General features: G+C 73.9%; 10 protein-coding genes and 1 pseudogene (1 of these 11 running past the window's edge). 10 read left to right on the top strand and 1 reads right to left on the bottom strand.

Translation table 11 applies throughout. The annotated features are described in order from the left end of the window. From ACFVHO_RS24850 to ACFVHO_RS24830, 5 genes and pseudogenes are all read left to right on the top strand, one after another. Window positions 1–9,902: the 3' portion of a type I polyketide synthase gene (locus ACFVHO_RS24850; RefSeq protein ID WP_385718564.1), read on the top strand. It extends 5,992 nt beyond the left edge of the window; only the last 9,902 of its 15,894 coding nucleotides appear in the window; its start codon lies off the left edge, out of view; it ends in the stop codon at window positions 9,900–9,902. 30 nt (window positions 9,903–9,932) lie between these two features. Then, window positions 9,933–20,408 carry a type I polyketide synthase gene (locus tag ACFVHO_RS24845; protein ID WP_385718580.1) on the top strand — a complete coding sequence of 3,492 codons (10,476 nt, stop codon included), beginning with the start codon at window positions 9,933–9,935 and terminating at the stop codon, window positions 20,406–20,408. A gap of 59 nt (window positions 20,409–20,467) precedes the next feature. Further along, window positions 20,468–24,142: pseudogene (locus ACFVHO_RS24840) on the top strand (type I polyketide synthase); the annotation flags it as partial. Then, a complete protein-coding gene (locus ACFVHO_RS24835; RefSeq protein WP_385718577.1) occupies window positions 24,119–36,625 on the top strand; it encodes a type I polyketide synthase in 12,507 nt (4,168 codons plus the stop codon). The pseudogene ACFVHO_RS24840 and the gene ACFVHO_RS24835, both read left to right, overlap by 24 nt. A 99-nt stretch (window positions 36,626–36,724) precedes the next feature. Further along, a complete protein-coding gene (locus tag ACFVHO_RS24830) occupies window positions 36,725–49,660 on the top strand; it encodes an SDR family NAD(P)-dependent oxidoreductase (RefSeq protein ID WP_385718562.1) in 12,936 nt (4,311 codons plus the stop codon). Window positions 49,661–49,893: 233 nt separating this feature from the next. Here the strand turns inward: ACFVHO_RS24830 and ACFVHO_RS24825 are convergent, their stop codons facing one another. Continuing rightward, a complete protein-coding gene (locus ACFVHO_RS24825; RefSeq protein WP_385718559.1) occupies window positions 49,894–51,504 on the bottom strand; it encodes an ArnT family glycosyltransferase in 1,611 nt (536 codons plus the stop codon). Window positions 51,505–51,781: 277 nt separating this feature from the next. Between ACFVHO_RS24825 and ACFVHO_RS24820 the strand changes: the two genes are divergently transcribed. The 5 genes from ACFVHO_RS24820 (at window position 51,782) to ACFVHO_RS24800 (ending at window position 57,632) form a co-directional block, all read left to right on the top strand. Further along, window positions 51,782–53,218 carry a class I adenylate-forming enzyme family protein gene (locus tag ACFVHO_RS24820; RefSeq protein WP_385718556.1) on the top strand — a complete coding sequence of 479 codons (1,437 nt, stop codon included), beginning with the start codon at window positions 51,782–51,784 and terminating at the stop codon, window positions 53,216–53,218. Window positions 53,219–53,318: 100 nt separating this feature from the next. Beyond that, complete coding sequence (locus tag ACFVHO_RS24815; protein WP_385718553.1) at window positions 53,319–54,272, top strand: ACP S-malonyltransferase; 954 nt, start codon at window positions 53,319–53,321, stop codon at window positions 54,270–54,272. Continuing rightward, window positions 54,272–55,543 carry a cytochrome P450 gene (locus tag ACFVHO_RS24810; protein WP_385718551.1) on the top strand — a complete coding sequence of 424 codons (1,272 nt, stop codon included), beginning with the start codon at window positions 54,272–54,274 and terminating at the stop codon, window positions 55,541–55,543. Before ACFVHO_RS24815 ends, ACFVHO_RS24810 begins: the two co-directional genes overlap by 1 nt. 65 nt (window positions 55,544–55,608) lie before the next feature. Beyond that, on the top strand, window positions 55,609–56,727 hold the full coding sequence (locus tag ACFVHO_RS24805) for an agmatinase family protein (protein WP_385718548.1): 1,119 nt from the start codon (window positions 55,609–55,611) through the stop codon (window positions 56,725–56,727). 155 nt (window positions 56,728–56,882) lie between these two features. Continuing rightward, window positions 56,883–57,632 carry a thioesterase II family protein gene (locus ACFVHO_RS24800; protein ID WP_385718545.1) on the top strand — a complete coding sequence of 250 codons (750 nt, stop codon included), beginning with the start codon at window positions 56,883–56,885 and terminating at the stop codon, window positions 57,630–57,632. Window positions 57,633–57,671: the final 39 nt, after the last annotated feature.

The raw sequence follows: 57,671 nt of genomic DNA, 5'->3' as shown, positions 1-57,671 counted from the left end.
TCTCGTACTCCTTCGGCCTGGAGGGTCCGGCGGTCACCGTCGACACGGCCTGCTCGTCGTCCCTGGTCGCCCTGCACCTCGCGGCGCAGGCGCTGCGTCAGGGCGAGTGCGACATGGCCCTCGCGGGCGGCGTCGCCGTCATGTCGACGCCCGGCACGTTCATCGAGTTCAGCCGCCAGCGCGGCCTCGCCGCCGACGGCCGCTGCAAGTCCTTCGCCGCCGCCGCCGACGGCACCGGCTGGGGCGAGGGCGTCGGCGTGCTCCTCCTGGAGCGCCTGTCCGACGCCCGCCGCAAGGGCCACCGTGTGCTCGCGGTCGTCCGTGGCTCGGCCGTCAACCAGGACGGCGCGAGCAACGGCCTGACCGCGCCCAACGGCCCCGCCCAGCAGCGCGTCATTCGTGCCGCGCTCGCCAACGCGGGCCTCACGACCACGGACGTGGACGCCGTCGAGGCCCACGGCACGGGCACGACCCTCGGCGACCCGATCGAGGCGCAGGCCCTCCTCGCCACGTATGGCAAGGAGCGCCCGGCCGACCGGCCGCTGTGGCTCGGCTCGCTGAAGTCGAACATCGGCCACACGCAGGCCGCCGCCGGTGTCGCCGGTGTCATCAAGATGGTCATGGCGATGCGCGCGGGCGTGCTGCCGCAGACCCTGCACGTGGACGAGCCGACACCCGAGGTGGACTGGTCGGCGGGCGCCGTCGAGCTCCTCACCGAGGCCCGCGAGTGGGCCGAGCGGGACGGCGGCGCGCCGCGCCGCGCCGGTGTCTCCTCCTTCGGCGTCAGCGGGACGAACGCGCACGTCATCGTGGAGCAGGCCCCGACGGCCGACGAGCCGGTCCGCCCGGACGAGGCGCCCGACGCCACCGAGCCGCTCCTTGCCGCCGTACCGCTGGCCCTGTCGGCGAAGACCCCCGAGGCGCTGCGCGCGCAGGCCGCCCGACTGCGGGAGCGGCTCCTCGCCGACACCGGCCTCCGACTGGGCGACGTCGTCTGGTCGTTGGCGGTGGCGCGGTCCCGGTTCGAGCACCGGGGTGCCGTCGTCGGACGCGACCGGCAGGACATCCTCACGGGCCTCGAGCGACTCGCCGAAGGCGACCTCACGGCTGCCGGTGTCGTCACCGGGCGAGCCGAGAGCGCCGGACGTCCGGTGTTCGTGTTCCCGGGGCAGGGTTCGCAGTGGGCCGGAATGGCTCGGGAGCTGCTGGACGAGTCGCCGGTGTTCACGGAGCGGATGCGGGAGTGCGGTGACGCGCTCTCCGAGTTCGTCGAGTGGGATCTGCTCGAGGAGCTGAGCGGCGACAACTTCGATCAGGTGGACGTGGTCCAGCCGGTGTTGTTCGCCGTGATGGTGTCGCTGGCCGCGACGTGGCAGGCGGCCGGTGTGCAGCCTGCGGCTGTCGTCGGGCACAGCCAGGGTGAGATCGCCGCCGCGTGCGTCGCGGGTGCGCTCAGCCTGCGCGATGCCGCGCGTGTGGTGGCGCTGCGCAGCCTCGCCATCCGTGAGCTGTCGGGCAAGGGCGGGATGGTGTCCGTGCCGCTGCCCGAGGCCGAGGTGCGGGAGCTGATCACTGCCTGGGACGACCGCATCTCGGTCGCGGCCGTCAACGGCCCCGCCCAGGTGGTCGTCTCCGGCGAGCCCGACGCCCTGGAGGAACTGGTCGCCCAGTGCGTCGCGCAGGACGTCCGTGCCCGCACCATCCCCGTCGACTACGCCTCGCACTCCGCGTACGTCGAGCAGATCCAGGAGCGGATCGCCGAGGCCCTGGCGGACGTGTCGCCGCAGGCCGCCGAGGTCCCGCTGTTCTCGACGCTCACGGGCGCCTGGCTGGACGCCGACACGCCGATGGACGCCGGGTACTGGTACCGCAACCTGCGCCGGACCGTGCTGTTCGAGCACGCGACGCGCGGCCTGCTCGCCGAGGGCTACGGCCTGTTCGTCGAGATGAGCCCGCACCCCGTCCTCACCGTCCCGGTGCAGGCCACGATCGACGCCGCCGACAGCCCCGCGGTCACCCTGGGCTCCCTGCGCCGCGACGAAGGCGGCGCCGACCGCCTCGCGGCCTCGATCGCCGAGGCGCACGTGCACGGCGCGCAGCTCGACTGGAAGGCCCTCGTCCCCGGCGCCCGCGTCATCGCGGACCTGCCCACGTACGCCTTCCAGCGCCAGCACTACTGGCCCGACTTCGCCGCTCCCGAGGACACGGCGGCGCCGACCGTCGACGAGGTGGAGTCCCGGTTCTGGGACGCGGTGGAACGCGAGGACCTGGAGCAGCTCGCCGCCGAGCTTGAGGTGACGGACGACTCCGCCGCCGGGCTCGGCGAGATGCTGCCCGTCCTCTCGTCCTGGCGACGGCAGCGCCGCGAGCGCTCCACCGTCGACGGCTGGCGCTACCAGGTCACCTGGAAGCCGCTGACCGGCAGCGCCCTGCCGACGTCCGGGCTCTCCGGGCGCTGGCTCGTCGTGCTGCCGGAGGGCGCCGCCGAGCAGCCGTGGGCCGCGGGCACCGTCGAGGCGCTGGCGCGTGCCGGTGCCGAAGCGGTCGAACTGCGGGTGGCCGCAGCCGAGTTGACGCGCGACGCTTTGGCGGCGCGGTTCACGGAGGCCGTCGCCGGTGAGCTGTCCGGCGTGGTGTCGCTCCTCGGCCTCGACGAGACCGCGCACGCCGGGCACTCCGATGTGCCGGTCGCCCTGACCGGGACCGTGGCGCTGGTGCAGGCCCTCGGTGACGCGGGGATAGACGCGCGGCTCTGGGCGGTCACCCGGGGCGCGGTGTCGACCGGACGCAGCGACCGGGTCGAGAACCCGACGCAGGCTCAACTGTGGGGCCTGGGCCGGGTCGTGGCCCTGGAGTACCCGGACCGCTGGGGCGGTCTGATCGACGTCCCGTCGGCGTACGACACCCGCGCGGGCGCCCGCTTCACGGCGGCCCTCGCAGGGCAGGACGAGGACCAGCTCGCGGTGCGCGGCTCCGGTGTCCTCGTACGCCGCCTGGTACGGGCCGATTCGGCCGAGGCGCCGAAGAAGTGGACGGCGCGCGGTACGGCGCTGGTCACCGGTGGTACGGGTGCGATCGGCGGGCATGTGGCGCGCTGGCTGGCCCGCGAGGGCGTCGAGCACGTCGTGCTCACGAGCCGTCGCGGCCCGGACGCGCCCGGCGCTGCTGAACTCCGCGCCGAGCTGGAGGAGTTGGGCGCCGAAGTCACCGTCGCGGCCTGCGACATCGCCGACCGTGACGCGGTCGCCGGACTCCTGGAGGGCCTGGCGGCCGAGGGTCGCACCCTGCGCTCGGTCTTCCACGCGGCGGGTGTCGGTCAGACGCAGCCCCTGGACGGGATGACCGCGACGGACATCGCGGAGGTGTTCGGCGCGAAGACGGCCGGTGCCACGCACCTGGACGAACTCCTCGACGGCGACTCGCTGGACGCGTTCGTGCTGTTCTCGTCCAACTCCGGTGTGTGGGGCGGTGGCGGTCAGGGCGCTTACGCGGCGGCCAACGCCTACCTCGACGCGCTCGCCGAGGCCCGCCGCGCACGCGGCCTGACCGCGACCAGTGTCGCCTGGGGCCTGTGGGCCGGTGGCGGCATGGCCGGGGACGACGGCGCGGAGCACCTGCGGCGCCGCGGCCTGGCGGCGATGACGCCGGAGCGCGCGGTGGCGGCACTCGCGCAGGCGGTCGCGTACGACGAGACGTTCCTTGCCGTCGCCGACATGGACTGGGAGCGGTTCGCGCCGTCGTTCACGTCGGTGCGGCCGAGCCCCTTCATCGGGGACCTGCCCGAGGTCCGGCGCGCACTCGCCGAACCCGAAGCCACGTCGGCCGACAAGAAGGGCGCCTCCGGCTCCGAGTGGGCCGACCGGCTCGCCGACCTGTCCACTCCGGAGCAGGAGCGGCTGCTGCTCGACCTGGTCCGCGCGCAGGCCGCGTCGGTGCTCGGCTACGCGGGTGCGGAAGCCGTCGAACCGACCCGCGCCTTCCGCGAGTTGGGCTTCGACTCGCTCACGGCCGTCGAGGTGCGCAACCGCCTCGCCGCCGCGACCGGCCTGAAGCTCCCCACCACCCTCGTCTTCGACTACCCGACGTCGGCCGTCCTCGCGGGCCACCTGCGGACGCAGCTCGTCGGCGAGCAGGACGCCGGACGTAACGCCACCGGCGCGGCCATGACCCCGGCCGGAGCAACGGGAGCCGAGGACGACCCGATCGTCATCGTGTCGATGAGCTGCCGCTACCCCGGCGGCGCCACCAGCCCCGACGCCCTCTGGAGCCTCCTCGCCGAGGGTGCGGACGCGATGTCCGACTTCCCGGGCGGCCGCGGCTGGGACCTGGACGCCCTCTACGACGCCGACCCCGAGCAGCGCGGCACCAGCTACGCCCGCCAGGGCGGTTTCCTCTACGAGGCCGACCAGTTCGACCCGGTCTTCTTCGGGATCTCCCCGCGCGAGGCCCTCGCCATGGACCCGCAGCAGCGGCTCCTCCTGGAGACCTCCTGGGAACTGTTCGAGCGCGCGGGCATCAACCCGGCGACGCTGCACGGCAGCCAGGCCGGTGTGTTCGTCGGCGCGTCCTCGCAGGGCTACGGCTCGGGCCTGGCCCAGGCCCCCGAAGGCGTCGAGGGCTACCTCCTCGCGGGCGGCGCGACCAGCGTCATCTCGGGCCGCCTGTCGTACGCGTTCGGCCTTGAGGGTCCGGCGGTGACTGTGGACACGGCCTGCTCGTCGTCCCTGGTCGCCCTGCACCTGGCCGCGCAGGCGCTGCGTCAGGGCGAGTGCGACCTCGCCCTCGCGGGCGGCGTCACGGTCATGTCCAACCCTGGCGCCTTCATCGAGTTCAGCCGCCAGCGCGGCCTCGCTGCGGACGGCCGCTGCAAGGCCTTCGCGGAGGCGGCGGACGGCACCGGCTGGGGTGAGGGCGTCGGCCTGCTCCTCCTGGAGCGCCTGTCGGACGCCAAGCGCCATGGTCATGAAGTGCTGGCTGTCGTCCGTGGCTCGGCCGTCAACCAGGACGGCGCGAGCAACGGCCTGACCGCCCCCAACGGTCCGTCGCAGCAGCGCGTCATCCGCGCCGCGCTGGCCAACGCAGGTCTGTCCGCCGGTGAGGTGGACGCCGTCGAGGCGCACGGCACCGGCACGACGCTGGGCGACCCCATCGAGGCCCAGGCCCTCCTCGCCACCTACGGCCAGGACCGCTCCGCCGAGCAGCCGCTGTGGCTGGGCTCGGTGAAGTCCAACATCGGCCACACCCAGTCCGCCGCCGGTGCCGCGGGCATCATCAAGATGGTCATGGCCATGCGCCACGGGGTACTTCCCCAGACCCTCCACGTGGACGAGCCCAGCTCCCATGTCGACTGGTCGGCAGGGGCTGTTGAGCTCCTGACGGAGGCCCGCGAGTGGGCCGAGCGGGATGGTGGTGTGCCGCGTCGTGCGGGTGTGTCGTCGTTCGGTGTGAGCGGGACGAACGCGCATGTGATCGTGGAGCAGGCGCCGTTGGCCCAGGCCGTCGAGGTGGTCGAGCCGGTGCTGGACGCGCCGGTGACGGCGGTCGTGCCGTGGGTGGTGTCGGCGCGCAGCGCGGACGCGCTGCGGGCGCAGGCGGAGCGGCTGCGGGAGCACGTTGACGGGCACGAGGGCCTTGAGCCGGTCGGCGTGGGCTGGTCCCTGCTTTCGGGCCGTGCACTGCACGAGCACCGGGCGGTCGTGCTCGGTGAGGCGCGTGCGGAGTTCCTGTCCGGGCTGGAGGCGATTGCCGCTGGTGGTCCGGGCGTGGTGACTGGTTCGGTGGTGGAGGGTCGTCTCGGGGTTGTCTTCACCGGGCAGGGCAGTCAGCGCATCGGCATGGGACGGGAGTTGTACGACACGTTCCCCGTGTTCGCCGACGCGCTGGACGAGGTGTGTGCGCATCTGGACGGGCTGTTGGAGCGTCCGTTGAAGGACGTCATGTTCGGCACGGACGCCGAGCTTCTTGAGCAGACGGGGTACGCGCAGCCCGCGTTGTTCGCGGTCGAGGTGGCGTTGTTCCGGCTGGCTGAGTCCTTCGGGGTGCGGCCGGAGATCGTGGGCGGGCACTCGATCGGCGAGCTGACGGCCGCGTATATGGCTGGGCTGTGGTCGCTGGAGGATGCTGCTCAACTGGTTGCCGCGCGTGGCCGGTTGATGCAGTCCCTGCCGGAGGGCGGGGCGATGCTGGCCGTGCAGGCCGCCGAGGCCGAGGTGCTGCCGCTCCTGGAGGGATCGGAGGACCGTGCCGGTCTGGCCGCCGTCAACGGTCCGACGCAGGTGGTGCTCTCCGGTGACCGCACCGTCCTGGCGGGTCTGGAGGAGAAGCTGCGGGGCGAGGGCCGCAAGGTCCGCTGGCTGAAGGTCTCGCACGCCTTCCACTCGCCCCTCATGGATCCCGTCCTGGACGACTTCCGGAAGGTCGCCGAGAGCCTGACGTACGAGGACACCACCCTGCCGGTGGTGTCGAACCTGACCGGCCAGCTCGCCACCCCGGAGGAGCTGAAGGACCCCGACTACTGGGTCCGTCACATCCGCGAGGCCGTCCGCTTCCACGACGGCCTGGGCACCTTCACCGCGCAGGGCGTCGCGACCCTGCTGGAGCTGGGCCCCGACTCCGTGCTCACCGCGATGGCACACGACACGATCACGGACCCGGCCGCCCAGGCAGGCCTCATCGCGGCCCTGCGCAAGGACCGCCCCGAGCCGGACACGTTCCTCACCGCCCTCGCCAAGGCGCACGTGCGCGGAGCCGACGTCGACTGGGCGCCGCTGTACGCGCGGGCCGAGGCACGCCACCGCGTCGACCTGCCCACGTACGCCTTCCAGCACCAGGGCTACTGGCTCCGGCAGACCGCCGGGGCGGCCGACGTCGAGTCGGCGGGGCTCGTCTCGGCGGAGCACCCGCTCCTCGGGGCCGGGATGCCGCTGGCCGACACCGACGGCTATGTCTTCACCGGGCGTCTGTCCCTGGCCACGCACCCGTGGCTGGCGGACCACGCCGTCGCGGGACGCGTGCTGCTGCCGGGTACCGCGTTCGTCGAGCTGGCCGTGTACGCGGGCGGGCAGGTCGGCTGCGGCACGCTCGACGAGCTGACGCTCGGCGCGCCGCTGGTGCTGCCCGAACAGGGCAGCGTCCAGGTGCAGTTGCGCGTCGATGCCCCGGACGCCACCGGGCGCAGGCAGCTGAGCCTGCACTCCCGTCCGGAGCCGGGCGCCGCCGCCGAGGGACTCGCGGCCGACACCTGGACCAAGAACGCCACCGGCACCCTGACCGAGTCCGCGCCGGACGCCGCCGTGACCGCGGCGTCCGCCGACCTGGCCACCTGGCCGCCGCGCGACGCGGAGCCCCTGGCCGTCGACGGGCTCTACGGAGACCTGGCCGAGGCGGGCTTCGACTACGGGCCCGTGTTCCAGGGGCTGCGCGGAGCCTGGCGGCGCGGCGACGAGGTGTTCGCCGAAGTCGCGCTGCCGCAGGACGAGCACACGACGGCCGGTGCCTTCGGCCTCCACCCGGCGATCCTCGACGCCGCCCTGCACGCCCGTGCCGTGAGCGCGGCCACGCACGGCGAGACCGACCCGCAGCCCACGGCGGGCGGCCTGCCCTTCACCTGGACCGGCGTCACCCTGCACGCCGCCGGGGCCGACACCGTCCGCGTACGGCTGCTGCCGAACGGCACGGACGGGGTCGCCCTGGAGGTCGCGGACACCACCGGCACCCCGGTCGCCTCGGTGGACGCCCTCCTCTTCCGCGCCATGTCGAAGGAGCTCATCGAGCGGATGAGCGGGGCCGACCCGCACGCGGACTCGGTGTTCCGGGTCGAGTGGAAGCGACAGCCCGTCGCCGCCGCCGAGCCGGTGTCCCTGGCGCTGCTCGGCGACACCGGAACGGCGCGGACGGCGACGTCGTACGCAGATCTGGCGGCGCTGGGCGCGGCCGTCGACGCGGGCGAGGAGCTGCCGGCGGCCGTGGTGTGGTCGCCCGGCGCCTCGCGGACCACCGGCCGTGACGGCCTGGCCCGCCCCGAGGACGTCTCCGGGACACTGGCCGACGCCCTGGGCGTCGTCCAGGCATGGCTGGCCGACGAGCGGTTCGAGACATCCCGCCTCGTCGTCCTCACACGGGGTGCGGCGATCGTCGACACCGCTGACACCGCTGACGGTGCCGAGCGTGTCGCCGACGGCGCGCCGGATCCGGTCGCCGCCGCGGTGGCGGGCCTGGTGCGCTCGGCGCAGTCCGAGCACCCGGGCCGGTTCGTCCTGGCCGACGCCGACGCCGACACGGATGCGTACGCGTACGTGGACGCGGGCGCCGACTCCGCGGCGGGCCCGGCCTCCGTGTCCCCGCTGGCCGCGGCCCTGACCTCCGGCGAGCCGGAAGTCGCGCTGCGCGACGGCGAGGTGTGGGTCCCGCGCCTCGCCCGGGCCACCCTGGCCCCGGCCGGGGCCGCCCCCGCACCCTGGTCCACGGGCACGGTCCTGGTCACCGGCGCCTTCGGTGGCCTGGGTCGGGTGGTCGTGCGGCATCTCGCCGAACGGCACGGCGCCCAGGACCTGCTCCTGGTGTCGCGCCGCGGCCTCGACGCCGCCGGAGCCGTGGAACTCCAGGCCGAGCTCGGCGCGCTGGGCACGAGCGTCACCGTCGCCGCGTGCGACGTCGCCGACCGCGACGCGCTGGCCGCCCTCATCGAGGAGCGGGGCGCGGACCTTTCGGCGGTGGTGCACGTGGCCGGAGTCCTGGACGACGGCGTCGTGACGTCCCTGACGCCCGACCGCCTTGCCACGGTCCTTCGCCCCAAGGTGGACGCGGCCCTGAACCTGCACGAGCTGACGGCCGACCTCGACCTGTCCGCGTTCGTCCTGTTCTCCTCGGCCTCCGGAGTCTTCGGCGGCCCGGGGCAGGCCAACTACGCGGCCGCCAACGCCTACCTCGACGCGCTCGCCCGGCACCGCGGCGCCCACGGACTCCCGGCGACCTCGCTCGCCTGGGGCCTGTGGGCCCAGGACAGCGCAATGACCGGCGCCCTGGCCGACACGGACATCAAGCGCATGGCACGCGGAGGCGTCCTCGCGCTCGACACCGAACAGGCCCTGTCGCTGCTCGACCTCGCCCCGGCGAGCGAGCACCCGGCTCTCGTACCGATGCGCATCGACACCGCCGCGCTGCGCACCCAGCCGCCGGAGGCCGTGCCCGCCCTGCTGAGCGGCCTCGTCCGCCCCGCGGTCCGGCGCGCACGGTCCGGCACCGACACCACGCCCGCGGCCGTCCGCACCGAGACCCTCGCGGACCGCCTCGCGGGCCGCCCGGGAGCCGAGCGCGACCGGATCCTGCTCGACCTGGTCCGCACGCACGTGGCGGGAGTGCTCGGCTACGCGTCCCCGAACGCCGTCGAGCTCGGCCGGGGCTTCCTGGAGCTCGGCTTCGACTCCCTCACGGCCGTCGAACTGCGCAACCGCCTCACCGCGGAGACCGAACTCCGGCTGCCCAGCACGCTGATCTTCGACTACCCGAACCCGGCGGCCCTCGCCGAGCACCTGTCGGAGGAACTCCCCACCACCCTCGGCACGCCAGCCGCGGGACCCGTCGACCCGGGCGACCTCGACGGCGAGCTGGACCGCCTGGAGAGCGTCCTCAAGGCCGTCGGCGACAGCGCGGGCGGCACCGAGAGGGACCGCGTCGCCGACCGGCTCCGCTCCCTCCTCACGGCCTGGGACAGCTCCCGCCCCACCGCCCACGGCACCGCCGCGGACGACGACCGGGAGCGCGAAGAACTCGAAGGCGCCACCGCCGACGAACTCTTCGACCTGCTCGACAACGAACTTCAGACCCCTTCGGAATCACATCCGAACAGCTCAGACACCGGCTCGGACACCGACCGTCCCGGCCGCTTCGAGGAGGCCCTGTAAATGGCGGACGAGGAGAAGTACCTCGATTACCTGAAGCGGGCGACGGCTGATCTGCGCGACGCCCGCCGCCGGGTGCGCGAACTGGAGGACAACCGCCAGGAGCCCGTGGCGATCGTCGGCATGAGCTGCCGCTACCCGGGTGGCGTGACCACGCCGGAAGACCTGTGGCGCCTCGTGGCCGACGGCACCGACGCCATCTCCCCGTTCCCCACCGACCGTGGCTGGGACACGGATGAGCTGTTCGACCCGGACCCCGACAACCAGGGCACGAGCACCACCGCCGAGGGCGGCTTCCTCTACGACGCCCCCAAGTTCGACGCCTCGTTCTTCGGCGTCTCACCGCGCGAGGCCCTCGCGATGGACCCCCAGCAGCGCCTCCTCCTGGAGACCGCCTGGGAGGCCATCGAGCGCGCGGGCATCGACCCGGTCTCGCTGCGCCGCAGCCGCACCGGTGTCTTCGCCGGTGTCATGTACTACGACTACGCGACGCGCCTGCACGCCCTGCCGGAAGGCGTCGAGGGCTACATCGGCACCGGCAACGCGGGCTCCGTCGTCTCCGGCCGCGTCGCCTACACCCTCGGCCTCGAAGGCCCCGCGGTGACCGTCGACACGGCCTGCTCGTCGTCCCTGGTCGCCCTGCACCTGGCCGCGCAGGCCCTGCGCCAGGGCGAGTGCACCCTCGCCCTCGCGGGCGGCGTCACCGTCATGCCCACCGCGGGCACCTTCGTCGACTTCAGCCGCCAGCGCGGCCTGTCGACGGACGGCCGCTGCAAGTCCTTCGCCGCCTCCGCCGACGGCACCGGCTGGGGCGAGGGCGCGGGCCTCCTGCTCCTCGAACGCCTCTCGGACGCGCGCCGCAACGGCCACAAGGTCCTCGCCGTCGTGCGCGGCTCGGCCGTCAACCAGGACGGCGCCAGCAGCGGCCTCACCGCCCCCAACGGCCCGTCCCAGCAGCGCGTCATCCGCGACGCCCTCACCAGCGCCGGCCTGAAGCCGGGCGACATCGACGCCGTCGAGGCCCACGGCACCGGCACGACCCTCGGCGACCCCATCGAGGCCCAGGCCCTCATCGCCACGTACGGCAAGGAGCGCTCCGAGCAACAGCCGCTGTGGCTCGGCTCGCTGAAGTCGAACATCGGCCACACGCAGGCCGCCGCCGGAGTCGGCGGCGTCATCAAAATGGTCATGGCGATGCGGCAGGGCGTCCTGCCCAAGACCCTGCACGTGGACGAGCCGACTCCCCAGGTGGACTGGGAGGCCGGAGCCGTCGAGCTGCTCACCGAGTCCCGCGCGTGGCCGGGCCGCGAGGGCAGCGCCCCGCGCCGCGCGGGCGTGTCGTCCTTCGGCGTGAGCGGTACGAACGCGCACGTGATCGTGGAGCAGGCGCCGGGGGAGGAGCCGGAGTCCGCCAAGGCCGAGGCGACTGCCGCGCCGTCCGCCTCCTCGGTGGTCTCGGGCGTGGTGCCGGTGGCGCTGTCGGCGAAGTCGCCGGAGGCGTTGCGGGAGCAGGCCGCGCGGGTGCGGGAGCTGCTGCTCGCCGACGGTGGTCTCGAACTGGACGATGTGGCCTGGTCATTGGCGGTCGCGCGGTCGCGGTTCGAGCACCGGGGCGTCGTCCTCGGCCGGGACAGGGACGAGGCCCTCGTAGGGCTCGCCGAGCTGGCCGAGGGTGACGCGACTCTCCAGAGCGTGGTCACCGGGCGGGCGCTGGGCGGCACGGTCCGTCCGGTGTTCGTGTTCCCGGGGCAGGGGTCGCAGTGGGCCGGGATGGCTCGTGAACTCCTGGACGATTCGCCGGTGTTCGCGGGCCGGATGCGGGAGTGCGGTGACGCTCTCGCGGAGTTCGTCGAGTGGAATCTCTTCGATGAGCTGAGCGGCGACAACTTCGACCAGGTCGATGTGGTCCAGCCGGTGCTGTTCGCCGTGATGGTGTCCCTGGCAGAGGTGTGGCGTGCGGCGGGTGTGGAGCCTGCGGCTGTCGTCGGGCACAGCCAGGGTGAGATCGCCGCGGCCTGTGTCGCGGGCGCGCTGTCGCTGCGGGATGCCGCTCGTGTGGTGGCGCTGCGCAGCCAGGCGATTCGCGAGCTGTCGGGCAAGGGCGGGATGGTGTCCGTACCGCTGCCCGAGGCGGAGGTGCGTGAGCTGATCTCGGCTTGGGATGGCCGGATTGAGCTTGCCGCCGTGAACGGTCCCGCCCAGGTCGTCGTCTCCGGTGAGCCCGAGGCCCTCGAAGAGCTGGTCGCTCAGTGCGTCGCGCAGGACATCCGCGCGCGGACGATTCCGGTGGACTACGCCTCGCACTCCTCGTACGTGGAGCAGATCGAGCCCCAGATAGCCGAGGCGCTGGCTTCGGTCACCCCGCAGGCGGCGCGGATTCCGCTGTTCTCGACGCTCACGGGGGAGTGGCTGGACGCCAACACCCCCATGGATGCCGGGTATTGGTACCGCAACCTCCGCCAGACGGTGTTGTTCGAGCACGCCACCCGCGGCCTCCTTGCCGAGGGTCATGGCCTGTTCCTGGAGATGAGCCCCCACCCCGTCCTCACGGTCCCGGTGCAGGCGACCATCGACGCCACCGACAGCTCTGCTGTCACCCTGGGCTCGCTCCGGCGTGACGAGGGCGGCGCCGACCGCCTCGCCGCCTCTCTCGCCGAGGCCCACACGCACGGCGCGGAGCTGGACTGGGAAGCCCTCTTCCCCGGCGCCCGCACCACCGTCGATCTCCCCACCTACCCCTTCCAGCGCGACCACTACTGGATGGTGGCCCCGGACGACGACGCGGACGACGAGGCCGCCGCGCTGAGCGTGGACGAGGTCGAGTCCCGGTTCTGGGAGGCCGTGGAGCGGGAGGACCTGGAGCAGCTGACGTCCACGCTCGTCGATGTGGACGAGCGTTCGCTGAGCGAGGTCCTGCCGGGGCTCGCGTCCTGGCGGCGGCAGCGGCGCGAGCGGTCCACCCTCGACGGATGGCGCTACCGGGTCACCTGGAAGCCGCTGTCGAGCGGACTTCCGGCCGCCGCGCTCTCGGGCCGCTGGCTCGTCGTCGTACCGGAGAGCGCCGCGGAGCAGGAGTGGACGACAGGTGTCGTCGACGCTCTGACGCGTGCCGGTGCGCAGGTCGCGGAACTGGCCGTGTCCGTGGACGAGTTGACGCGTGAGGCGCTGGCCGAGCGGCTGCGCCAGGCCGTGGCGGCGGACGGTACGGAAGCCGCCGGTGTCGTGTCCCTCCTGGGGCTCGACTCGTCCGCCCACGCGGAGCACGCGGGCGTGCCCGTCGGTCTCGCGGGCACCGTCGCCCTTGTGCAGGCCCTCGGTGACGCCGGGGTCGCGGCACGCGTGTGGGCGGTGACCTCCGGCGCGGTGTCGACCGGACGCAGTGACCGCCTTGAGTGCCCCGCGCAGGCGCAGTTGTGGGGGCTCGGCCGGGTCGTGGCCCTGGAGCACCCGGACCGCTGGGGCGGTCTGATCGACCTGCCGCAGACGTACGGCGAGCGTGCCGCGACGCGGTTCGCGGCGGTCCTGGCGGGTGCGGGTGCGGGTGCGGGCTCGGAAACGGGTGCGGGCTCGGGTTCCGGCTCCGGCTCTGGCGACGAGGACCAGCTCGCGGTGCGGGGCACGGGCGTCTTCGTACGCCGCTTCGTGCGCGCGCCTCTGGAGAACGCCACGGGTACGGAACCGCAGTGGACGGCGCGCGGCACGGCGCTGGTCACCGGCGGTACGGGTGCGATCGGCGGGCACGTGGCGCGCTGGCTGGCCCGCGAGGGCGTCGAGCACCTGGTGCTCACCAGCCGTCGCGGCCCGGACGCGCCGGGCGCCGCCGAGCTGAAGGCCGAACTGGAGGAGCTGGGCGCCGAAGTCACCGTCGCGGCCTGCGACATCGCCGACCGTGACGCGGTCGCCGGACTCCTAGAGGGCCTGGCCGCCGAGGGCCGCACCCTGCGCTCCGTCTTCCACGCGGCGGGCGTGAGCCCGGCGCACACCGTCGCGGACATGACGCCCGCCGACATCGCGGAGGTGTTCGGCGCGAAGACGGCCGGTGCCACGCATCTGGACGAACTCCTCGACGGCGACTCGCTGGACGCGTTCGTGCTGTTCTCGTCCAACTCCGGCGTGTGGGGCGGTGGCGGCCAGGGCGCTTACGCGGCGGCCAACGCCTACCTCGACGCGCTCGCCGAGGCCCGCCGCGCACGCGGCCTGAGTGCCACCTCCGTCGCCTGGGGCGCCTGGGGCGGCAGCGGAATGGCTGCGGCCGAGGAGGCCGAGGAGCACCTGCGGCGCCGGGGCGTGACGGCGATGGCGCCGGAGCGCGCGGTGGCGGCGCTCGCGCAGGCGATCGCGTACGACGAGACGTTCCTCGCCGTGGCGGACGTGGACTGGGAGCGGTTCGTGCCCTCGTTCACGTCGGTGCGGCCGAGCCCGTTCCTCGGGGACCTGCCGGAGGTGCGGCGGGCCCTCGCCGGACCCGAGACGGCTGTCGCGTCGGGCACGCGGGGCTCGGGCACGGGCTCGGAGTGGGCCGACCGGCTCACGGGCCTCGCGGAGCGCGAGCAGGAGCGGCTGCTGCTCGACCTGGTCCGCGCACAGGCGGCCTCGGTGCTGGGCTACGCGGGTGCGGAGGCCGTCGAACCCGGCCGCGCCTTCCGCGAGTTGGGCTTCGACTCCCTGACCGCCGTCGAGGTGCGCAACCGCCTCGCGTCCGCGACCGGCCTGAAGCTGCCCACCACCCTCGTCTTCGACTACCCGACGTCGGCCGTCCTCGCGGCTTACCTGCGGGCACAGTTGACGGGTGACGGCAAGCCGGGCGCGGCCCCCGCCGGGACCGTCGTCCCGGCAGGACCGGGTGCCGGGGCCGAGGACGACCCGATCGTCATCGTGTCGATGAGCTGCCGCTACCCCGGCGGCGCCACCAGCCCCGACGCCCTGTGGCGTCTGGTCTCCGACGGCACCGACGCCATCTCCGTCTTCCCCGCCGACCGCGGCTGGGGCCCCGACGGACTCTTCGAGCCGGGGGAGGGCCGCGCCGCCGACACGAGCTTCGCCGCGCAGGGCGGATTCCTCTACGACGTCTCCGAGTTCGACGCCGGACTCTTCGGCATCTCGCCCCGCGAGGCTCTCGCCATGGACCCGCAGCAGCGGCTCCTCCTGGAGACCTCCTGGGAACTCTTCGAGCGCGCGGGCATCGCCCCGTCGGCGCTGCACGGCAGCAGCACCGGCGTCTTCGTCGGCGCCTGCGCCCAGGGCTGGTCCGCGGGCCTGGCCAACGCTCCCGAAGGCGTCGAGGGCTACCTCATGACGGGTGACGCCACCAGCGTCATCTCCGGCCGCCTCTCGTACTCCTTCGGCCTCGAAGGCCCCGCCGTCACCGTCGACACGGCCTGCTCGTCGTCGCTCGTCGCCCTGCACCTGGCCGCTCAGGCGCTGCGTCAGGGCGAGTGCGACATGGCGCTCGCGGGCGGCGTGACCGTCATGGTGAGCCCGGCGGCCTTCCACGAGTTCAGCCGCCAGCGCGGCCTCGCCGCCGACGGCCGCTGCAAGCCGTTCGCCGAGGCCGCGGACGGCACCGGCTGGGGCGAGGGCGTCGGCCTGCTCCTCTTGGAGCGCTTGTCCGATGCCCGCCGCAACGGCCACGAAGTCCTCGCGGTCGTCCGTGGCTCGGCCATCAACCAGGACGGCGCCTCCAACGGCCTCACGGCCCCCAACGGCCCGTCCCAGCAGCGGGTCATCCGTGCCGCGCTCACCGGCGCCGGACTCACCGGTGCCGACGTCGACGCCGTCGAGGCCCACGGCACCGGCACCACCCTCGGCGACCCCATCGAGGCCCAGGCCCTGCTCGCCACCTACGGCCAGGAGCGCCCGGAGCACGCCGACCCCCTGTGGCTCGGCTCCATCAAGTCCAACATCGGCCACACCCAGTCCGCCGCGGGCGTCGCCGGCATCATCAAGATGGTCATGGCGATGCGCGAAGGCGTACTGCCGCAGTCCCTGCACGTGGACGAGCCGAGCACGCACGTCGACTGGTCGACCGGTGCCGTGGCACTGCTCGCCGAGTCGCGTGCCTGGCCGGAGGCCGGGCGCCCCCGCCGCGCGGGCGTGTCCTCGTTCGGCGTGAGCGGCACCAACGCCCACGTGATCGTCGAGCAGGCACCGGCGGCCGAGCCCGCCACCGCGGCCGAGCCGGTCACCGGTACGCCCGCGACCGCCCTGCCCTGGCTGGTGTCGGCCCGCAACGCCGAGGCGCTGCGCGCCCAGGCCGACCGCCTCCGCGAACACGTGGTGACGCACACCGACACCGACCCGGTCGCCGTCGGCTGGTCCCTCCTCTCCGGCCGCTCCCCCCTCGAACACCGCGCCGTCGTCCTCGGCCGGAGCCGCGAGCAGTACCTGATGGGCCTGGAGGCACTGGCCTCCGGCGGACCGGGCGTGGTGTCGGGCTCGGTGGTCGAGGGCCGTCTCGGCGTCGTCTTCACGGGCCAGGGCAGTCAGCGGATCGGCATGGGGCGTGAACTGTACGAGACGTTCCCTGTCTTCGCGGACGCGCTGGACGAGGTGTGCGCGCATCTGGACGGGTTGCTGGAGCGTCCGCTGAAGGACGTCATGTTCGGCACGGACGCTGAGGCGCTCGCCCAGACCGGCTTCGCGCAGCCCGCGCTGTTCGCCGTCGAGGTGGCGCTGTTCCGTCTGGCCGAGTCCTTCGGGGTGCGGCCCGAGATCGTCGGCGGGCACTCCATCGGTGAGCTGACCGCCGCGTACGTAGCGGGGCTGTGGTCCCTGGAGGACGCGGCTCAACTGGTCGCCGCGCGCGGCCGGTTGATGCAGTCCCTGCCCGAGGGTGGCGCGATGCTGGCCGTGCAGGCCGCTGAGGCCGAGGTGCTGCCGCTGCTTGAGGGCCTCTCGGCGAGCGTGGGCGTGGCCGCGGTGAACGGGCCGTCGCAGGTGGTGCTCTCCGGTGAGCGGGCCGCTCTGGAGGGTCTGGAGGAGAAGCTTCGCGGTGAGGGTCGCAAGGTGCGGTGGCTGAAGGTGTCGCACGCCTTCCACTCGCCGTTGATGGACCCGGTCCTGGAGGACTTCCGGGCGGTCGCCGAGAAGCTGACGTACCAGGACACCACCCTGCCGGTCGTGTCGAACCTGACCGGACTGCTCGCCACCCCGGAGGAGCTGAAGGACCCCGGCTACTGGGTCCGTCACATCCGAGAGGCCGTCCGCTTCCACGACGGCCTGGGCACCTTCGCCGCGCAGGGTGTGTCCAGCTTCTTCGAGCTGGGCCCGGACTCGGTCCTCACCGCGATGGCGCACGACACGATCACGGACCCGGACGCGCAGGCCGGTCTGGTCGCGGCGGTCCGCAAGGACCGGCCCGAGCCCGACACGTTCCTGGCCGCGCTGGCCCAGCTGTACGTGCGCGGAGCCGAGGTCGACTGGGCGCCGCTGTACGCCCCCGCCGAGGTCCGTCGGCGCGTGGACCTGCCCACGTACGCCTTCCAGCGGCGCCGCTACTGGCCGAGCGCGGCCGTCGGCGCGGTCGGCGACGTGTCGGGCACGGGGCTCGCGTCGGCCGGGCACCCGCTGCTCGGGGCGGCCGTGCCGCTGGCGGGCACGGACGGGTACCTGTTCACGGGCCGCCTGTCGGTGGCCACGCACCCGTGGCTCGCCGATCACGCCGTCGCCGGACGCGTGCTGCTGCCCGGGACCGCGTTCGTCGAGCTGGCCGTGCGGGCCGGTGACGAAGTCGGCTGCGGGGTCCTTGAGGAGCTGACGCTGGCGGCTCCGCTGGTGCTGCCCGAGCGTGGCGCCGTGCAGTTGCAGGTCAGCGTCGGCGCCGCGGACGACGACGGGCGGCGGAGCGTCGCCCTGCACTCCCGCGAAGAGCGCGACGACCACGCCGACGACGGCGGATGGACCGCCCACGCCACCGGTGTCGTCTCCGACGGCGAGCAGCCGCAGGCCGAGTTCCGGCTCGCCGAATGGCCGCCGCGCGACGCCGCCGAAGTCGACGTCGAGGACCTGTACCGGCACTTGACGGAGCTGGGCTTCGCCTACGGCGACGCCTTCCAGGGGCTGCGCGCGGCCTGGCGGCGCGGCGACGAGGTCTTCGCCGAGGTCGCCCTGCCCGAGGAGCAGCAGCAGAACGCGGAGTCCTTCCGCCTGCACCCCGCCCTCCTGGACGCGGCCCTGCACGTGCTCGGCCTCGGCGTGCTCCGCGACGACACGGACACCGACGGCGCGGGCGGCGCACGGCTGCCGTTCGCCTGGACCGGCGTCTCCCTGCACGCGACCGGCGCCTCCGCCCTGCGCGTCCGGCTGACCCCGGCGGGCAACGGCGGCGTGGCGCTCGCCGTCGCCGACGGGCTCGGCGACCCGGTCGCCACCGTGGACTCCCTGGTGTTCCGGCCGGTCGAGGTGGACCGGCTCGACGGTGGCGCGGTCGACGACTCGATGTTCCACGTCGCCTGGCAGCGGCACACTGTGGCGCCCGCCGAGCAGGTGCCGACGGCACAGCTCGGCACGGGTGGGACGGTGGCCGGGACACCGGTCTTCGCGGACCTCGCGGCGCTGGGTGCCGCGGTGGACGCGGGGGAGCAGGTGCTGGCGGCGGTGGTGTGGTCGGCCGGGGCCGTGCGGGTCTCCGCGGCCGAGGGCCTCGACGGCTCTGCTGCCCCCACCGGCGCCGACGCCCACATCGGTCACGACGGTCTCGTGCGGCCGGAGTCCGTCTCCTCCGCGCTGGCCGAAGCCCTCGCCGTGGTGCAGGGCTGGCTCGCCGACGAGCGGTTCGCCGACGCGCGGCTCGCCGTGGTGACGCGGGGCGCGGTGGCGGCTGGGGACACGGTGGCCGACCCTCTGGGCGCCGCGGTGTGGGGCCTGGTGCGGTCGGCGCAGTCCGAGCACCCGGGGCGGTTCGTCCTCGTGGACACGGACACGGACTCGGACACCGACTCGGACACGGGCACGGCTGCGGAAGCGGGCGTGGGCCCGGACGGGGGCGTCGTCGCCGAGTCGACGCTGGCCGCCGTCCTGGCCTCGGGCGAGCCCGAAGTGGCGCTGCGGGACGGCGAGGTGTGGGTGCCGCGACTGTCGCGCGTCGCCGTCGCCGCCCCGGCCGAGGACGTGGCCGCCCCGTTCGGCGCGGGCACCGTCCTCGTCACGGGCGCCTTCGGCGGCCTGGGACGCGTCGTGACCCGGCACCTGGCCGAGCGGCACGGCGTACGCGACCTCCTCCTGGTCTCGCGGCGCGGCAGCGACGCGAACGGAGCGGCGGAACTCACCGCCGAACTGGCCGAGTTGGGCGCCGAAGCCACCGTGGCCGCATGCGACACCGCCGACCGCGAGGCGCTGCGCGCCCTGCTGGAGCGGACCGGCGGCGAACTGTCGGCGGTCGTGCACGTCGCGGGCGTACTCGACGACGGTGTGATCACGTCGCTGACGCCGGAGCGCCTGGACACGGTGCTCCGACCGAAGGTGGACGCGGCCCTGAACCTGCACGAGCTGACGGCCGACCTCGACCTGTCCGCGTTCGTCCTGTTCTCCTCCGCCGCCGGGGTCTTCGGCGGCGCCGGGCAGGCGAACTACGCGGCGGCGAACGCCTTCCTGGACGCGCTCGCGGCCGCCCGCCGGGCCCAGGGCCTGCCCGCGACCTCCCTCGCCTGGGGCCTGTGGGCGCAGGGCAGCGACATGACCGACGGCCTGGGCGGCGCGGACCTGGAGCGCATGGCGCGCGGCGGCGTCGCCGCACTGTCCACGAAGGAGGGCCTGACCCTCCTGGACACCGCGGTGACCCTGACCTCGCCCCTGCGCACGGCGGCCCCGGCCGCCCCCGCCGCTCTCGTCCCGCTCCGCCTGGACACCGCGTCCCTGCGGGCCACCGCGGGCACGGACGCCGAGGCGATCCCGGCGCTGCTGCGCGGCCTGGTCCGCGCCCCGCGGCGGCGGTCCGCCGCAGCCGGTGCGGCGACGAGCGCGCCCACCGGCCAGGCCACGCTGCTCGCCCAGCTCGCCGGCCTGGACGCGGCGGAGCGCGACAAGGTGCTCACCGAACTGGTCTGCACCCACGTCGCGGCGGTCCTCGGCTACGAGTCCGCGGCCGCCGTGGAGGCCCACCGCGCCTTCCGCGAGCTCGGCTTCGACTCCCTCACCGCCGTCGAACTGCGCAACGCCGTGAACGGGGCCACCGGCCTGCGCCTGCCCGCCACCCTGATCTTCGACTACCCGAACCCGGCCGCCCTCGCGGCCCACCTGGCCACCGCCCTCCCCCTGGGCGAGGGACCGGGCGGCGGCGGACCCTCGGTGCTCGACGAACTGGACCGCCTGGAGTCGTCGCTCCTTGCGATGGAGGCGGACGGCGGCATCGTCCACTCGAAGATCACCATCCGGCTCCAGACCCTCCTGGCGCGGTGGAGCGCACCCCAGGGCCAGGGCCCCGCGGGCGCGCAGGACGACGACCTGGACCTGGACGCCGTATCGGACGAGGACCTCTTCAGCGCGCTCGACGACGAACTCGGAATCGACTGACGTGCCGGAAGCCCTCGAACGAGCCGAAGAAGCCGAAGTGCCCGAAGCCCCCGAAGTGCCTGCAGCACCTGAAGCAATCGACCGCACGACCAGCGCCACCAGCGCGGCCTTTATCAACACCACGAGGAGCTGACGACCAGATGTCGAACGAGGAGAAGCTTCGGGATTACCTCAAGCGGACGACATCCGACTTGCGTCAAGCTCGTCGCCGTCTGCGCGAGGTGGAGGAGCGGGACCAGGAGCCCATCGCCATCGTCGCGATGAGCTGCCGCTACCCCGGCGGCGTCCGCACCCCGGAAGAGCTGTGGCAGCTCGTCTCCGAGGGCACCGACGCCCTGACCCCCTTCCCCACCGACCGCGGCTGGAACGCGGACGCGCTGGACGACCCGGACCCGGACGACGAGGACGGCGGCTACGCCCGCGTGGGCGGATTCCTGCACGACGCCGACCGGTTCGACGCCCCGTTCTTCGGCATCTCGCCGCGCGAGGCGCTGGCCACCGACCCGCAGCAGCGGCTGCTCCTGGAGACCTCCTGGGAGCTGTTCGAGCGCGCGGGCATCGACCCGGCCTCGCTGCGCGGCAGCCACACCGGCGTCTTCGCCGGTGTCATGTACCACGACTACGCGTCGCGGCTGCACTCCGTGCCGGAGGACGTCGAGGGCTACCTCGGCACCGGCGCGTCCAGCAGCATCGTGTCCGGCCGCGTCGCCTACACCTTCGGCCTGGAGGGCCCGGCCGTCACCATCGACACGGCCTGCTCGTCGTCCCTGGTCGCCCTGCACCTGGCCATGCAGGCGCTGCGCCAGGGCGAGTGCTCCCTCGCCCTCGCGGGCGGCGTCACCGTGATGTTCACGCCCGGCACGTTCGTCGACTTCAGCAAGCAGCGCGGCCTCGCCTCCGACGGCCGCTGCAAGCCGTACGCCGACGCGGCGGACGGCACCGGCTGGGGCGAGGGCGCGGGCCTGCTCCTCCTGGAGCGCCTCTCGGACGCGCGCCGCAACGGCCACCAGGTCCTCGCCGTCGTCCGCGGTTCCGCCGTGAACCAGGACGGCGCGTCCAACGGCCTGACCGCCCCCAACGGTCCTTCCCAGCAGCGCGTCATCCTCCAGGCCCTCGCCAACGCCCACCTGGCCCCCGAGCAGATCGACGCCGTCGAGGGCCACGGCACCGGCACGACGCTGGGCGACCCGATCGAGGCCCAGGCCCTGATCGCCACGTACGGCCAGGACCGGCCCGCCGACCGCCCGCTGTGGCTGGGCTCCGTGAAGTCCAACCTCGGCCACACACAGGCCGCCGCCGGTGTCGCGGGCGTCATGAAGATGGTCATGGCGATGCGGGCGGGCGTCCTGCCCCAGACCCTGCACGTCGACGAGCCGAGCACCCACGTCGACTGGTCCGTCGGCGCCGTGGAACTCCTGACCGAGGCCCGCGCGTGGTCGGAGCGCGAGGACGGCGTGCCGCGCCGCGCCGGTGTCTCCTCCTTCGGCGTGAGCGGCACCAACGCCCACGTCATCGTGGAGCAGGCCCCGGTGGAGGAGCCCGCCGAAGCCCCCGAGAGCCCCGCAGCCCCCGCCCCGGCCGCCCCGGCGACCGCCCTGCCGTGGCTCGTGTCCGCCCGCACCGCCGAGGCCCTGGGCGCGCAGGCCGCGAAGCTCCGCGAGCACGTGTCGGCCCGCACCGACCTCGACCCCGTCGACGTCGGCTGGACCCTCCTGTCGGCCCGCGCCCTGCACGAGCACCGCGCCGTGATCCTCGGCCAGGACCGGGAGCAGTTCCTCACCGGCCTTCAGGCACTGGAGTCCGACGGCCCCGCGGTCGTCTCGGGCGCGGTCGCCGAGGGCCGCCTCGGCGTCGTCTTCACCGGCCAGGGCAGCCAGCGCGTCGGCATGGGGCGTGAGCTGTACGAGACGTTCCCCGCGTTCGCCACGGCCCTGGACGAGGTGTGCGCGCACCTGGACGGGCACCTCGAACGCCCTCTCAAGGACGTCATGTTCGGCACCGACGCCGAGCTCCTCGAGCAGACGGGGTACACGCAGCCCGCGCTGTTCGCGGTGGAAGTCGCCCTGTACCGGCTGGCCGAGTCCTTCGGCGTGCGGCCGGAGATCGTCGGCGGGCACTCCATCGGCGAGCTGACGGCCGCGTACATCGCGGGCCTGTGGTCCCTGGAGGACGCGGCCCGACTCGTCGCCGCCCGTGGTCGGTTGATGCAGTCCCTCCCGGAGGGCGGGGCGATGCTGGCCGTGCAGGCCGCCGAGGCCGACGTGCTGCCGCTGCTCGAGGGCGTGTCGGACCGCGTCGGTCTGGCCGCCGTCAACGGCCCGTCGCAGGTCGTGCTCTCCGGTGACCGCACGGTCCTGGAGGGCCTGGAGGAGAAGCTGCGCGGCGAGGGCCGCAAGGTCCGCTGGCTGAAGGTGTCGCACGCCTTCCACTCACCCCTCATGGACCCGATCCTGGACGAGTTCCGCGCCGTCGCGCAGGGCCTCGCCTACCAGGACCCGAAGCTGCCCGTCGTCTCCAACGTCACGGGCGCCCTCGCGGAGTCCGCCGACCTGAAGGATCCCGGCTACTGGGTCCGTCACATCCGCGAGGCCGTCCGCTTCCACGACGGACTCGTCACCCTCACCGGCTTCGAGGCGTCCACGCTCCTCGAACTCGGCCCGGACGCCGTCCTCACCGCGATGGCCCACGACACCCTCACCGACCCGGCCGCCCAGGCCGGTCTCGTCGCCGCCGCCCGCAAGGACCGCCCCGAGCCCGACACGTTCCTCACCGCGCTCGCGCAGCTGCACGTACGCGGCATCACGGTCGACTGGACGCCGCTCTACGCCCCCGTCGAGTCCCACGACCGCGTCGACCTGCCCACGTACGCCTTCCAGCACCAGAGCTACTGGCTGCACGCCCCGGCCCTCACCGGCGACGTCACCTCGGCCGGACTCACCGACGCCGACCACCCGCTGCTCGGCGCGGCCGTCCAGGTCGCCGGGAGCGACGCCCGGCTCTTCACGAGCCTCCTCTCGGTCGACGCGCACCCCTGGCTCGCCGACCACGTCGTCGCCGACCGGACGCTCCTGCCCGGCACGGCCTTCGTCGAGCTGGCCGTGCGCGCCGGTGACGAGGTCGGCTGCGACCTGCTCGAGGAGCTGATCCTCGAAGCCCCGCTGGTCCTGCCCGACGACGGCACCGGCGTCCAGCTCCAACTGTGGGTCGAGGAGCCCGACGACACCGGACGGCGCCCCTTCACCCTGCACTCGCGGCGCCAGAACGACGTCCCCGACGAGCCGTGGACCCGGCACGCGGCCGGTGTGCTCGCCGCCGCCCCGGCGGACGCGCGTCCCGCGGGCGCCGCCACCGGCCTCGCCCAGTGGCCCCCGGCCGGCGCCGTCGCCGTGGACACCACCGAGCTGTACGCGGGCTTCGCCGCCGCGGGCCTCGGCTACGGCCCGGCCTTCCAGGGCGTACAGGCCGCCTGGCGCCTCGGCGACGAGGTGTTCGCCGAGGTCGCCCTCGCGGACGCGGAGCGCGACGACGCGACCGCGTACGCGCTGCACCCCGCGCTCCTCGACGCGAGCCTGCACGGGCTCGCCCTGACCACCGTCGGCGACGACGGGACGGCGGGCGCCCGACTGCCGTTCTCCTGGACCGGCGTGACCCTGTACGCGACCGGCGCGTCGACGCTGCGCGTCCGCCTCACGCCCGCCGCGTCCGGCGCCGTGTCCCTCACCCTCGCCGACACCTCCGGCGAACCCGTCGCCACCGTCGACTCCCTCGTCCTGCGCGCCCTCGCCGCCGGGGACCTCGACGCCGCGTCCGGCACCGGCGACGACGACTCGCTGTTCCGCGTGGACTGGACCGTGGTGTCCGCACCCGCGCCCACCACGAGCGGCCCGTACGCCGTCCTCGGCGCCGACGAGCTGGGGCTGCGCGCCGCGCTCGCCGCCACCGGCGCGACCGTCACCGCGTACGCCGACGTGGCCGCCCTGGCCACCGCCGTGCGCGACGGCGCCACGCTGCCCGAGTCCGTCTTCGTGACCCGCGTCGACGGCACCCAGGGCGGCGACACCGCCGGATCCGTGCGAGCCTCCCTGTACGGCACGTTGGACGTCGTGGGGGAGTGGCTGGCGTTCGAGGACGGCGCCGACGCGCGCCTCGTCGTCGTGACCTCCGGCGCTGTCGGCGTCGGCTCCGGCGACGTGGTGTCGGGCGCGGGCGTGGTCGACGCGCCCGTGTGGGGCCTGGTGCGGTCCGCCCAGTCGGAGAACCCGGGCCGACTGGCCCTGGTGGACGTCGACGGCGCCGAGCAGGCGCTCGCACTTCTTCCGGGGGCTCTCGGCCTCGACGAGCCGCAGGTGGCGGTGCGCGGGGACGTGGTGTGGGTGCCGCGCCTCGCACGGGCCGTCGGCGGTGCCCTCGAGGTTCCCGCCGGTGAGTCCTGGCAGTTGGGCGTCACCGGCCGGGGCACGCTGGAGAACCTGGCACTGCTTCCCGTGGCCGCCGACGACGCCGAGTTCGGCGGCAGGACCCTCGCGGCGGGCGAGGTGCGTGTCTCCGTGCGCGCCGCCGGTGTGAACTTCCGCGACGCCCTCATCGCGCTCGGCATCTACCCCGGCGCGGCCCAGATGGGCACCGAAGGCGCGGGCGTGGTCGTCGAGGTCGGCCCTGGCGTGACGGACCTGACCGTCGGTGACCGCGTCCTCGGCCTCATCGACGGCGGTTTCGGGCCGCTGGCCGTCGCCGACGCGCGGATGCTGGCGCCGATGCCGGAAGGCTGGACCTTCGCGCAGGCCGCCTCGGTGCCGACGGTGTTCCTCACGGCGTACTACGCGCTGCGGGACCTCGCCGGGCTCGAAGCGGGCGAGTCGATCCTCGTGCACGCGGCCGCCGGTGGTGTCGGCATGGCCGCGGTGCAGCTCGCCCGGCACTTCGGCGCCGAGGTCTACGGGACGGCGAGCACCGGCAAGTGGGACGTGCTCCGCGAGTCCGGCATCGAGGACGCGCGGATCGCTTCCTCGCGCACCCTCGACTTCGAGGCGTCCGTCCTCGCGGCCAGCGACGGCCAGGGTGTGGACGTGGTCCTGAATTCCCTCGCGCGGGAGTTCGTGGACGCGTCGCTGCGGTTGCTGCCGCGTGGTGGCCGGTTCGTGGAGATGGGCAAGACCGACCTCCGCGACCCCCGCACCGTCGCCGACGCCCACCCGGGCGTCGAGTACCGGAACTTCGACCTCGCCGAACTGTCCCCCGACCGCGTTCGGGAGATGCTGGCGGAGGTTCTGGCGCTGTTCGAGCGGGGTGTGTTGTCGCCGTTGCCGGTGATGGCGTGGGATGTGCGGCGGGCGCCGGAGGCGTTCCGTTATCTGTCCCAGGCGCGGCATGTGGGCAAGGTTGTGCTGACGTTGCCGCCTGTTTTTGAGGCGCGGGGCACGGTGTTGGTGACTGGTGCGCTGGGTGGTCTGGGGCGGGTTGTGGCCCGGCATCTGGCGGAGCGGCACGGGGTGCGGGACCTGTTGCTGGTGTCGCGTCGGGGTGAGGACGCTCCGGGTGCGGGTGAAGTGCGCGCCGAGCTGGAGGAGTTGGGCGCTTCGGTCACCATCGCGGCGTGTGATGTCGCGGACCGCACGGCACTTCAGACGCTTCTTGAGTCCGTACGTTATGACCTGAGCGCGGTCGTGCATGTGGCGGGCGTGGTCGACGACGGTGTGCTCACCTCTCTGACGGCGGAGCGGTTGGACACGGTGCTGCGTCCGAAGGTGGACGCGGCGGTGAACCTGCATGAGTTGACGGCGGGTCTGGACCTGTCGGCGTTCGTGCTGTTCTCGTCGGCCGCGGGTGTGCTGGGCAGTGCCGGGCAGGCCAATTACGCGGCCGCGAATGCGTTCCTGGACGCGCTGGCTCAGTACCGGCGTGCTCAGGGTCTGCCCGCGACGTCTCTGGCGTGGGGTCTGTGGGCGGACCAGGGTGGCATGGCGGGTGCGTTGGCGGACGAGGACATCGACCGGATGAACCGGGCCGGGGTCGCCGCCCTGTCGGCCGAGGAGGGCCTGGCTCTCCTCGACGCCTCTCTCGCGCAGCCCGACGGCGCCCTCGTCCCGATGAAGCTCGACACCGACGTCCTGCGCCGCCAGTTCGGCGCGGACGTGCCCCCGCTGTTCCGGGGCCTCATCCGCGGCGGCGGCCGTACCCGCCGCGTGGTCGAGTCCGGACCCGCGGCGGCCGGGACCTCGCTCGCCGACCAACTGGCCGCCCTGGCCCCCGAGAACCGCGAGCGCGCCCTCCTCGACCTCGTCCGCGCCCAGGTGGCCGCCGTGCTCGGCTACGCCTCCGGCGACGACGTGGCGCCCACCAAGGCGTTCAAGGAGCTCGGCTTCGACTCGCTGACCTCCGTCGAACTCCGCAACCGCCTCAACGCGGCCACCGAGCTGCGGCTGCCCGCCAGCCTCGTCTTCGACTACCCGACGCCCAAGGTCCTCGCCCAGTACCTCGGCACCGAGATCCTCGGCGACCTCGCGGACACCCCGGGCACGGCCGCGGGCCGGAGCGCGCAAGTGGCGGTCGCGGCCCAGGACGAGCCCATCGCCATCGTCGCGATGAGCTGCCGCTTCCCCGGCGGCGTCCACACCCCCGAAGACCTGTGGCGGCTGCTCACCGACGGCGAAGAGGCCATCACCGAGTTCCCGGAGGGCCGCGGCTGGGACACGGCGTCCCTCTACGACCCCGACCCCGAGCGCGTCGGCACCAGCTACGCCCGCGAGGGCGGCTTCCTGCACGACGCGGGCGAGTTCGACGCCGCGTTCTTCGGCATCTCGCCCCGCGAGGCCCTCGCGATGGACCCGCAGCAGCGGCTCCTCCTTGAGACCTCCTGGGAGGCCATCGAGCGCGCCGGAATCGACCCGGCCGCCCTGCACGGCAGCCCCACGGGCGTCTTCGCCGGACTCATCTACCACGAGTACGGCTCCCAGCTCGCGAGCGTCCCCGAGGACCTCGGCGGCTACCTCGGCACCGGCAGCTCCGGCGCCATCGCCTCGGGCCGCATCTCGTACTCCTTCGGCCTCGAAGGCCCGGCGGTCACCGTCGACACGGCCTGCTCGTCGTCGCTCGTGGCCCTGCACCTCGCCGCGCAGGCGCTGCGCCAGGGCGAGTGCTCCCTGGCCCTCGCGGGCGGTGTGACGGTCATGCCCACGGCGGGCACCTTCCTGGAGTTCAGCCGCCAGCGCGGCCTGGCCCCCGACGGCCGCTGCAAGCCGTTCGCGGCCGCCGCCGACGGCACCAGCTGGGGCGAGGGCGTCGGCATGCTCGTCCTCGAGCGCCTGTCCGACGCCCAGCGCAACGGCCACCAGGTCCTCGCCGTCGTCCGCGGCTCCGCGATCAACCAGGATGGAGCCAGCAACGGCCTGACCGCCCCCAACGGCCCGTCCCAGCAGCGCGTCATCACCCAGGCCCTCGCCAACGCCCGCCTCACGACCACGGACGTGGACGCGGTCGAGGCCCACGGCACCGGCACGCCCCTCGGCGACCCCATCGAGGCCCAGGCACTCATCGCCACCTACGGCAAGGAGCGCCCCGCCGACCGGCCGCTGCTCCTCGGCTCCGTGAAGTCCAACATCGGCCACACGCAGGCCGCCGCCGGTGTCGCCGGTGTCATCAAGATGGTCATGGCGATGCGCCACGGCGTCCTGCCGCGCACGCTGAACATGGACGCTCCGACCCCCGAGGTCGACTGGTCGGCGGGCACCGTGGAACTCCTCGGGGAGTCCCGCGCCTGGCCCGAGCGGGACGGCGGCGCGCCGCGCCGCGCGGGTGTGTCATCGTTCGGCGTCAGCGGGACGAACGCGCACGTGATCCTGGAGCAGGGCCCGGCGGCCGAGGAGCCGGAGGCCGACGCGAGCGGTGACGCGCCGTCGCCGGTGCTCGCGGGCGTCGTACCGCTGGCGCTCTCGGCGAAGAACGAGGGCGCGCTGCGCGACCAGGCCGCCCGGCTGCGGGAGCACCTCCTGGCCCACGCCGGTCTCGAACTGGGCGATGTCGCCTGGTCGTTGGCGACGGCACGGTCCCGGTTCGAGTACCGGGGCGTCGTCCTCGGCGGCGACCGGGACGAGCTGCTCGCCGGGCTCGAGAGGCTGGCCCAGGACGACGCGAGCGCCCAGAACGTGGTCGCGGGGCGCGCACAGGGCGGCACGGCCCGTCCGGTGTTCGTGTTCCCGGGGCAGGGGTCCCAGTGGGCCGGGATGGCCCGTGAACTCCTCGACTCCAGCACGGTGTTCGCCGAGCGGATGCGGGAGTGCGGTGACGCGCTCTCCGAGTTCGTCGACTGGGATCTGCTCGATGAGCTGAGCGGCGACAACTTCGACCACGTCGACGTGGTCCAGCCGGTCCTGTTCGCCGTGATGGTGTCCCTTGCGGCCACTTGGCAGGCGGCCGGTGTGCAGCCTGCGGCCGTGGTGGGTCACAGCCAGGGCGAGATCGCCGCCGCGTGCGTCGCGGGTGCGCTGTCGCTGCGGGATGCGGCTCGCGTCGTGGCGCTGCGCAGCCTCGCCATCCGTGAGCTGTCGGGCAAGGGCGGGATGGTGTCCGTACCGCTGCCCGAGGCCGAGGTGCGGGAGCTGATCACCGCCTGGGACGACCGCATCTCGGTCGCGGCCGTCAACGGCCCCGCCCAGGTCGTCGTCTCCGGCGAGCCCGACGCCCTCGAAGAGCTGGTCGCCCAGTGCGTCGAGCGCGAGGTGCGGGCGCGGACGATCCCTGTGGACTACGCCTCGCACTCCGCGTACGTCGAGCAGATCGAGGAGCGGATCGCCGAGGCCCTGGCCGGGGTCGCCCCGCAGGACGCCGACATCCCGCTGTACTCGACCCTCACCGGGGCCTGGCTGGACGCAGACGCCCCGATGGACGCGGGCTACTGGTACCGCAACCTGCGCCAGACGGTCCTCTTCGAGCACGCCACCCGGGGCCTTCTGGCCGAGGGCCACGGCCTGTTCCTGGAGATGAGCCCGCACCCGGTCCTCACCGTGCCGGTGCAGGCCACCATCGAGGCCGCCGGACGCGAGGGCGCGGCAGTGGCCCTCGGCTCCCTGCGCCGCGACGAGGGCGGCGCCGACCGTCTCGCGGCGTCCTTCGCCGAGGCCCACGCGCACGGCGCGGAGCTGGACTGGAAGGCGCTCTTCCCGGGCGCCCGCACCACCGTCGACCTGCCCACGTACGCCTTCCAGCGCCAGCACTACTGGCTCCTGTCCGCGGAGCAGGAGGCGGGCGCCGAGCCCGCCCCGGCCGTGGACGAGGTGGAGGCGCGGTTCTGGGAGGCCGTGGAGCGTGAGGACCTGGAGGGTCTCGCGGCCGAGCTGGAGGTGGCGGAGGGTTCCGCCGCCGAGCTGGGTGCTGTGCTGCCGGTTCTGTCGTCGTGGCGGCGACAGCGGCGTGAGCGGTCCACCGTGGACAGCTGGCGCTACCGGGTGACGTGGAAGCCGCTGGCGAGCGGCGCGCTGCCCGGTCCGGTGCTGACGGGCCGGTGGCTGGTCGTCGTACCGGAGGAGGCTGCCGCGCACCCGTGGACCGCGGGTGTCACGGACGCGCTGGCGCAGGCCGGTGCGGACGTCGCCGAAGTCCGCGTCGGCGCCGATGAGTTGAACCGCGAGGCGCTGGCCGCGCGGCTGCGCGAGCAGATCGTCGGCGCCCCCGACGCCCCGGCCGTGTCCGAGCCGGTCGGTGTCGTGTCGCTGCTTGCCCTGGCCGAGGCACCCCACCCCGAGCACCCCGTGCTGCCCGCCGGTCTCGCGGGCTCCGTGGCGCTCGTCCAGGCCCTCGGCGACACCGGGACGGACGCGAAGCTGTGGGTGATCTCCAGCGGCGCCGTCTCCACCGGACGCAACGACCAGGTGGAGAGCCCCGCCCAGGCACAGACCTGGGGCCTCGGCCGTGTCGTGGCCCTGGAGCACCCCGAGCGCTGGGGCGGCCTCGTCGACCTGCCGGCCGTCCCCGAGAGCCGCGCCGCGGCCCGGCTCGCCGGGATCCTCGCGGGCGTCGGCGACGAGGACCAGCTCGCCGTGCGCGGCTCCGGAGTCCTCGTACGCCGCCTCGTCCGCGCCGAACCCGCAGCGTCCGCGAAGACGGCACCCGTGAAGGACGGCGCCACCGCGTCCCCGTGGACGCCCCGCGGTACTGTCCTGATCACCGGCGGCACCGGTGCCCTCGGCCCCCACATGGCGCGCTGGCTGGCCCGCGAGGGCGCCGAGCACCTCGTCCTGACCAGCCGTCGCGGCCCGGCCGCGCCCGGCGCCGACGAACTCCGCGCCGAACTGGAGGAGCTGGGCGTCCAGGTGACCATCGCGGCCTGCGACGTCGCCGACCGCGACGCCGTCGCCGCGCTGCTCGACCGGCTCGCCGCCGATGGGCACACGCTGCGCGCCGTGGTCCACGCCGCCGCGCTCATCGAGCTGGCGCCGATCGCCACCACCACGCTCGACGAGTTCGCCGAGATCGTCGCCGCGAAGGTCGCGGGCGCCGTCGTCCTCGACGAGCTCCTGGACGACACGGACCTCGACGCGTTCGTGCTGTTCTCGTCCATCGCGGGCGTGTGGGGAAGCGGCGACCACGCCGCGTACGCCGCCGCCAACGCGCACCTCGACGCCCTCGCCGAGCACCGCAGGGCACGCGGCCTGACCGCGACCTCCATCGCCTGGGGCGTGTGGAACGTCGTCAACCCGTACCTGAGCGGCAGCGCGCCGATCGACGTCGACCCGGAGCAACTGCGCCGCCAGGGACTGCCGTTCCTCGACCCGGACCTCGCGTTCGCGGGCATGCGGCAGACCCTCGACGACGACGAGACGTTCCTGGCCCTCGCCGACGTGGACTGGGACCAGTTCGTGCCCGTGTTCACCTCGCGGCGCGCCCGCCCGCTCCTCGCCGACCTGCCCGACGCCCAGCGCGTCCTCGCGGCCCAGGGCGGCACCGAGGGCGAGACGGACGGCGGCGACACGTCGTCCAAGGCGGCCGCGCTGCGCGAGCGCCTGACCGGCCTCGCCGGACCCGAGCAGAACCGGGTCCTGCTCGACCTCGTCCTCACCCACGCGGCCGCGGTGCTCGGCTACGAGTCCGCGCAGGCCCTCGACCCCGAGCGGGCCTTCCGCGAGTTCGGGTTCGACTCGCTCACCGCCGTCGACCTGCGCAACCGGCTCGGCGCCGGCACCGGTCTGAAGCTGCCCACCACGGTCGTCTTCGACCACCCCAACGGCACCGCCCTGGCCGCGTACCTGCGCACCCAGGTCCTCGGCGCCGACAAGGCCACCACCGCGACGCAGGTCGCACCCGTCGCCGCGGCCACCGACGAGCCCATCGCCATCGTCGCGATGAGCTGCCGCTACCCGGGCGGCATCAGCAGCCCCGAGCGGATGTGGGAGGTCCTGGAAGGGCGCGCCGACGTCGTCGGCGGCTACCCCGCCAACCGAGGCTGGGACATCGCCCACCTCTACGACCCGGACCCGGAGACCCCCGGCACCACCACGACCAGGGGCGGCGGCTTCCTGCACGACGCGGGCGCCTTCGACCCGGCCTTCTTCGGCATCTCGCCGCGCGAGGCCCTGGCCATGGACCCGCAGCAGCGCCTCCTCCTCGAAACCTCCTGGGAGGCCTTCGAGCGCGCCGGGGTCGACCCGCGCGCGGTCCGCGGCGAGGCCGCCGGAGTGTTCGTCGGCACCAACTACCAGGACTACGGCACCGGCCCCGGCCAGGTGTCCGCCGGATCCGAGGGGCACATCCTCACCGGCAGCGCGCCCAGCGTCATCTCCGGGCGCATCGCCTACACCTTCGGCCTCGAAGGCCCCGCGGTGACCGTCGACACGGCCTGCTCGTCGTCGCTCGTCGCCATGCACCTGGCGGCGCAGGCGCTGCGCCAGGGCGAGTGCTCCCTCGCGCTCGCCGGAGGCGTCGCCGTCATGTCGTCGCCCGGCGCGCTGATCGCGTTCAGCCAGCAGCGCGGCCTCGCCGACGACGGCCGCTGCAAGGCCTTCGCCGCCGCGGCCGACGGCATGGGCATGGCCGAGGGCGTCGGCATGGTGCTCCTTGAGCGCCTGTCCGACGCGCGCCGCAACGGCCACAAGGTCCTCGCGGTCGTTCGCGGCTCGGCGATCAACCAGGACGGCGCGTCCAACGGTCTGACCGCCCCCAACGGTCCGTCGCAGCAGCGCGTCATCCGCGCCGCCCTCGCCAACGCCCGCCTCACGCCCGCCGACGTCGACGCGGTCGAGGCCCACGGCACCGGCACCACCCTCGGCGACCCCATCGAGGCCCAGGCCCTCCTCGCCACCTACGGCCAGGAGCGCCCGGAGACCGGCGAACCCCTGTGGCTGGGCTCCATCAAGTCCAACATCGGGCACAGCCAGGCCGCGTCCGGCGTCGCGGGCGTCATGAAGATGGTCCTCGCCATGCACCACGGCGTACTGCCCCAGACGCTCCACATCGACGAGCCGACCCCCGAGGTCGACTGGACCGAAGGTGCCGTCGAGCTGCTGACCGAGGCCCGCGACTGGCCCGCCCGCCAGGGCGCGCCCCGCCGCGCGGGTGTCTCCTCCTTCGGCATGAGCGGTACGAACGCCCACGTCATCCTGGAACAGCTCCCGGCGGCCGAGCAGCCGCAGCCCACCGGGGCCGACACCGGGGACACCGATGAGGTGCCGTCGCCGGTGGTCGCGGGCGTCGTCCCGCTGGCCCTCTCGGCGAAGACCGAGGGCGCACTGCGGGACCAGGCCGCGCGCCTCCGCGAACACCTGATCGCGCGGGACGGCCTCGAACTGGGCGATGTGGCCTGGTCGTTGGCGGTCGCGCGGTCGCGGTTCGAGCACCGGGGCGTCGTCCTCGGGCGGGACAGGGACGAGCTCCTCGCCGGACTCGAGGCACTGGCCCAGGACGACGCGGCGGCCACGCAGGTGGTGTCCGGTCGTGCGCTCGGCGGCATCGTCCGCCCGGTGTTCGTGTTCCCGGGGCAGGGTTCGCAGTGGGCCGGGATGGCTCGGGAGCTGCTGGACGAGTCGCCGGTGTTCGCGGAGCGGATGCGGGAGTGCGGTGACGCGCTTGCGGAGTTCGTCGAGTGGGATCTGCTTGATGAGCTGAGTGGGGACAACTTCGATCAGGTCGATGTGGTCCAGCCGGTGCTGTTCGCGGTGATGGTGTCGCTGGCCGCGACGTGGCAGGCGGCTGGTGTGCGGCCTGCGGCTGTGGTGGGTCACAGCCAGGGCGAGATCGCCGCCGCGTGCGTCGCGGGGGCACTCAGCCTGCGGGACGCGGCTCGCGTCGTGGCCCTGCGCAGCCTGGCGATCCGTGAGTTGTCGGGTAAGGGCGGGATGGTGTCCGTGCCGCTGCCCGAGGCCGAGGTGCGGGAGCTGATCTCGGCCTGGGACGGTCGGATTGAGCTTGCCGCCGTGAACGGTCCTGCTCAGGTGGTGGTCTCCGGTGAGCCGGAGGCCCTCGAAGAGCTGGTCGCCCAGTGCGTGGCGCAGGACATCCGCGCCCGCACGATTCCCGTCGACTACGCCTCGCACTCCTCCTACGTGGAGCAGATCGAGGCCCAGATAGTCGAGGCCCTGGCGGACGTGTCTCCCCAGGCCGCCGAGGTACCCCTGTTCTCGACCCTGACGGGGGAGTGGCTGGACGCCAACACCCCCATGGACGCGGGCTACTGGTACCGCAACCTCCGCCAGACGGTTCTCTTCGAGCACGCCACCCGCGGCCTCCTCGCCGAAGGCCACGGCCTGTTCCTGGAGATGAGCCCGCACCCGGTCCTCACGGTCCCGGTGCAGGCCACGATCGACGCCACCGACAGCCAGGCCGTCACCCTGGGCTCCCTGCGCCGCGACGAGGGCGGCGCCGACCGCCTGGCGGCCTCGCTCGCCGAAGCGCATGCCCACGGCGCGGAGCTGGACTGGAAGGCCCTCTTCCCCGGCGCCCGCACCACCGTCGACCTCCCCACCTACGCCTTCCAGCGCGACCACTACTGGCTGCTCGCCCCGCAGGCGGAGGAGGAGCCCGAAGGCGCGCCGCTGGCCACGGACGAGGTCGAGTCGCGGTTCTGGGACGCCGTGGAGCGCGAGGACCTGGAGCAGTTGGCCAGTGAGCTGGACGTGGCGGACGGTTCCGCCGCCGAGCTGGGCGCGGTCCTTCCCGCTCTCTCGTCCTGGCGGCGGCAGCGGCGCGAGCGGTCCACCCTCGACAGCTGGCGTTACCAGGTCGCCTGGGAGCCCCTCGCGGGCGGACTTCCGGCCGCCGGTCCGACGGGTCGCTGGCTGGTCGTCGTACCGCAGGAGTCGTCGGAGCAGGGTGCCGACGGGCGGCCCGCGTGGGCTGAGGCCGTCACCGAGGCCCTGGCGCGGTCCGGAGCCCAGACGCACGAACTCCGTGTCGCCGCTGGCGAGATGACGCGTGAGGCGCTGGCTGAGCGGCTGCGCGAACTGGCCGCAGGGCCGGACGCGGAACTGTCCGGTGTGCTCAGCCTCCTCGCCCTCGACGGGGCCGCACCCGCCGACGGGATCGGTGTCTCCGCCGGTCTCGCCGGAACCGTCGCCCTCGTCCAGGCCCTCGGCGACGCCGGGATCGGCGCGCGCCTGTGGGCCGTCACCAGCGGCGCCGTCGCCACCGGACCCGCCGACCACGCCGCCCTGCCCCCGCAGGCGCAGGTGTGGGGCCTCGGCCGGGTCGCGGCCCTGGAGTGCCCCGACCGCTGGGGCGGCCTCGTCGACCTGCCGCAGGACCCCGACCAGCGGGCCGTGTCCCAGCTCGTCGGGATCCTCGCCGGTGCCGGGGACGAGGACCAGCTCGCGGTGCGGCAGGCGGGCGTGCTCGTCCGCCGGTTCGTGCGGGCGCCTATCGGCTCGGGCGTGACGCCGCAGTGGACGGCGCGCGGTACGGCGCTGGTCACCGGTGGTACGGGTGCGATCGGCGGGCATGTGGCGCGGTGGCTGGCCCGTGAGGGTGTCGAGCACCTGGTGCTCACCAGCCGTCGCGGCCCGGACGCCCCGGGCGCCGTCGAACTCCAGGAGGAACTGGAGGAGTTGGGCGCCAAGGTGACCGTCGCGGCCTGCGACGTGGCCGACCGCGACGCCGTCGCCGCGCTGCTCGGCCGCCTCGCCGAGGACGGGCACACGCTGCGCTCCGTGTTCCACGCGGCGGGCGTCGGCCAGGGCCAGCCGCTCGCGGAGACCACGGCCGCCGACATCGCCGGTGTCCTGGAGGCGAAGGTCGCGGGCGCCGCGCACCTGGACGCGCTCCTCGACACCGACGCGCTGGACGCGTTCGTGCTGTTCTCGTCCAACGCGGGCGTGTGGGGCAGCGGCAGTCAGGGCGCGTACGCCGCCGCCAACGCGCACCTCGACGCCCTCGCGGAGCGGCGCCGGGCGCGCGGCCTGACCGCCACCTCCGTGGCGTGGGGCCTGTGGGCCGGTGGCGGCATGGCCGGGGACGACGGCGAGGAGCAGTTCCGCCGTCGCGGCCTCAGGCCGATGGCACCGGACCTCGCGGTCGCCGCGCTCGCCCAGGCCGTGGCGCGCGACGAGACCTTCGTCGCCGTCGCCGACCTGGACTGGGAGCGGTTCGCGCCCGCCTTCACCTCGGCGCGGACGAGCCCGTTCATCGGTGACCTGCCCGAGGTGCGCAGGTACGCGCGGTCCCTGGCCGCCGAGCCCGAGGCCGACGCGGGCACCGGCGACGACGCGGCCGCCGGGCTGCGGCGCCGCCTGGCCCCGCTCACCGAGCCGGAGCGCGAGGTGATCCTGCTCGACATCGTGCGCACGCACGCGGCCGCCGTGCTCGGCTACACCGGAGCGGAGTCCGTCGACGCCCACCGCGCCTTCAGGGAGCTGGGCTTCGACTCCCTGACGGCCGTGGAGGTCCGCAACCGCCTCAACAAGGCCACGGGGCTCCGGCTGCCCGCCACCCTCGTGTTCGACTACCCGACGTCCGTCGTCCTGGCCCAGTACCTGCGTACGCAGCTGCTCCAGGACGACACCGCCGGGGTGGACTCCACCCTCCAGGAGCTGGACCGCCTGGAGGCGGGCCTCAGCTCCATCGCGCCCGACGACAGCGCCCGCATGCGCATCACGATGCGCCTGGAGGCACTGATGTCGAAGTGGAAGGGCGCGGACGCCGAGCCGCCGGCCGACGGCGAGGAAGTCTCCTCGCGACTCGAGTCGGCGTCCGCCGATGAGGTCTTCGACTTCATCGACAAAGAACTCGGCATTTCTTGAATCAGCACAGCCTGAATCAGTCCGACCGGGCCGGTCACCGGCCCGGTCGGCCCGACCGGTGCGGTTTTTCTTGTGACTACGCGAACAGGTGAGTTTCCGATGGCGGACCAGCAAAAGCTCCTCGACTACCTCAAGCGGGTGACCGCCGACCTCCACGAGACGCGCCAGCGGCTGCGCGACGCCGAGGCGGAGGAGCCCGAGCCCATCGCCATCGTCGGAATGAGCTGCCGCTACCCCGGCGACGTCAGCAGCCCGGAGGACCTGTGGCGGCTCGTGGCCGAGGGACGCGACGCGCTCTCCGCCTTCCCCACCGACCGGGGCTGGGACGTCGAAGCCCTCGGCGGCCGCACCGAGGAAGAGGCCACGGCCGACCCCGAACGCCCCGGGCGCGGCGGCGGCTTCGTCTACGACGCCGGTGACTTCGACGCCGCCTTCTTCGGGATCTCGCCCCGCGAGGCCATGGCCATGGACCCGCAGCAGCGCCTCCTCCTGGAGGCCGTGTGGGAGACCTTCGAGCGGGCCGCCATCCCGCCGACCTCGCTGCGCGGCAGCCGCACCGGCGTCTTCGTCGGCGCGACCGCGCAGGGCTACGGCCCCGCCCTCATGGCGTCGCCCGACAACGTCGACGGCTACCTGCTCACCGGTGACGTCTCCAGCGTCATCTCCGGCCGCGTGTCGTACGTCTTCGGCCTCGAAGGCCCGGCCGTCACCGTCGACACGGCCTGCTCGTCCTCGCTGGTCGCCCTGCACCTCGCGGCCCAGGCCCTGCGCCAGGGCGAGTGCGACCTCGCCGTCGCCGGTGGCGTCGCCGTCATGGTCACCTCCGGCGCGTTCGCGGAGTTCAGCCGCCAGGGCGGCCTCGCCTCCGACGGCCGCTGCAAGCCCTTCGCCGAGGCGGCCGACGGCACCGGCTGGGGCGAGGGCGTCGGCGTCCTCGCCCTGGAGCGCCTCTCCGACGCGCGCCGCAACGGCCACCAGGTGCTCGCCGTCGTGCGTGGTTCCGCCGTGAACCAGGACGGCGCGTCCAACGGCCTGACCGCCCCCAACGGCCCCTCCCAGCAGCGCGTCATCCGCCAGGCCCTCGCGGTCGCCCGCCTCGCCACCGACGACATCGACGCCGTCGAGGGCCACGGCACCGGCACGGTCCTCGGCGACCCGATCGAGGCCCAGGCCCTCCTCGCCACGTACGGCCAGGACCGGCCCGCCGACCGGCCGCTGCTCCTCGGCTCCGTGAAGTCCAACATCGGCCACACCCAGGCCGCTTCGGGCGTCGCCGGAGTCATCAAGATGGTCATGGCGATGCGCCACGGCGTCCTGCCCGAGAACCTGCACACGGACCGCCCCAGCACCCACGTCGACTGGACGGCGGGCGCCGTCGAACTCCTCGACCGGGCCCGCGACTGGCCCGAGGCCGGACGCCCGCGCCGCGCCGGCGTCTCGTCCTTCGGCGTGAGCGGCACGAACGCCCACGTCATCGTCGAGCAGGCCCCCACGGACGAAGCCGCGCCCACCGAGTCGGAGCCGACGGCCCCCGTGATGCCCCCGGCCGCCGCCCCGTGGCTGGTCTCGGGCCGCAGCGCCCAGGCCCTGCGCGCCCAGGCCGCCCGGATACGCGACCACGTCACCGCCGACGAGAACCTCCGGCCCGTCGACGTGGGCTGGTCCCTCCTGTCGGGCCGCTCCGCCCTCGAACACCGCGCCGTGCTCTTCGGCCAGGACCGGGACGCCTTCCTGTCCGGCCTGGACACGGTCGCCTCCGGCGACGACGGTCCGGGCGTGGTCTCGGGCTCGGTCGCCGAGGGCCGCCTCGGGGTCGTCTTCACCGGCCAGGGCAGCCAGCGCATCGGCATGGGACGGGAGTTGTACGACGCGTTCCCCGTGTTCGCCGACGCGCTGGACGAGGTCTGCGGCCACCTGGACGGGCTGCTGGAGCGTCCGCTGAAGGACGTCATGTTCGGCACGGACGCCGAGCTTCTTGAGCAGACCGGCTATGCGCAGCCCGCGCTGTTCGCGGTCGAGGTGGCGTTGTTCCGGCTGGCCGAGTCCTTCCGGGTGCGGCCGGAGATCGTGGGCGGGCACTCGATCGGTGAGCTGGCTGCCGCGTATGTGGCCGGGCTGTGGTCGCTGGAGGACGCGGCTCAACTGGTCGCCGCGCGTGGCCGGTTGATGCAGTCGCTGCCCGAGGGTGGCGCGATGCTGGCCGTGCAGGCCGCTGAGGCCGACGTGCTGCCGCTCCTGGAGGGATCGGAGGACCGTGCGGGTGTGGCGGCCGTGAACGGCCCCGCCCAGGTGGTGCTCTCCGGTGACCGCACGGTCCTGGAAGGTCTGGAGGAGAAGCTGCGGGGCGAGGGCCGCAAGGTCCGCTGGCTGAAGGTGTCGCATGCCTTCCACTCGCCCCTCATGGACCCCGTCCTGGACGACTTCCGCAAGGTCGCCGAGAAGCTGACGTACCAGGACACCACCCTGCCGGTCGTCTCCAACGTCACCGGGCGCCTCGCCACCGCGAGCGAGCTGAAGGACCCCGGCTACTGGGTCCGTCACATCCGCGAGGCCGTGCGCTTCCACGACGGAGTCGGCGCGCTCACCGGCTTCGGCGTGGCGACCCTCCTCGAGCTGGGCCCCGACTCGGTCCTGACGGCCATGGCGCACGACACCCTCGCCGAGACGGACGCCCAGGTCGGCCTGATCGGCGCCCTGCGCAAGGACCGCCCCGAGCCGGACACCTTCCTCACCGCCCTCGCCAAGGCGCACGTGCGCGGAGCCGACGTCGACTGGACGCCGCTGTACGCCCCCGTGGAGTCCCGCGACCGCGTCGACCTGCCCACGTACGCCTTCCAGCACGAGCGCTACTGGCCGCGTCCCGCCGTCGGCGGCCCCGGAGACGTGCACGCGACCGGACTGAGCCCGGCGGAGCACCCCCTGTTCGGCGCCGCCGTCGCGCTCGCCGACATGGACGGCTACCTCTTCACGGGCCGGCTCTCCCTGACGACCCACCCGTGGCTCGCGGGCCACGCCCTCGGCGGCACGGTCCTGCTGCCCGCCACGGCCTTCGTCGAACTCGCCCTGCACGCCGGGCAGCGCGTCGGCTGCGCGCACCTGGAGGAGCTGACCCTGCAGGCGCCCCTGGTCCTGCCCCAGCGGGGCGGAGTGCAGGTGCAGCTCGCCGTGGGCGCCGCCGACGCCTTCGGGCGCCGCCCCGTGAACCTCTACTCGCGCCCCCAGCAGGTCACCTCGGACGAGCTGTGGTCCGACGAGCCCTGGCAGCGCCACGCCACCGGCACGCTCACCCCCGCCCCGGCCACCCGACCCGCCGACGCCGACCTCACCCAGTGGCCCCCGGCCGACGCCGAACGGGCCGACACCGACGCCCTCTACGACAGCCTCGCCGCCGCCGGATTCAGCTACGGCTCGGCGTTCCAGGGGCTCAGGTCGGTGTGGAAGCGCGGCGACGAACTCTTCGCCGAGGTCGCGCTGCCCGAGGACGACCAGGACGAGGCCGCCGCGTACGGCCTGCACCCGGCGCTCCTCGACGCCGCCCTGCACCCGCTGGGCCTCGGCACCTTCGTGTCCGACACCGAGCAGGGCCGCATGCCCTTCTCCTGGACCGGTGTGACGCTGCACGCCACGGGCGCGTCCGCGCTGCGCGTACGCCTCACCGCCGCCGGGACCGACGGCGTGGCCCTCGTCGTCGCCGACGCCTCCGGCGAACCGGTGGCCGCCGTGGACTCCCTCGTCCTGCGGCCCCTCGCGGTGCCCGACGCGGGCACCGAACAGGGCGGCCGCCACGACTCGCTGTACCGCGTCGACTGGAGCGTGGCGCCCGCCCCGGCATCCGTGGCGGGCGGTACCTGTGCCGTCCTGGGCACGGACGAGCCGGGGCTGCGCGCGGCCCTGGAACGCGCCGGTGCGACCGTCACCGCGTACGCGGACGTGGCCGCGCTCGCGGCGGCCGTCGACAGCGGTGCCGCCGTCTCGGAGTCCGTCTTCGTCGCCTGCGTCACGGCCCCCGACCGCGCGCCGGGCGTCGCCGCGAACGTGCGTGCCTCCCTCAACGACGCCTTGCGCGCCGTGGGGGAGTGGCTGGCCTTCGAGCGCGGCGACGAGTCCCGTCTGGTCGTGGTGACCTCCGGCGCCGTGGGTGTGGGCTCCGGTGACGTCGTGGCCGCGGCGGGCCTGGCCGACGCCCCGGTATGGGGTCTGATGCGGTCGGCGCAGTCGGAGAACCCGGGGCGTCTCGTCCTGGTGGACGTCGACGGTGGTGAGCAGGCCCTTGAGCTGCTCCCGGGCGTGCTCGGTCTGGACGAGCCGCAGGTGGCGGTGCGCGGGAACGTGGTGTGGGTGCCGCGTCTCGTGCGGGCCGGTGGTGGCGCGCTGCCGGTTCCGGCGGGCGACGCCTGGCAGTTGGGCGTCACCGGCCGGGGCACGCTGGAGAACCTGGCGCTCCTTCCGGTGGCCGACGACGCCGAGGTGTCCGGCGGCCGGGCCCTGGAGGCCGGAGAGGTCCGGGTCGAGGTCCGTGCGGCGGGCGTCAACTTCCGTGACCCGCTGATCGCGTTGGGCATGTACCCGGGCGACGCGGTGATGGGCACCGAAGGCGCCGGAGTCGTCGTCGAGGTCGGCTCCGGCGTGACGGACCTGGCCGTCGGCGACCGCGTCCTGGGCCTGCTCGAGGGCGGCTTCGGGCCGCTGGCGGTCGCCGACGCGCGGATGCTGGCACGCATGCCGCAGGGCTGGTCGTTCGCGCAGGCCGCGTCGGTGCCGACGGTGTTCCTCACGGCGTACTACGCGCTGCGGGACCTCGCCGGGCTCGAAGCGGGCGAGTCGGTCCTCGTGCACGCGGCCGCCGGTGGTGTCGGCATGGCCGCGGTGCAGCTCGCCCGGCACTTCGGCGCCGAGGTGCACGCGACGGCGAGCACCGGCAAGTGGGACGTGCTGCGGGGTCTTGGCCTCGACGACTCCCGCATCGCCTCCTCCCGGACCCTCGACTTCGAGACGTCGGTCCTCGCGGAGACCGAGGGCCGGGGCGTGGACGTGGTCCTGAATTCCCTCGCGCGGGAGTTCGTGGACGCGTCGCTGCGGTTGCTGCCGCGTGGCGGCCGGTTCGTGGAGATGGGCAAGACCGATCTCCGCGACCCGCACACCGTCGCCGAGGACCACTCCGGAGTCACGTACCAGAGCTTCGACCTGATCGACGCGGGCCACGACCGCATCAAGGAGATGCTGGCGGAGGTTCTGGCGCTGTTCGAGCGGGGTGTGTTGTCGCCGTTGCCGGTGATGGCGTGGGATGTGCGGCGGGCGCCGGAGGCGTTCCGTTATCTGTCTCAGGCGCGGCATGTGGGCAAGGTTGTGCTGACGTTGCCGCCTGTTTTTGAGGCGCGGGGCACGGTGTTGGTGACTGGTGCGCTGGGTGGTCTGGGGCGGGTTGTGGCCCGGCATCTGGCGGAGCGGCACGGGGTGCGGGACCTGCTGTTGGTGTCGCGTCGGGGTGAGGATGCTCCGGGTGCGGGTGAAGTGCGTGCCGAGCTGGAGGAGTTGGGCGCTTCGGTCACGATCGCGGCGTGTGACGTCGCGGACCGTGCGGCGCTGGCCGGGCTGATCGACTCGGTACGTGACGAGCTCGGCGCGGTCGTGCATGTGGCGGGCGTGGTCGACGACGGTGTGCTCACCTCTCTGACGGCGGAGCGGTTGGACACGGTGCTGCGTCCGAAGGTGGACGCGGCGGTCAATCTGCATGAGTTGACGGCGGGTCTGGACCTGTCGGCGTTCGTGCTGTTCTCGTCGGCGGCCGGTGTGCTGGGCAGTGCCGGGCAGGCCAATTACGCGGCCGCGAATGCGTTCCTGGACGCGCTGGCTCAGTACCGGCGTGCTCAGGGTCTGCCCGCGACGTCTCTGGCGTGGGGTCTGTGGGCGGACCAGGGTGGCATGGCGGGTGCGTTGGCGGACGAGGACATCGACCGGATGAACCGGGCCGGGGTCGCCGCCCTGTCGGCCGAGGAGGGCCTGGCTCTCCTCGACGCTTCCCTCGCGCAGCCCGACGGCGCCCTCGTCCCGATGAAGCTCGACACCGACGTCCTGCGTCAGCAGTTCGGCGCGGACGTGCCCCCGCTGTTCCGGAGCCTCATCCGCGCCCAGGTCCGCAAGGCCGTCACCGCGCAAGCGGGCGGCCCGGCGGCCGACGGCCAGGAGTCCCTGGCCGAGCGCCTGGCCGGGATCGCCCCGGAGGACCGTGAACAGTTCCTCGTCGACGTCGTACGCGCCAACGTGGCCGCCGTCCTCGGCTACCCGTCGCCCGAGTCCGTCGACGCGGCCAAGGCGTTCAAGGAGCTCGGCTTCGACTCGCTGACGTCCGTCGAGCTCCGCAACCGCCTCGGCGGCGCCACCGCCCTGCGGCTGCCCGCCAGCCTCGTCTTCGACTACCCCACACCCGTCGCCCTCGCCGCCCACCTGCGCACGGAACTGCTCGGCTCGCTCCCCGAGTCCGCCGCCCCGGGCGCGGCCCCCGCGGGCCGACCGGAAGCCCCGCAGGACGCGGCCGACGAGCCCATCGCCATCGTCGCGATGAGCTGCCGCTACCCCGGCGGCGTACGCTCCCCCGAAGACCTGTGGCGGCTGGTCGCCGAGGGTGCGGACGGCCTGTCCGGGTTCCCCGTCAACCGCGGCTGGGACGTCGCCGCCCCCGCGGGCCTCGACGGCTCGGGCACGGACGGCGACGACGGCCTGACGTACGTCACGACCGGCGCCTTCCTGCACGACGCCGACGAGTTCGACCCGGACTTCTTCGGCATCAACCACCGCGAGGCCCTGGCCATGGACCCGCAGCAGCGGCTCCTCCTGGAGACCTCCTGGGAAGCCGTCGAACGCGCGGGCATCGTCCCGTCGTCGGTGCGCGCCAGCGACACCGGCGTCTTCGTCGGCCTGTCGACCCAGGGGTACTCGACCACCCTCAACGGCGCCGAAGGCGTCGAGGGCTACGTCATGACCGGCGACGCGGCGAGCGTCGCCTCCGGCCGCCTCTCGTACTCCTTCGGCTTCGAGGGCCCCGCCGTCACCGTCGACACGGCCTGCTCCTCCTCGCTCGTGGCGCTGCACCTCGCCGTGCAGGCGCTGCGCCAGGGCGAGTGCGCGATGGCGCTCGCGGGCGGCGCGGCGGTCATGCCGACGCCCACCTCGTTCGCGGAGTTCAGCCGCCAGCGCGGGCTGGCCCCCGACGGCCGCTGCAAGTCCTTCGCCGCGGGCGCGGACGGCACCGGCTGGGGCGAGGGCGTGGGCATGCTCGTCCTTGAACGCCTGTCCGACGCCCGCCGCAACGGCCACCAGGTCCTCGCGGTGGTACGTGGTTCGGCGATCAACCAGGACGGCGCGAGCAACGGCCTGACCGCTCCCAACGGTCCGTCGCAGCAGCGCGTCATCCGTGCCGCCCTCGCCAACGCCCGCCTCACGCCCGCCGACGTCGACGCCGTCGAGGCCCACGGCACCGGCACGACGCTGGGTGACCCCATCGAGGCCCAGGCCCTCATCGCCACCTACGGCAAGGACCACCCCGAGGACCGGCCGCTGTGGCTGGGCTCGCTGAAGTCCAACATCGCCCACACGCAGGCCGCCGCCGGTGTCGGCGGCGTCATCAAGACGGTCATGGCGATGCGCCACGGCACCCTGCCGAAGACGCTGTACGTGGACGCCCCGACCCCCGAGGTCGACTGGTCCGGCGCGGGCGTCGAGCTGCTGACCGAGGCCCGCGACTGGCCCGGACGGGAGGACGGCGCGCCCCGCCGCGCGGGCGTGTCCTCGTTCGGCATCAGCGGCACGAACGCCCACGTCATCCTGGAGCAGGCCCCCGAGGACCCCGAGGGCGCCGAGGAAACCGCCGCCGGGACCACGGGGACCGACGGCTCCACCGGCACCACAGGTTCCACCGGCACCCCCGAGCTGTCCCGGCCCGCCGTCATCCCCCTCGCCCTCTCCGCCAAGACCCCCGAGTCGCTCCCGGGCCAGGCCGCCCGGCTGCGGGAACACCTCCTCGCCCACGCCGACCTCGAACTCGCCGACGTGGCCTGGTCGCTGGCCACGGCGCGGTCCCGGTTCGACCACCGGGGCGTCGTCCTCGGCCAGAACCGCGACGAGCTGCTCGCCGGGCTGGAGGAGCTGGCGCAGGGCGACACCACCGCGCGGAACGTGGTCGCGGGCCGCGCGCAGGGCGGCACGGTCCGCCCCGTGTTCGTGTTCCCCGGCCAGGGCTCGCAGTGGGCGGGCATGGCCCGTGAACTCCTCGACTCCAGCCCGGTGTTCGCCGACCGCATGCGGGAGTGCGGTGACGCACTCTCCGAGTTCGTCGACTGGGACCTGTTCGACGAGCTGAGCGGCGACAACTTCGACCGGGTGGACGTGGTCCAGCCGGTCCTGTTCGCCGTGATGGTGTCCCTGGCCGCGACCTGGCAGGCGGCCGGTGTCGAGCCCGCCGCCGTGGTCGGGCACAGCCAGGGCGAGATCGCCGCCGCGTGCGTCGCGGGCGCCCTCGGCCTGCGCGACGCCGCCCGCGTCGTCGCCCTGCGCAGCCAGGCCATCCGCGAGCTGTCCGGCAAGGGCGGCATGGTCTCCCTCGTCCTGCCGCAGGACGAGGCCGGGACGCTCCTGGAAGCCTGGGACGGCCGCATCGAGATCGCCGCCGTCAACGGTCCCTCCCAAGTCGTCGTCTCCGGAGACCCCGAAGCCCTCCAGGAGCTGATCGCCGAGTGCGCCGCGCGGGAACTGCGCGCCCGCGCCATCCCCGTCGACTACGCCTCCCACTCCTCGTACGTGGAACAGATCGAGGCCCGCATCGCCGAGGCCCTCGCCGAGATCGCGCCGGGCACCGCCCGGACCCCGCTGTACTCGACCCTCACCGGCACCTGGCTGGACGCCGAAACGCCGATGGACGCGGGCTACTGGTACCGCAACCTGCGCCACACCGTCCTCTTCGAGCAGGCCACCCGCGGCCTGCTCGCCGAAGGACACGGGCTGTTCCTGGAGATGAGCCCGCACCCGGTCCTCACCGTCCCGGTGCAGGAGACCATCGACGCCACCCCGCACACCGGCGCGGTCGCGCTCGGCTCCCTGCGCCGCGACGAGGGCGGCCCCGGCCGGCTGTACACCGCCCTCGCCGAAGCACACGTCCACGGCGCCGAACTCGACTGGCGGGCCCTCCTGCCCGGCGGGCGCACCGTCGTCGACCTGCCCACCTACGCCTTCCAGCGGCAGCGCTTCTGGCCCGCGCCCGCCGCCGCGGGCACCGGCGACGTCACCGCCGTCGGCATCGAGTCCGCAGGACACCCGCTGCTCGGCGCCAGCGTGGAACTCGCCGACGCCGACCAGTACCTGCTCACCGGGCGGCTCACCCGCCGCACCCACCCCTGGCTCGCGGACCACGCGGTGGGGGACACCGTGCTGCTGCCCGGCACCGCATACGTCGAGATGGCGCTGCGCGCCGGGGACGAGGTCCGCTGCGGCCTCGTCGAGGAGCTGACCCTCCAGGCGCCGCTCGTCGTCGCCGAGGACGACACCGTCACGCTCCAGGTGTGGGTCGGCGCCCCCGACACCGCGGGCCGCCGCCCGCTCACCGTGTCCTCGCGGACCCAGGGCGCCACCGACGCCCCGTGGACGCGGCACGCCACCGGCACCCTCGCCGACACGTCGGCCGCGCCCGCGCACCCGCAGGACGACGGCGCGCTGGCCGTGTGGCCGCCCGAGGGCGCCGAAGCGGTCGCCGTCGACGGGTTCTACGAGCGGCTCGCCGAGGGCGGACTCGGCTACGGCCCGGTGTTCCAGGGACTGCGCGCCGCCTGGCGGGACCCCGCGGGCGACGCCGTCTACGCCGAGGTCCACCTGCCCGAGGAGGCGCACCGGGACGCCCGCGCGTTCGGCGTGCACCCGGCGCTCCTCGACGCCGCCCTGCACACCGTCGCCCTCGCGCCCTTCGCGGAGACCGACGGGGTGCGGCTGCCCTTCGCCTGGAGCGGCGTCACCCTCGCCGCCCAGGGCGCCACCGTCCTGCGGGTCCGGGTGCGCCCCGACGGCACCGGGGGAGTGGCGCTCCTGTTCGCCGACGACACCGGCGCCCCGGTCGCCCGCGCCGACTCCCTCGAACTGCGCCCCGTCGCCCCCGAGCAACTGCGCGTGGCCTCCGGCGCCGGACACCGCGACGCCCTCTTCCACGTCGAGTGGACGCCCCTGCCCACGGGCACGGCCGACGTGACCGGCACGACCTGGGCGACGGTCGGCCCCGACCCGCTGCGGGCCGGCGCCGAACTCACGGCGTCCGGGGCTCAGGCGGCGGCGTACGAGGACGTCGACGCGCTGTACGCGGCCCTCGACGAAGGCGCCGACACGCCGGACACGCTGCTCGTCTCCTTCACGGACGGGACGCGCGCCGAGGGGCCGGGCGGGACGGTGGACTCCTCGACGGACTCCTCGGCCGCCGCAGGCACCGCCGAGCGTGCCCGTGCCGCCCTGGGCCGGGCCCTCGCCCTGCTCCAGAGCTGGCAGACCGACGCGCGCCTGTCCGGCACCCGGCTCGTCCTGGTGACACAGGGCGCGGTCGCCGCCGACGGCGGCGACGTACCGGACCTGGCACACGCCCCGCTGTGGGGCCTGGCACGCTCGGCCCAGTCCGAGCAGGCGGGCGGCCCGGACGGGGCGGGATGCGTGCTGTTCGACCTGGACGCGGTCCACGGCGCCGAGGGCGACGCGGACCGGGCCGACAAGCCCTCCGACGCCGCCTTGCTTCTCGCCGGACTGGCGCTGGACGAACCGCAGTTGGCGGCACGGGGAGGGATGCTCCTTGCGCCCAGGCTCGTGCCTGCCACGGCGCCGGTCACGGCTGCCGACACCGACGCCGCCAAGACCGACGCCACCGTCACCGACACCACCGAGCCCGTCACATCCCGCACCCCCGACCCCCACGGCACCGTCCTGATCACCGGCGCCACCGGCACCCTGGGCGCCCTGGTAGCCCGGCACCTGGTGACCGAGCACGGCGCCCGGCACCTGCTCCTCACCGGGCGCAGGGGCCCCGACGCGCCCGGCGCCGCCGAGCTGGTCGCCGAGCTCGAAGGGCTCGGCGCCGAGGCCCGTGTGGTCGCCTGCGACGTCGCCGACCGGGATGCGCTGGCCGCCGTGCTCGCCGCGGTCCCGGCGGCGCACCCGCTGACCGCCGTCGTGCACACGGCCGGAGTCCTCGACGACGCCCTCGTGGGGTCCCTGACGCCCGAGCGCCTGGACACGGTCCTGCGGCCCAAGCTGGACGCGGCCCTCAACCTCGCGGAGCTGACGGCAGGTCAGGACCTCGCGGAGTTCGTCCTGTTCTCCTCGGCGGCCGCCACCTTCGGCAGCCCCGGCCAGGGCAACTACGCGGCGGCCAACGCCTTCCTCGACGCCTTCGCGCACCACCTGCGGGCCCGGGGCGTACCCGCCACGGCGCTCGCCTGGGGCCTGTGGGCCGAGAGCAGCGAGATGACCGGCCACCTCGACGAGGCCCGCCGCACCCGCATCTCGCGCGGTGGTGTGCTGCCGCTGTCGTCACGCGAGGGCGTCGAACTCTTCGACACTGCCCGCTCGTTCGGGGCGCCGCTGCTGCTGCCCGTACGCCTCGACACGGCGGCCCTGCGGGCGGGCGCACGCCAGGGCGACGCCGTGCCGCCGCTGCTGCGGCGCCTGGTGCGAGCCCAGGCCCGAAGGGCCGCCGCCGGGGCCGCGGCGTCCGAGGCGGAGGCCTTCGCGCGCCGTCTGGCCGCCGCGTCCGCCGACGAGCGGGCGAAGCTGCTCATCGCCCTGGTGCGGGACCAGGCGGCGGCCGTGCTCGGGCACGCCTCCGCCGACCGCGTCGAGGACGAACGGGGCTTCCTGGAGCTGGGCTTCGACTCCCTCACCGGCGTCGAACTGCGCAACCGCCTCATGGCCGCGACCGGCCTGCGGCTCCCGGCGACCCTGGTCTTCCAGAACCGCACGCCGAGGGCGCTCGCCGACCGCCTCGCCGCCGACCTGGACCAGGCCGTGCCCGCGGGCCAGGACACGACGGCCCCGCGCGAGCGGACCGCCGGACAGGACCGGCACACCCGGACGGCCCCGGCCGCCGGGCAGCCCGCGCGGACACCGCGGGCCGCCGCCGCGCCGCAGGCCACCGAGGCCCCGCTGCCCGTCGCGGCGCCCAGGCCCGCGACCGGTCTCGCCGAGCTGTACGACGAGGCCGCGCGGCAGGGCCGGGCCGACGACCTGATCCCGCTGCTCCGGACCATGGCGCAGTTCCGCGCCTCGTTCACGGGCGAGGCCGAACTCGACGCGCCGCGCGCCCCGTTCACGCTGGCACGCGGCGAGGAGCCGGTCGGAGTGGTCCTGTTCACGTCGTACGTCGGCCGCTCCAGCGCCTACGACTACGCCCGCTTCGGCGCGTACTTCCGGGACCGGCGCGACGTCAGCGTCATCACCCACCCCGGCTTCCTGGAGGGCGAGTTGCTGCCCGCCGACAAGGATGCCCTGGTGCGGCTGCACGCCGACACCGTGCAGCGGCACACCGGCGGGAAGCCGTACGTCCTCGCCGGGCACTCCTCCGGCGGGCTCGTCGCGCACGCCGTGGCGCGGGAGCTGGAGGAGCGCGGCGCCGGACCCGCGGGCGTCGTCCTCGTGGACACGTACGTCGAGGAGAAGGCGCTCGGCGACATGGCCGCCGCGATGGGCAAGCAGCTCAGCGACCGCTACGACTCCGCGCCGGACGCCGAAGGAACGGCCGCCGCCGTGGACACCGACGGCGACGACTGGGGCGACGCCTGGGTCACCGCCATGGCCCGCTACATGTTCCTCGGCCTGCTGCCCGACGCCATCGAGGCGCCGACGCTCCTGGTCCGGGCGAGCGAGCCCCTCATGGAGTGGACGCGGGAGTACGACTGGCGGCCGTCCTGGAAGCTGGAGCACACCGCGGTGGACGTGCCCGGCACGCACTTCACGGTGATGGAGGAGCACTCGCACACCACGGCGCGCGCCGTCGAGGAGTGGCTGGACCGGCTCTGACACAGCGGCACGACGGCCCCGCCCCCGCACTCCGGGGGCGGGGCCGTCCGTCGTACACCCGGAGGGCGGGGCCGTTCGTCATACACCGGGGGGCGGTGCCGCCGACGTACACCGGGGGAGGGGCCGTCGCCGTACCGTCACCCCGGAAGCGGCCCGGACCCGCCCCGCACGCACGACGAAGGCCCGTCCCCGCGTTCCTCCGCGGTGACGGGCCTTCGTCGTGCAGCGAGCCCCTAGGACAAGTGGCCGTAGTCCGGCCAGATCTTGGACCAGGGCTTGGTGCGGCCCTCCAGGATCCACACCGGGACGCCGTCGACGAAGCTCTCGCCGGGGCCGCCCGCGGCCGTCGCGGCCTTGCGCACCTTCGTGAAGTACGGCTTGAGCTTCGCGACGTCGGAGCCCACGTACAGGACCGGGCCCGAGGAGTCGGCCGGCGCGCCGAAGTACCAGTAGCCGCGGTGGCCGCTGTAGGCGGGTGGCAGATCGCGGTCGGGGCCGAAGTGATCGACGGCGCCCGCCTCCTGGTAGTACTGCGTGACCACCACGGCGCGCTTCCGCTCGGCGGCGGGCAGCGCCTTGTTGGCCTTGTCGACCGCGTCGATGAGGTGCGGCCAGCGCAGGGTCTCGGCGGTCATCGGGTTGTTCTTCGGCTGCTCGGTCTTCGTCACCTGCGACACCGGATACACCGGCAGCGAGAGGGCCACGCACACCAGCGCCGTCACGGCCACCACCGGCCACGCGGCCAGCCACCGCCACCAGCGGGCACCGCCCCCGCGCGCCAGCTCCACCGCGCCCGCGGCCCACAGCGGCGCGAAGGCGCCCACCACGTACGCGGGACGGCCGCCCGTGATCAGGAACACGGCCGTCAGACCGAGGAACGTCCAGGCCAGGAAGCGGTAGGGGGCGAGCTGCGGCGACCGCAGGAGGCGGACCAGACCGTAGACCAGGACGACGGTGAACACACCGCCGGACAGCACGATCAGATACGGCAGGAAGCCCGCGCGGCCGCCGAGAATCCCCTCGTCGGCGAGGACCTGGGACATCTCCATCTGCGGCCAGTCGTTCTGCGCCTGCCAGATCAGGCCCGGCAGCGACGTCACGGCCGCGACGGCCGCGCCCAGCCACAGCGCCTTGCGGCGCAGCAGCTCGCGCGGGCCGGCCACGAAGAGGCACACGGCGAGGACGGCCCAGAAGCCGACGATCAGATACTTGCCCTGCAGCGCCAGGGCCGTCGCCAGACCCGCGAAGAGCAGCAGCCGGTCCTCACGGGTGCGCACCCAGCGGATCAGGAGCCAGTTCAGAGCCGTCCAGAGGAACAGGTCGAGCGCCATCGTCGACAGCGCGTGCCCGCTGATCAGGACGGCGGGCGCGAAGCCGTACGCGGCGGCCGTCAGGACCTGCGCCCGGCGCTCGCCGCCGAACTCACGGGCGATGAGGGCGGCGACGAGCGCGCCCGCCACCGTGAGCAGCACCGGAAGCAGCCGCAGCGCGAACAGCGAACCGCCGGTCACCGCGTCGATGCCGTGGGCGAGCAGCGGAAGCAGCACCGGCTGGTCCGCGTACCCCCAGTCCAGGTGCTTTCCGGCGCCGAGGAAGTACAGCTCGTCGCCCTGGAATCCGTACCGCGTGCTGACCAGGAGCAGCGCGAGACCGGACGCGCCCGCGACCGCGCCCACCCAGCGTCCGGCGAACGGCGGGGGCGTGGCGGCGTCCGGCGCCGCCTTTTCCTCCTGCTCCGGAGGTGCGGTTGTTTCCGCCTCGGGTTCCGATGACGTCTGCTGGTCTTTAATATCCTGTTCGTGTTCCTGTTCCGGTACTTGACCGGTCTCTGTCCGAACTCCCACCGGGACCTCCGCGGCTTATGCGGTACATGGCGTAAACACGTCGAAGGTAGCGCTTGGCACGGCCCGTCAGCTTGCCCCTGTAACCGGCAAGTTGGCTGCTCAGGGGGGACTAGGGGGAAGATAGGGGTTCTGCTGCTCAGGCACGCTCAATAGCTTCTACCGTAGGACCTCGGAAGGCTCGGCTGCGCGCGGAGCCGACCGGGGCGGGAGAAATGCTCGACCTTATCGTGCCTATCGAGCCCGATGATTCTCAAGTTTGGGAAAGGGGGCGGCTTTGATGACACCTCACATATTCACCGGGGATTCGGCGCGGACCTTCGCCGAATTCGAGCAGGAGACCTTGCGGGTCGCGATGGTCCTGCGCGCGGAGGGCGTCCGCCCGGGAGACCGGGTCCTGCTCAAGGCCGGCAACTCTGCGGCCTGGCTGAACGCCTTCTTCGCGCTGATGCACGTCGGCGCCTCCATCGTCCTCGTCGACCAGCAGGAGCACGCGCGCGAGACCGGACGCATCGTGGAGCGCACCCGCGCCCGGCTCTGTCTGTACGACGACGACGCCCCCGTGCCGGCCGAGACGCGCGACGCCGTCTACCTGTACAAGCTGCTCGTCGAGGCGTCCGGTCTGGTCCCGACCGAGCCGTCCCTCGACTTCGACGCCTGGTGCGCCCTGCCCGACGGCCTGATCATGTGGTCCTCCGGCTCCACCGGCACCCCCAAGGGCGTGGTGAAGAACGGCGGCCGCTTCCTGGAGAACCTGCGGCGCAACGCCGACCACATGGGCCACGGCCCCGGCGACGTCCTGCTGCCGCTGCTCCCCTTCGCCCACCAGTACGGCCTGTCGATGGTCCTCATCGCCTGGCTCGCCAAGTGCTCCCTCGTGGTCGCGCCCCACCGGCGCCTGGACCGGTCCCTGCTCATGGCAGGGCAGTGCGGCGTCACCGTCATCGACGCCACCCCGGCCACGTACCGCAGCATGCTGAACCTCGCCCGGCGCCAGAGCGACGTGCGCGCCGCCCTGGGCGGCGTCCGCATGTTCTGCAGCGGCGCGGCCCCCCTCGACCCGGCCCTGTCCGACGCCTACGTGGACTCCTTCGGGCAGCCGCTGCTCGACAGCTACGGCAGCACCGAGCTGGGCAACATCGCCTTCGCCACCATCGACAACCCCGTCGCCTGCGGCCGCGTCATGAAGGGCCTGGAGATGAACGTCCAGGACGACGACGGCAACGTCCTGGCCGCCGGTGAGATGGGCGAACTCGTCGTCAACACCCCCGACATGATGGCCGGATACCTCGCCGAGGACGGCACCGTCGACCCCGTCGACCAGGGCTGGTACCGCACCGGCGACCTCGGCCACCTCGACGCCGACGGCAACCTCTTCGTCGCGGGCCGCAAGCTCGCCGTGCACCGCATGGGCTACACCCTCTACCCGGAGATCATCGAGCGGAGGGCCGCCGCTGCGGGCTGCGCCGTCAAGGTGATCGCGCTGCCGGACGACGCGCGCGGCAGCGAACTCGTCTTCTTCGTCGAGGACGCGAGCGGCCGGGACGTCGCCGAGTGGCGCACCCGCATCAAGGACGCCCTGCCCTCGTACGAACACCCCAACCGGGTCGTCGTCATCGACAGCTTCCCCCTCAACCGCAACGGCAAGCCCGACCGGCGCGCCCTGGAGCAGCGGGCGGCCGAGCGGAGCACGGCGGAACTCGCCACCTCCGCCTGAGCCCCGCGCGGGGCGGGCCGGAGCAGCCAGACCAGCTGTACGAGCCAGACCAGCTACACGAGCCAGACCAGCTTGACCAGGCAGACCAGACAGAGCGGACATGATGACGACCGACCAGGCACGCAGCGCCGTGGTGTTTCCGGGCATGGGGCCCTCGCGCTTCACCGACGTGGGCAAGTTCATGATGATCGACCCCTTCGTGCGGAAGCGCCTCGCCGCAGCGGACGACGCCCTCGGCCGCTCGGTCCTGGACGAGTTCCGCACCGCGGGAACGGACTTCGGGGCGTTCGCCCAGGTCGCCTTCTTCATCAACTCGGTGGCGCTGGCCGACCGGGCCGTCGAGACCCAGGGCCTCGCCCCCGACGTCTGCGTCGGCTTCAGCTTCGGCCAGAAGGCCGCGACCGCGTTCAGCGGCGCCCTGCCGTTCGCCGAGGCCGTCCGCCTCACCCATGAACTCGCCCTGTGCGAACAGCGGTTCTTCGAGGAGGAGCACCAGGACCTGGTGACGCTCACCATCACCCGGGTGCCCCCGGCGGCGCTCGAGGAGGTCCTCGGCGAGCTGGCCGAGCAGGGCGAGTTCCACGAGGTCTCCGGGCACCTCGACGAGGGCATGCACATGGTCACGATGCGCGAGCAGGTCCTGGAGTCCTTCCAGCGCCGCATCAGCGCCGTCGGCGGCTACTCGCTGTACTCGATGAAGCCGCCCGCGCACTGCCGCGTCCTCACCGGCCTGCGGGCCCGCGTCGAGGAGGAGGTCCTCGCCAAGTTCGACGTCGCCGACCCCGAACTGCCCCTGGTCGCCGACCACGACGGTTCCCTGATCACCCGCGCCGACCAGCTGCGCACCCTGCTCCTCGACACCTTCGACCACCCGGTCCGCTGGCACCCGGTCGTGGACACCCTGCGCGGCATGGGCGTGCGCACGGTCCACGTCACCGGACCCGACCGGCTCATCCACCGCCTCGACGTCACCACCCGCGCCTTCGACGTGGTGGCACTGGGACCGGAGCAGGCCCTCCGGCCCGCCAGGACCGCCTCTCGCAAGGAGCAGTGATGGCCACGCTCATGGACAGCAAGTCGGCCGGGTTCAAGTTCAGCGCCAAGCTCGGCGCGACCCGCGCGATCCTGCGCGCCTTCGGCGTGTTCGGCGACCCGTTCACCCGCCTCCTCCAGGGCCAGGAGGACCCGTACCCGCTGTATGCGAAGGTACGTCAGCGGGGCCCCGTGCACCGCAGCCACCTGGGCACCTGGGTCACCGGCAGCCATGAACTCGGCACCCGGATCCTGCGGGACCGCACCCTGTTCCTCAACCGCGAACAGGGCGGCGTGCCCGGCCACGAGATGATGGCCGAGATCCCCTGGAACAGCTCCATCCTCGGCCTCGACCCGCCCGACCACACCCGTCTGCGCCGCCTCGCGCAGCCCGCCTTCGGCCCCCGGATGATCAGCAAGTACCGGGTCCAGGTGGAGAAGCTCTGCAACGGCCTGCTGGACGACCTGTCCACCCGTGACGGCTTCGACCTCATCGAGGACTTCGCCGGGCCGCTGCCGCTCCTTGTGATCGGGGAGCTCCTCGGCGTGCCCGAGGAGTACCACGACCGGTTCATCCGCGCCGGACGCAAGGTCGGGCCCGTCATCGACGGCGTCAAGTCCCTGAAGATGGCACGGGACTTCCGCGGCGCCGTCGACGACCTCGACCAGGTCTTCACCGAGCTGATCGAGCTGCGCGCCAAGGACCCCGGCGACGACCTCATCAGCCGCCTCACCGTGGCCAACGAGGAGGGCAAGCTCAGCACCGAGGAACTGCTCGCCTTCTGCACCGTCCTCGCCGTCACCGGCTTCGAGACCACGACCAACCTCATCGGCAACGCCGTCCTCGCGATGACCGGCGACCGCGCGCAGTGGGACCTGCTGCGCGAGGACCCCGACCTCGCGCCGCGTGCCGTCGAGGAGACCCTGCGCTACGACTCGCCCGCCCTCCAGGCCCAGCGCGTCCCGCACGGCGACATCGCGCTCGCGGGACACCACATCCGGGCCAACAGCTCCGTCGTCGTCCTCATCGGCGCCGCCAACCGCGACCCCGAGGTGTACGACGAGCCGGACCGGTTCGATCTCACCCGCGAGAACCCGGCCGAGCACCTGTCGTTCTCCGGCGGCATCCACTACTGCATCGGCGCCCCGCTGGCCCGCATGGAGGGCGAGACCGCGCTGCGCGTCCTCGCCGAACGACTGCCGGACCTGCGCGTCGCCGGGCCCGTGGTGCGCCGCAGCTCGCCCGTGATCAGCGGCTGCACGCGGCTGCCCGTCAGCGGCACCCCTGGATGAGACCGGTCACCGGCCGACCCGTATGAGCACCCCGACGTGAGTACCCCGCGCAACCGAGGAGAGAGATGAGCGAGACACCCGAGTCCGAGTCCTGGCGGCGGGAGGTCGATCGCTCCACCTTCCCCCGGCGCGACCCCGGCCCCATCGACCTGCGCCGCTACTACTCCCAGCCGGCCTACTCGGGCGTGCCCACCTTCATGGGTGTGCCCCTGGCCCTCAACCAGGAGGACCTGCGCGCGGGCGGCGTGGACGTGGCCGTGGTGGGCTGCCCCGTGGACGTCTCCAGCGGACACCGCGGCGCCGCCTACGGGCCGCGCGCCATCCGCGCCGACGAGCGCTACCTGTACGCCACGCCCGAGGGCTTCGTGCACTCCGCGACCCGCGTCAACCCGTTCAACGTCCTGAAGGTCGTCGACTACGGCGACGCGGCCGTGGACCCCTTCGACATCACCCGGTCCATGGAGCCCATCCGCGGCCTGGTCCGCGAGATCGCCGAGGTCGGGGCGCGGCCCGTCGTGCTCGGCGGCGACCACTCGCTGCTGTGGCCGAGCGTCGGCGCGCTCTCGGAGGTGCACGGACGCGGCTCCATCGCCGTCATCCACTTCGACGCGCACCCCGACTGCCACGAGGAGCTGTTCGGGCACCGCGCCACCCACACCACGCCGATCCGCCGTCTCATCGACGAGGAGATGGTGCCGGGTCCCAACATCATCCAGGTCGGCATCCGCACCATCTCGGGACCCGACGACCAGCTGTTCAACTGGATGCGCCGGGCCGGCATGCGTTCGCACTTCATGGCCGAGATCGAGCGGATCGGCTTCGCCGCCGTCATCGACAAGGTCATCGAGGAGGCCCGCGCGGTCGCCGACCACGTCTATCTGTCCCTGGACATCGACGTCCTCGACCCCGCGTTCGCCCCCGGCACCGGAACCCCCGAACCCGCCGGGCTCAACACCCGCGAACTGTTCATGGCGCTGCGCCGGATCGCCCACGAGACCGACCTGATCGGCATGGACGTGGTCGAGGTCGCCCCGCACCTGGACGCGGGCTACTCCACCGCCATGAACGCCCGCAGGGCCGTCTTCGAGGCGCTCACCGGCCTCGCCCTGAACCGCATCAAGATCTCCAGCAAGAACTACGCGAACCCGATCGTGGCCGGTGAGGTCCGCTTCCCGCTGCGCTGAGCGCGGCGGGATCCCGGGCGCGTACCGCGCACGCGTCGAAGGCGGGCCACGGCCCGCCTTCGACCCGTTCACCGGCCCTTTCCCGGCGGGCCCTCGCACCGAGCGAGCCCGTCACCTTCAGCAAGCCCGTCGAAGACCATGGATGGAACCCCGTCATGACGACCGCCGCCACCGCGGACCTGTGGGTCCGCAGCTATCACCCGGCCCCCGACGCCACCGCCCGACTGGTCTGCTTCCCGCACGCGGGCGGCTCGGCCAGCTTCTACTTCCCCGTGTCGGCCGCCCTGAGCTCGGTCGCCGACGTCGTCGCCGTGCAGTACCCCGGCCGCCAGGACCGGCACACGGAGAAGGGCATCGAGTCCATCGCCGAGCTGGCCGACCGCGCCGCCGAGGCCCTGCGCGCGTACGACGACTCGCTGCCGCTGACCTTCTTCGGCCACAGCATGGGCGCCGTGCTCGCCTTCGAGGTGGCCCGCCGCCTGGAGCGGGACGGCCGCGCCCCCGCGCACGTCTTCGCGTCCGGCCGCCGCGCCCCCTCCAGCCACCGCCCGGAGAACGTCCACCAGCGCGACGACGACGGCGTCATCGCCGAGATGCGCAAGCTCAGCGGCACCGACCCGCGGGTCCTCGGCGACGACGAGGTGCTGCGCATGGTGCTGCCCGCCATCCGCAGCGACTACACCGCCATCGAGACCTACCGCGCCGAGCCCGGCGCGCAGATCGGCAGCCCCATCACCGTCCTGGTCGGCGACGACGACCCGCGCACGACCCTCGACGAGGCCCGGGCCTGGGAGCCGCACACCCTGGGCACCTTCGACATGAAGGTGTTCCCCGGCGGCCACTTCTACCTGACCGACCACGCCCAGGAAGTCATCGCCGTCCTCAAGGCGCACTTCACGTCGTAACACAGCACTTGGCGGGTCGGTCGGCGCGTGTCATCGCGC

It is taken from the genome of Streptomyces sp. NPDC127108, assembly GCF_042677545.1.
Lineage (GTDB): Bacteria > Actinomycetota > Actinomycetes > Streptomycetales > Streptomycetaceae > Streptomyces.
The sequence above is the reverse complement of the archived record's forward strand: the minus strand, read 5'-3'. Positions and strand labels throughout refer to the sequence as shown.

Excerpts from the sequence above, each read along its gene's own strand:
- ACFVHO_RS24830 (WP_385718562.1), top strand. The coding sequence starts at position 36,725 with ATGGCGGACCAGCAAAAGCTCCTCGACTACCTCAAGCGGGTGACCGCC.
- ACFVHO_RS24820 (WP_385718556.1), top strand. The coding sequence starts at position 51,782 with ATGACACCTCACATATTCACCGGGGATTCGGCGCGGACCTTCGCCGAA.
- ACFVHO_RS24815 (WP_385718553.1), top strand. The coding sequence starts at position 53,319 with ATGATGACGACCGACCAGGCACGCAGCGCCGTGGTGTTTCCGGGCATG.
- ACFVHO_RS24810 (WP_385718551.1), top strand. The coding sequence starts at position 54,272 with ATGGCCACGCTCATGGACAGCAAGTCGGCCGGGTTCAAGTTCAGCGCC.
- ACFVHO_RS24805 (WP_385718548.1), top strand. The coding sequence starts at position 55,609 with ATGAGCGAGACACCCGAGTCCGAGTCCTGGCGGCGGGAGGTCGATCGC.
- ACFVHO_RS24800 (WP_385718545.1), top strand. The coding sequence starts at position 56,883 with ATGACGACCGCCGCCACCGCGGACCTGTGGGTCCGCAGCTATCACCCG.